This window comes from Paenibacillus sp. sgz302164 (genome assembly GCF_056120505.1).
Window position 1 is genome coordinate 1 of sequence record NZ_JBVYOL010000041.1, and the last position, 50164, is coordinate 50164.

43 protein-coding genes are annotated in these 50164 nt (G+C 47.5%); 5 read left to right on the forward strand and 38 right to left on the reverse strand.

Features of this window, described 5'->3' with window-relative positions:
- Positions 1-124 precede the first annotated feature (124 nt).
- The 4 genes from AC0LWT_RS36245 (at position 125) to AC0LWT_RS36260 (ending at position 2165) form a co-directional block, all read left to right on the forward strand.
- Positions 125-628 (forward strand): DinB/UmuC family translesion DNA polymerase, encoded by a 504-nt coding sequence (locus AC0LWT_RS36245; RefSeq protein WP_474686680.1) that lies wholly within the window; start codon positions 125-127, stop codon positions 626-628.
- A complete protein-coding gene (locus AC0LWT_RS36250; RefSeq protein ID WP_474686681.1) occupies positions 625-1080 on the forward strand; it encodes a YhjD family protein in 456 nt (151 codons plus the stop codon). The genes AC0LWT_RS36245 and AC0LWT_RS36250 overlap by 4 nt, the downstream gene beginning before the upstream one ends.
- Positions 1081-1191: 111 nt before the next feature.
- Positions 1192-1392 carry a helix-turn-helix domain-containing protein gene (locus tag AC0LWT_RS36255; RefSeq protein WP_474686722.1) on the forward strand — a complete coding sequence of 67 codons (201 nt, stop codon included), beginning with the start codon at positions 1192-1194 and terminating at the stop codon, positions 1390-1392.
- Positions 1383-2165 (forward strand): hypothetical protein, encoded by a 783-nt coding sequence (locus AC0LWT_RS36260; RefSeq protein WP_474686682.1) that lies wholly within the window; start codon positions 1383-1385, stop codon positions 2163-2165. The genes AC0LWT_RS36255 and AC0LWT_RS36260 overlap by 10 nt, the downstream gene beginning before the upstream one ends.
- Positions 2166-2445: 280 nt before the next feature.
- Here AC0LWT_RS36260 and AC0LWT_RS36265 read toward each other — a convergent pair whose 3' ends face one another.
- Both AC0LWT_RS36265 and AC0LWT_RS36270 read right to left on the reverse strand, forming a co-directional pair.
- Positions 2446-2565, reverse strand: a complete 120-nt coding sequence (locus AC0LWT_RS36265) for a putative holin-like toxin (protein WP_474686683.1) — start codon at positions 2563-2565, stop codon at positions 2446-2448.
- A 470-nt stretch (positions 2566-3035) separates the two neighbouring features.
- On the reverse strand, positions 3036-3164 hold the full coding sequence (locus AC0LWT_RS36270; protein WP_474686684.1) for a hypothetical protein: 129 nt from the start codon (positions 3162-3164) through the stop codon (positions 3036-3038).
- Between the two features lie 1551 nt (positions 3165-4715).
- Here AC0LWT_RS36270 and AC0LWT_RS36275 point away from each other — a divergent pair.
- Complete coding sequence (locus tag AC0LWT_RS36275) at positions 4716-6089, forward strand: competence protein CoiA family protein (RefSeq protein WP_474686685.1); 1374 nt, start codon at positions 4716-4718, stop codon at positions 6087-6089.
- Positions 6090-7706: 1617 nt separating this feature from the next.
- Here AC0LWT_RS36275 and AC0LWT_RS36280 read toward each other — a convergent pair.
- The 36 genes from AC0LWT_RS36280 to AC0LWT_RS36455 all read right to left on the reverse strand — a co-directional run bounded on the left by AC0LWT_RS36280 (position 7707) and on the right by AC0LWT_RS36455 (position 49655).
- Complete coding sequence (locus AC0LWT_RS36280; protein ID WP_474686686.1) at positions 7707-8246, reverse strand: hypothetical protein; 540 nt, start codon at positions 8244-8246, stop codon at positions 7707-7709.
- Positions 8247-9635: 1389 nt separating this feature from the next.
- A complete protein-coding gene (locus tag AC0LWT_RS36285; RefSeq protein ID WP_474686687.1) occupies positions 9636-10004 on the reverse strand; it encodes a hypothetical protein in 369 nt (122 codons plus the stop codon).
- Between the two features lie 1034 nt (positions 10005-11038).
- Positions 11039-12229, reverse strand: coding sequence for a GAF domain-containing protein (locus AC0LWT_RS36290; RefSeq protein ID WP_474686688.1), 1191 nt, complete (start codon positions 12227-12229; stop codon positions 11039-11041).
- A 133-nt stretch (positions 12230-12362) separates the two neighbouring features.
- Complete coding sequence (locus tag AC0LWT_RS36295; protein ID WP_474686689.1) at positions 12363-13502, reverse strand: hypothetical protein; 1140 nt, start codon at positions 13500-13502, stop codon at positions 12363-12365.
- 184 nt (positions 13503-13686) lie between these two features.
- Positions 13687-14085 carry a helix-turn-helix domain-containing protein gene (locus AC0LWT_RS36300; protein WP_474686690.1) on the reverse strand — a complete coding sequence of 133 codons (399 nt, stop codon included), beginning with the start codon at positions 14083-14085 and terminating at the stop codon, positions 13687-13689.
- On the reverse strand, positions 14085-14471 hold the full coding sequence (locus AC0LWT_RS36305) for a hypothetical protein (protein ID WP_474686691.1): 387 nt from the start codon (positions 14469-14471) through the stop codon (positions 14085-14087). The genes AC0LWT_RS36300 and AC0LWT_RS36305 overlap by 1 nt, the downstream gene beginning before the upstream one ends.
- A gap of 1304 nt (positions 14472-15775) precedes the next feature.
- The gene (locus AC0LWT_RS36310; RefSeq protein WP_474686692.1) at positions 15776-17251 is read right to left on the reverse strand and encodes an ATP-binding protein; all 1476 of its coding nucleotides are present in this window, start codon (positions 17249-17251) and stop codon (positions 15776-15778) included.
- Positions 17252-18373: 1122 nt separating this feature from the next.
- A complete protein-coding gene (locus AC0LWT_RS36315) occupies positions 18374-19381 on the reverse strand; it encodes a TIR domain-containing protein (protein WP_474686693.1) in 1008 nt (335 codons plus the stop codon).
- A gap of 168 nt (positions 19382-19549) precedes the next feature.
- Positions 19550-19879: a hypothetical protein gene (locus tag AC0LWT_RS36320; protein ID WP_474686694.1), complete on the reverse strand. Its 330-nt coding sequence runs from the start codon at positions 19877-19879 to the stop codon at positions 19550-19552.
- A gap of 209 nt (positions 19880-20088) precedes the next feature.
- On the reverse strand, positions 20089-21210 hold the full coding sequence (locus AC0LWT_RS36325) for a hypothetical protein (RefSeq protein WP_474686695.1): 1122 nt from the start codon (positions 21208-21210) through the stop codon (positions 20089-20091).
- Positions 21211-21316: 106 nt separating this feature from the next.
- Positions 21317-21784: a BC1872 family protein gene (locus tag AC0LWT_RS36330; protein ID WP_474686696.1), complete on the reverse strand. Its 468-nt coding sequence runs from the start codon at positions 21782-21784 to the stop codon at positions 21317-21319.
- A 378-nt stretch (positions 21785-22162) separates the two neighbouring features.
- Positions 22163-22360, reverse strand: a complete 198-nt coding sequence (locus AC0LWT_RS36335) for a hypothetical protein (protein ID WP_474686697.1) — start codon at positions 22358-22360, stop codon at positions 22163-22165.
- A gap of 44 nt (positions 22361-22404) precedes the next feature.
- Positions 22405-23178, reverse strand: coding sequence for a hypothetical protein (locus AC0LWT_RS36340; RefSeq protein ID WP_474686698.1), 774 nt, complete (start codon positions 23176-23178; stop codon positions 22405-22407).
- Between the two features lie 138 nt (positions 23179-23316).
- The gene (locus tag AC0LWT_RS36345; RefSeq protein ID WP_474686699.1) at positions 23317-23703 is read right to left on the reverse strand and encodes a DUF6573 family protein; all 387 of its coding nucleotides are present in this window, start codon (positions 23701-23703) and stop codon (positions 23317-23319) included.
- Positions 23704-23714: 11 nt separating this feature from the next.
- Positions 23715-24467, reverse strand: coding sequence for a hypothetical protein (locus AC0LWT_RS36350; protein WP_474686700.1), 753 nt, complete (start codon positions 24465-24467; stop codon positions 23715-23717).
- 13 nt (positions 24468-24480) lie between these two features.
- Positions 24481-24990, reverse strand: coding sequence for a hypothetical protein (locus AC0LWT_RS36355; protein WP_474686701.1), 510 nt, complete (start codon positions 24988-24990; stop codon positions 24481-24483).
- Positions 24991-25062: 72 nt separating this feature from the next.
- Positions 25063-26565, reverse strand: coding sequence for an AAA family ATPase (locus tag AC0LWT_RS36360; protein ID WP_474686702.1), 1503 nt, complete (start codon positions 26563-26565; stop codon positions 25063-25065).
- Positions 26566-26583: 18 nt separating this feature from the next.
- On the reverse strand, positions 26584-27258 hold the full coding sequence (gene radC, locus AC0LWT_RS36365) for a RadC family protein (protein ID WP_474686703.1): 675 nt from the start codon (positions 27256-27258) through the stop codon (positions 26584-26586).
- Positions 27259-27814: 556 nt separating this feature from the next.
- Positions 27815-27994: a hypothetical protein gene (locus AC0LWT_RS36370; protein ID WP_474686704.1), complete on the reverse strand. Its 180-nt coding sequence runs from the start codon at positions 27992-27994 to the stop codon at positions 27815-27817.
- Positions 27995-28027: 33 nt separating this feature from the next.
- Complete coding sequence (locus AC0LWT_RS36375; protein WP_474686705.1) at positions 28028-28582, reverse strand: hypothetical protein; 555 nt, start codon at positions 28580-28582, stop codon at positions 28028-28030.
- Between the two features lie 4 nt (positions 28583-28586).
- Positions 28587-28928: a hypothetical protein gene (locus tag AC0LWT_RS36380; protein ID WP_474686706.1), complete on the reverse strand. Its 342-nt coding sequence runs from the start codon at positions 28926-28928 to the stop codon at positions 28587-28589.
- Positions 28929-28961: 33 nt separating this feature from the next.
- Positions 28962-29228, reverse strand: coding sequence for a hypothetical protein (locus AC0LWT_RS36385; RefSeq protein ID WP_474686707.1), 267 nt, complete (start codon positions 29226-29228; stop codon positions 28962-28964).
- Positions 29229-29327: 99 nt separating this feature from the next.
- Positions 29328-29564 (reverse strand): YgiT-type zinc finger protein, encoded by a 237-nt coding sequence (locus tag AC0LWT_RS36390; protein ID WP_474686708.1) that lies wholly within the window; start codon positions 29562-29564, stop codon positions 29328-29330.
- Between the two features lie 224 nt (positions 29565-29788).
- Positions 29789-30172, reverse strand: a complete 384-nt coding sequence (locus AC0LWT_RS36395) for a DUF4258 domain-containing protein (protein WP_474686709.1) — start codon at positions 30170-30172, stop codon at positions 29789-29791.
- 372 nt (positions 30173-30544) lie between these two features.
- Complete coding sequence (locus AC0LWT_RS36400; protein WP_474686710.1) at positions 30545-30823, reverse strand: hypothetical protein; 279 nt, start codon at positions 30821-30823, stop codon at positions 30545-30547.
- A gap of 151 nt (positions 30824-30974) precedes the next feature.
- Positions 30975-36848 carry a fibronectin type III domain-containing protein gene (locus tag AC0LWT_RS36405; protein WP_474686711.1) on the reverse strand — a complete coding sequence of 1958 codons (5874 nt, stop codon included), beginning with the start codon at positions 36846-36848 and terminating at the stop codon, positions 30975-30977.
- 143 nt (positions 36849-36991) lie between these two features.
- Positions 36992-38362: a type IV secretory system conjugative DNA transfer family protein gene (locus AC0LWT_RS36410; protein WP_474686712.1), complete on the reverse strand. Its 1371-nt coding sequence runs from the start codon at positions 38360-38362 to the stop codon at positions 36992-36994.
- Positions 38363-38397: 35 nt separating this feature from the next.
- Positions 38398-38853, reverse strand: a complete 456-nt coding sequence (locus tag AC0LWT_RS36415) for a hypothetical protein (RefSeq protein ID WP_474686713.1) — start codon at positions 38851-38853, stop codon at positions 38398-38400.
- Positions 38854-40569, reverse strand: a complete 1716-nt coding sequence (locus tag AC0LWT_RS36420; protein WP_474686714.1) for a glucosaminidase domain-containing protein — start codon at positions 40567-40569, stop codon at positions 38854-38856. It lies immediately after the preceding gene.
- A 121-nt stretch (positions 40570-40690) separates the two neighbouring features.
- Positions 40691-43426 (reverse strand): CD3337/EF1877 family mobilome membrane protein, encoded by a 2736-nt coding sequence (locus tag AC0LWT_RS36425; protein WP_474686715.1) that lies wholly within the window; start codon positions 43424-43426, stop codon positions 40691-40693.
- On the reverse strand, positions 43419-46061 hold the full coding sequence (locus tag AC0LWT_RS36430; RefSeq protein WP_474686716.1) for an ATP-binding protein: 2643 nt from the start codon (positions 46059-46061) through the stop codon (positions 43419-43421). The genes AC0LWT_RS36425 and AC0LWT_RS36430 overlap by 8 nt, the downstream gene beginning before the upstream one ends.
- A 36-nt stretch (positions 46062-46097) precedes the next feature.
- Positions 46098-46505, reverse strand: coding sequence for a TcpE family conjugal transfer membrane protein (locus AC0LWT_RS36435; RefSeq protein ID WP_474686717.1), 408 nt, complete (start codon positions 46503-46505; stop codon positions 46098-46100).
- A 9-nt stretch (positions 46506-46514) separates the two neighbouring features.
- On the reverse strand, positions 46515-46832 hold the full coding sequence (locus tag AC0LWT_RS36440; RefSeq protein ID WP_474686718.1) for a hypothetical protein: 318 nt from the start codon (positions 46830-46832) through the stop codon (positions 46515-46517).
- A gap of 33 nt (positions 46833-46865) precedes the next feature.
- Positions 46866-47996 carry a conjugal transfer protein gene (locus AC0LWT_RS36445; protein WP_474686719.1) on the reverse strand — a complete coding sequence of 377 codons (1131 nt, stop codon included), beginning with the start codon at positions 47994-47996 and terminating at the stop codon, positions 46866-46868.
- Between the two features lie 11 nt (positions 47997-48007).
- Positions 48008-48412: a hypothetical protein gene (locus tag AC0LWT_RS36450; protein ID WP_474686720.1), complete on the reverse strand. Its 405-nt coding sequence runs from the start codon at positions 48410-48412 to the stop codon at positions 48008-48010.
- Between the two features lie 265 nt (positions 48413-48677).
- Positions 48678-49655 carry a replication-relaxation family protein gene (locus AC0LWT_RS36455; protein ID WP_474686721.1) on the reverse strand — a complete coding sequence of 326 codons (978 nt, stop codon included), beginning with the start codon at positions 49653-49655 and terminating at the stop codon, positions 48678-48680.
- Positions 49656-50164: the final 509 nt, after the last annotated feature.

A 50164-nucleotide genomic window follows, 5' to 3' on the forward strand; every position in this document is an offset into this window, starting at 1 on the left:
TGTACATTGTCATTAAAAGTAAAATTGTGTCTGACTGCCTTACAGTAAAGGGAAAGTAGTGACGATTATGTACACATATTAAAATGCACATTTTTTTACTGATACAATCGATCCAAGTCCCGTAATGGCAAGGGCCTTTGCGAAGCCAAAGTCGATTACAAGAGGCCGTACTGTGCGATCACAGGTTTACCAAACAATGGAAGACATTGAGCCGCTGCTAATAGAATTGGTGATTGAAGTATGCCGAACAAGCAGGCGCCACAATAGCATGGGCCGCGTCGTAACAGTCGGCGTCGGAACGTTGACAAGAGGATTTTCGAGACAAATGACAATTCCGACGCCGACTTGTTTAGAGCATCATGTTGTTTCAGCTGCACGCGAATTGTTCAAGAAACATTGGAACGGTGATCCCATCACACACCTAGCCATTGACCTCTCACAATTGACCGATGATAGCACATATCAACTCGATCTATTTGAGGATATTGAAAGGAATCTTAGGCTTGCAAAAGCACAGGATAGTATTAAGGACAGATTCGGCAGTGCAGCCATACTTAGGGCTTCTTCTCTGCTCGAAACTGCGCAAGCCAAAGAAAGGGCAATCATGATTGGGGGACATTACGCGTGAGCAAATTACTTGATGGAAACGGTAGATGGAGTACGAAGTTCATGTCGCCAGAACATAGCGCTGCACTTCAGCAAAGACACCAACAGCACACTAAAACTTCAATGCCCACGAAAGAGGAGTTAGAAGCAATCCGGGATTTCATTTTATTGCCGATGTTACTTTCAATCGTTGAGAAGAATAAACAGGAAATAGATCGCAGCTCCTACTCCCTGAGAACAATCTTCGTTAAAGCAGCAAATATCATTCAAAACCACATAACAAACGATCTTTACGCAGTACGGAAGCTATTGAAAGAACGGAATATAAAGGTGATTGAGGATGAAATGATCGATTCGAATTTGAGGTATAAATACATCTGTCGTGGCTACGAGGACAAATTTGTTCTAATCAGAGATGTTGCGCGAGCAGAGCTTATGAAACGGCTAGGGAAGTACTCAGAATTCCTGAAATGATTGATCCATAGAAAAGCAATGCCTGCTCGGGAGAAGTGAGCAGGCATTGCTTTTACGAAAGATTTAAGACGATGTGGTCTTTCCCATCATACTTCCTTAATTTATATTACAATTAGGAAGTTAGGCAGAGATTGGGTTGTTACAGAAGAGGGCATGGAAGTTGTGTTCGGAAAATTAAAAAGATTGGAGATGAGTTCAATGAAGGTTAATCAAGAAGCAACTTCAGATGCTGCCGAAAAGCTTGATTTCGATTCAGTTTTAAAATGGGTTATACTTTTCAATAGAAAATGGAGGAAAATAACTTGGAGGTAGAAGAATATCTCCCTTCACATTTGGAAGAGGCTATAAATCATTTTGGTTATTTTCCAAGTATAAGAACATATGACCAATGGGCGAGAGAAAATAAAAAAAGTAGTTCACAATCTATCGTTTCTCAGTCAAAGAAGAAGTGGCGGGAACTTGCTGCGATCTCCAGAAAATCAAATTCGGAACGGGGTACACAAGAACATATCATTAATGCTCTGGTTGAAGCAGCAAAATTATATGGTGGAGACATCACATCGACACAATATTTAGAATGGAGAAAATTAGACAAAAAAACCAGACCAAGCCTTTACGAAATCAATAATGCTTTTGAAGGATTTAATGATGCAAAACGTGCTGCAAAATTAAAGCCGACTTCTGTAAAAAAAACAAAAATGTATTCAAAAAAGGATTGTGTACAAGCAATTCTTGAAGCAAAAGATGCAAAAGGCAACATAAGTGAAGAAATATATTTATCTTGGGTAGAAGAACAAAGAGCAAAGGGTAGAAAAGTTCCTTCAGTGCAAGTAATTAAATCAAGAATGCACTCTTTTTCATTTTATGCGGCCATTCAAGAAGCTGAATTGGTCACACCTGTGACAATTAATGATAATCATGCTTTAGATGTTATCGCTAATTTTATTGATAACATGATTAATATTGAAAAATTTGATGCTTGGGCAAAAGATAATAATACATACACATGGGATGCTTACAGAAAAAGAGGTTTTAAATTTAATGAATTAATTAAAGAAGTTATAATAAAAAAGACAGAACGATGATTAAGCGGTAAAAAAATGTTAAATGGGGGTAAATTATGCGATATTAAGATAATGAACCACTCGTTGTTAGAGTGGTTCAATCCAAGTGCTATTTAACCGTCGTACATTCTGATTATGAAGATTAATTCTTGAAGGAATAAGTAAACAATAGTATGATTAAAACAAATAGTGGGGGAGCCGTGTTGCTGCACGGCTCCAAGTGCACAATAGGCCGCTTCAAAGGCGATAAGCTTTTAAAGTAGTCAGTCAGTGAAATAGATCGCCCCCGATAAGGTATGGTCTATTTCTTTTTGTTTTGAGTAAGTGCTATGACGATGGTCACAACTAGCGTCAGAAACGTAATAAGAAGCGAACTAAAGCCAATCGTAATCGTCAGAACGTCTTTAACCTCCACAGGCATCACCTAGCAGGGTCCATCACATATAAACTTTCACTCGAGTGGTCACATTTTATCGAAGCAAAGAACTGAGAGGCGGTTATCATAATAAGAAGATTTACATACTGTTCAAAGAAAATAAAGTCATAGACTGCGGTCAGAATGATTCTTCTGGATGGTGCTTGCTCACTCCGGAGCACACGGTGACCGCCTCCGCGCGCCAATCCCCCGGCTGCACGTATCACGTCGGCCCAGCTTCATCGGTCGGAATGATTCGGCAAGCCTCCCGCTTGCTCCCCACGGCCGCCCGTCCGACCAGCGGGCGCCGACGCGTGGCGGTTCACCTGCAGCGCGTATGCCATCGCGGCAGGATTCGTTAACTATCCCGCGTCTCCCTCGCTGCCGTTTGAAGCAATCCGGTGGCTGAGGACGCTGCGCGGCAGTTCGCCTGCAGAGCGTATGCCGTCGGCATAGTCACTCCCCTGGTGGATTCGTTAAGCCTCCCGTGTCTCTCCCGCTACCGTTCGAAGCAATCCGGTGTCCGAGGCCGCTGCGTGGCAGTTCGTCGGCAGCATGTATGCCATCGGCTCGGCCGTCCGCGGGTGGAAAGATTCGGCAAGCATCCTGCATGCACCCCGCTGGCGTTATGAGTAACTGGCGGACGCCGCCGCGCGCAGCACGTATACAGGCAACTCGTCGCTCGGCACCCGTTGGTTCGCCTGCATGTCTTTCCGAAATGTGGAATACAACCCCGCCTATCTGGGCCAAGCGTAGCCTCATTCCTTTCGCAACATCTTCTTAACCCATGCGTTCCGCTTCTCTCTTCGTTCCTGGATAAGCTCTTTTTGCGATTTATCCTTTAGCGGCTGGGGTTTCGGCGAAAAAGGTATAACTTGCTTCTTATCATTCATTTATCTCAATCCTTTGATTACGAGAATATATGAAAGTGTTTCAATAATGTAGTATGACCTCTAACCGGCTGCCCACCTTACGGTATAGAGAAAAGCCCGTAAGGTACTACTCGTTCTTATGGCTATCTTATCGCAGCTTTACAAGCTTCTCAAGCACAAAACTCACCTTTTGGCAGCAGTCCTTAGCCGCTATCGCAGTTGTAATAAGAAAATAAAGTGTTTTAAACTCGCGGAACTCCGCGGAACGCACCGTGAAGAATCAAGAGCGAGAGCTGCAGCGTAGCGGCCCGGCCACCTCCGTCACCAGCATGCCGCCCGAACGTAGATCTCATCCGGGGAGAACCGGTAGTGTGAGCTGCAGCGCAGCCGCCCGAGCGTGGATCGCACCCGGGAGCTACAGCTCTGCTTCGATTAATGCTTATGATTGATTATGCCGTCTGGCCATGTGTATATCACCTTACCTTCCTCCTGCTTTGCATCTAACCTTTTTTTTCGTAGTCTCTCGGTCACTTCGGCGACCGTTTCCTGGAGGGTCATAAGTTTGATTGCATTTTCTTGTAGATATGTGTTTAGTTTGTGTTTCATTTTCAACACCCTTTCGATAGTGTTCCGGCCTTAGCCGTACATTACCATTATAAGAAAGCAAAGGGTAGTTTTTAGCAACCGAACGTTCAAAGCTTGTCCATCTGCAACTCTATGTCCATTTCCAGTCCCAGAAACCATGAAACGTTCCAAGTCCAGAATATGATAGTCTTTTATTTCACATCTCCTCCATTTTCCTGTTCATGGTAAAATATAGAGCGAGGTGAATCAAATTGGAAAGAATAATAAGCTTACTTTCAGTCCTTTTAAAGAGCATACTATTCCGCATTGGTTTAGCAGCGGCAGCCTTATACTTTATTTATTCTGTCGCTCAAATTAGCCGCTAGCCCCTGCTGGCGGCCGGTTGGCTATACGAGATGCAGCAGTTGAGGAGCTGGCCGCTGTAGCCGGATACGCCGATCGCGCCGCGGGCATCTCTAATACTTTATTTTCTTCTGACACTGGAATGGTGATGAAGATAAGTTTTAGCGCTCATGCCGGTAACGCGGCACTACCAGAAGATGAAATGCAGTTATTTCAGGAATAGACTTGCTCGAGCCGGCAGCCGTCACCGGCGCCGACGTAAATGCAGGACTTCATCCGGAAAAGAACTATGAACTGCAGTTATGTCGTATTTATCTTATATTCTAGTACGAATACATAGAATTTGAGGTGGTATACATGGAAGTAGCGAAACTATTATCCCAAGAAGTTGATATCGAAAAAGAACGCCGGGATCTCCTTGCAGATGGCATGACTTGGCCTGCTATTGTCGACAAATTAAATGCGAAATATCGGCAGATATCCCTTAAGGGCGGCTTCCTTTGTCGCTGCTGCCACCAGCCGGTGGATCTTGTCTTAGATGAAAGCCGTGTTTGCTTTTTTCGGCATAAGAACAAAGAAGAGTGCGTAAGCTCTGAAAACCACCGGCAATATCGAAGCAGCAGAGATGGAAAAGAAAATGAGCACAAGCATCACATCGGGAAGTCGATTATAAAAACATTCATCGAGGGACAACTGGCCATTCATAGTGCGGAAGTATGCTACGGTTACTTTCTGAAGAGGAAGCTCAAACTCATTCCTGATATTGTTGTTACACTGAGGAGCGGGCACACCTTCGCTATCGATTATATTACAGGGTCCCGTAGCGACATCACCTATCAACGCGCAATTGAGAAACGCCGGAAGGCTTATGTCGATGAAGGTTTCGATCCAATCTTTCTATTTGATCACGAATGGTACGCTCCACATCCGGATAAGCCCTTCCTTTCGCTATACCATGGGGAGATCGTAAACCTGGTAGGCCGCAGTTATGATAAACCTTGGGCAGATGCCTTAGAACGATGTCTATCTTCCTATGGTTCGACACACTTCCTGCCGCTCGCTTCCCAGTATGAAACGATTCAACCGATCACAGTAGCTACGCTGGCTTATGTCCGGATTAATGATCTACAAGCAGACCTCATTCGTATTGCTCCAATCAAAAGCTTGATGGGCGAACCGATCCGATGGGGTTATACGCCACAGCATGCGCCATTGATTTTAACGTTTGAACATTTATTTTCGTTGCTGCCGGACAGAAACGAATTTGGTTGGCAATCTGCAGACGAGCGATTACGAATTGAGGAGTTTTTGGAGCGGGTACGGGGACAATACGAGGCAGAGCAGTTACGGCAAGCAATGGTGAAACGGCAAGTGGAAGAGCAGGCGGAGCGGGAACGCGCTATCTTGAATTCTCTCCCCTCTTCTACTGGGGTCTTCATGGACGAAGCGGCTGCCACTTCCTATCAGCCGCGCACAACGGCCCGGACCGTTCGACCGAATCCTGCAAGCTCTCTTCTTTCCAAAAGTCAGGATGAGAAAATAGCCTACTATGAGATGGTTCTTGATCGCTGCCAATCTTCTGACCGGCTGGCCCTCTATCCAAATTTTCAGAAACATATCGAGAAGTGTCGAGCTGCAATCGCAGCTTATTATAGTTCTGGCGAATTGTCTACGACAATTAATCTATTCTCGATGGTCGAAAATCTAAAGCATGCGCTCCTACAGGAGTAAGCTGAACCATTCTCAGTTTCGAATGTTGTCAGCCTTATGATTATCTCAAACAGAAACAAAGGAGAAGTATTCATATCTCAAAAGAGGGTTTATCAAAAAAGAAAAAAAAAATATATGGAATCCAAATGGGGGTTGGAGTTGGCTTTGGCTTTTCAGCGTTCTTACCATCGGTCTCTCTTACATGGCTAATCGAATAGTCCGCCCGCATATAATTCAAAAAGCGTCATTCTACCTTCTGCTCCCTCTTCGGCTGGCAAACGGGTTGTAGCGGTGGGATTTATGGGTTGTAGAGGTGTGTAATGGGTTGCAGAGGTGTGTTGAACGGGTTGTAGAGGTGTGTAATGGGTTATAGAGGTGTCCATAACGGGTCGTAGAGGTGTGCTTTGTGGGTTGCAGAGGTGCCAAAAATCTAGCAATAATCAAAAAAATTGTGAAAACGTGAGCATCAGTCGGTTCTGATAGAATTATAAATCGCAGAAGTGTACTCACTGATTTGCAGATGTTCGAACAAAATAGTATTAGACTCGCAGAGTGACCGCCGTCACCGGTGCTCCACCTTTGCGCGGATCCCACGCCGAAAGAACTAAGCGTGAGCTGCAGCGCAACTGCCCGGCCGCTGCCGTCACCGGCGCGCCGCCTCGTGTACGGATCGCATCCGAAAGAACCTGGGGGTGTGGGTCCGCAGCGCAGCTACCGACCGCCACGGCCGCGAGCCTCGCATCTAGGACCGCCGATCATCGATGATCTACCTAACGCTTTCCGGCGCACCTAGCTCTGCCAGTTTTTTTATTTTCAGCAGAAAGAAATGGCACGCCCCGCCCCGCCAGTTACACGCTGACCCTCTAAGCAATAGGTGGTCACTGCCTCACATATGCCCGGCCCGGAGAATGATCCTGCAAGCCCCGACTGTCTCCTGCTGCCGTCCTGAATTATTGGGTGCCGCCGCCGTGCGCTGGTACGCCTGCAGTTCGTATGCTGTTGCCCCGCAGCGTCCGACCGCGAGACAATCACCAAGTATCACCCTTATAGCCGCCTCGTAGCTGATGGCAAAGACCGATCGCCCGGCGCTGGCGCTTCAGGCGCTTCAGTTTCTGGACAAACAATGGGCATCGAGCTGAACGGTATTTTCTTTAAATGAGCTGCAGGAGATACTTCACGTTGGCCGCAGCGCACACCGCATCTAGGAACGCCGTTTGCGCGTCCGTTTGCATCTGGGTGTTGAAGCGGTCGCCAGGGCCGGCCAACGGCGCGGCAGTCTAAAACTAACACCAACCCGGATTTAAAATTCGATGGAACATGTGGAGGGACGCTAATTACCATTTTAAGAACAGAAAATAAAATACCCTCACTTTGGAGGGTACTGTTCAGGTGGCAAATAGATCATCCACGGGGATTTAGGGTCATCAGAATCAAGAAGCTGGGCCTCAAGTTTTCCGTCTTTACACCATCGACGAATTTGACGCTCTGTTTTTTGGAAGATAACTGATGCTTTTTTTGTACTTACGATATGTTTGAAATGAGAATTGCTAGTCATTAAAATCACCCGATTGTATTTTTTATGAAATATCTTGATGAAGAGGAGATTGTTTACCATGACTTAGAAAATCTGAAAATCGTCTAATAATCAAACATATCATTATCATAGATAATTCTATAGGGGAATTCGACTTCTCTTTGTAAGTTAACAATTAGGTAACTTCCTTTTATTTCAAAGCCATATTTTATAGCTGCCCTAATGGGAATTTTGCAAATTAATTCTTCATTTTCAATATCAGGGTGCCTCTCTAAGTCACATTTTAAAATACATTGGACTTCATGACCACCTTCAGTATAAACATGAAATGGACGAAGTTCATTTGGAAATTGATAATTATTATCATTAATTAAAATGGTTTTATTTTTATTTGCATAGTATGCAATTTGCTCATGTATACGGTCAATCGCATCCTGTCTCAAATAATAAGATCCAATAACTTTGTACGCTTCTTTAAGAGTCTGGTCTGGCATCATTGAAGCATTCCACAATTCCGATTTGATATCATAGTGAGCTTTGTATTTCTTATCTTCAAAGTAGTAAATTTCTGTTTCTGGATTGGCAGGAACATCTCTTTCCCCAATATAAACAAATTCACCATCTACCAACTTGAAATCAGACATTCTTTCCTCTCCCTCCCATGATGTCCGTAAACGGACTTATTAGTTTGATTTTAATATGACCGTAAACGGAAGTCAACTATAAAATCTGAATAACCGTATTTATTGACCCTGATCGAATATGCCGACAAACTGATTCCGTGAGACTTCAGCTGGCTTCGAAAAAAAATAAAGTATTTGACCCGTAACTCTTGACGCGTTTTTTTGGATTCAAAATCGCCAGCAAACGAAAACAAGTTTTAGACTGGCCCCGCGATTAAAGTGCGTCAAAAGACGAAACCAGAAAATAAAGTATTAGACTCCGCAGAGCGACCCGGTCGCCGCCGTCGCCGGGTGCGGAAGAACCAGGAGTATGAGCCTGCAGCGCAGCTGTCCGGCGCGCTGCCTTTGCGCGGATCCCTGCACCGAAAGAACCAGAAGAGCAAACTGCAGCTCAGCCATCCAGCCGCAACGCCTGGCTTGCCCACCAGTCTAAGGCTTTTTTATTTGCTGACAACCGTCCGCCGTTGCCTGCGGGGCCGATCGCTTCGCTGGATCGCATAAGAAGAAACCAGGAGCGAGTTCTGCAGCTACTCAAGCTGGTCGCCGCTGGCGCGCCAGTCTACAACTTTACATTCACACGGTCTAATATTTTATTCTCTTCTGACAACTGTCCAGAGAATCAGCGGGAGGCTCCGCCGCGTGGCTGTAATAAGAAAATAAAGTAGTAGAGTGGAATTGTAGGATCCGAGTGGTTTTTTGAGTTTGAAAAGCAGCTGTTTTTGAAAATTAAGTTGTAGACTTGACATATGAGGATGGTACTGAGAAAGCTGAAAGTCAGAAAATAAAGTGTTAGACTGCGGATTTTACTCCGGAAGAACCAGGAGCGATAGCTGCAGCGCAGCCGCCCGACCACCGCCGTCGCCGGTACGCTGCCCGATCGCGGATCGCACCGGGAGTACCAGGATCGTGAGCTACAGCGTAGTTGCCCGGCGACCATATGCACCGGATCACCCTTGCTTGTCAGTCTAAGACCTTATTATCCCAGTTTACAGCTTTATTTTCCTAGTCTAATAGTTTATGTTTTTCTGACATCGGAGTTTGGCCTGCAACACGTATCCTGTCAGCCTGGCCTATTTCCGTCAGAATGATTCGGTAAGCACCGTCCAGAAGAATCGGTCCCCGGGCGGATTCGGAAGCATCTCGCTTGCTCATTCCGGAGCACACGGCGGCCGCCGCGGGCCAATCCCCGGCTGCACGTATCCTGTCGGCACGGCTTCATCGGTCGGATTGATTCGGTAAGCCTAGCGTGCTCCCCGCGGCCGCCCGGACGACCAGGAGGCACCGCCTCGTGACGGTTCTTCTGCAGCGCGTATACCATCGGCATGGTCACTCCCCGGGCGGCAAGATTCGTTAAGCATCCCGTGTCTTTCCCGCTACCGTTCGGAGCAATCCGGCGGCCGAGGCCGCTGCGTGGCAGTTCGTCGGCAGCATGCCATCGGCTCGGCCGTCCTCGGGTGGAATGATTCGGCAAGCATCCTGCATGCACCCCGCTGACGTTATGAGTAACTGGCGGGTGCCGCCGTGTGCAGCACGTATACAGGCGGCTCGGGACGCCCCTGCGCCGTCCAAAGCAATCGGCGGTTCGTCGCTCGGCACACGTTGGTTTGCCTGCAGCACGTATGCCGTTGGCACAGTCTCGCCCACGGCATATTTATTCGTTAAGCATCCCGAGTTCTCCCCGCTGTCGTCCAGAGTAATCGCCGTGTGCAGCGTGTACACCGTACACCCGAACCGCCCCCGGGCGGAATGACACGGTAGACATCTCGCTCACGCCCCGCGCCGTCCGAAGCAATCGGCGGGCGCAGCCGCGCACCGATCCCCCTTCAGTATGTAAACCGTAGTCTGGCCGTCTCCAGGAGGAATCGGATATCTACTTATTTTTGTACTGCATCAATTATTGCGGCTGTAAATGCTGCTAATAACATGAGACTTTGTTGAGATTACCGCTTCCTCTTGATGTCAATGAAAAATAAAGTATTAGACTAATGTTGCAGATTTGCCGCGGTTTTTGTATCGGAAAATCGTCAGCTTTTAAAAAATTAGTTTTAGACTGACGCGAGATTATGATGTGTTATGAGAAAAAATTAGATAATAAAGTATTAGACTGCTCCGCTGGTGCGAGCTGCAGCCGCTCGGGGGGCCACCGACGCGCCGATTACAAAGCCGGGCTTCATCTGGAACAACCAGGAGCGTGCGAGCAGCTGCTGCTCGGGCTGGCCGCCGTAACCGGCGCACACCGATCGCAAGCCGGGCTTCATCCGGAATATCCAGGAGCGCGAGCTGCAGTTGGTTCGGGCCCGCTGCCGTAGACAGCGCTGGTGTTCAGTCTACAACTTTATTATCTCAGTCTAATACTTTATTGTTCGGTNCGGAATATCCAGGAGCGCGAGCTGCAGTTGGTTCGGGCCCGCTGCCGTAGACAGCGCTGGTGTTCAGTCTACAACTTTATTATCTCAGTCTAATACTTTATTGTTCGGTCTAAATCTTTATTATTCGCAAACACTTGAACCTTTAAGAGCCGGACAATCTCCCGGCCCTCCTTCCTGGTTAACAAGCCGTTTATATTTAAAATATAAATATATATAACTTATCATCCGAGCGTTCAAAAAAACCTCTTGGCGCTAGCCAAGAGGTTGCTTGTGGTATAGGATTAGACTTTTCGTTCACGCGGGACGGACATAATCCCTTGTGCTAACTCGATATTGCTCAGGACTATCTTTAGACGAAGCTCGCTATCCATATTCGGATTTTCGTTAATGTTTTTCAGCTCCTTGGTCAGCGAGGCCAGATCCATCGGTTTCCTTTTGCTGAAGTAAGCGAGCAAGCGATTCATACTCGTCACCACCTTTGGGAATAAATTGAGAGAATTCAATCAGCAGCGCCAATTGAATAATATTCAGGTACCTTGAGATGTTGTCATAATCATTTTCACTAATTTCATTTGCTTGCTGAGAAGATACGACAACGACACCAATCACTTCATCTCCGTGTTTTAAAGGCACTCCTGCAATACTATTATATCTTCTCTCGCCTTTCTTTACAATGATGTCATGAGCTTGAGACGAGATGTCGGTATATAAAAGCTCCTCGCCTTTCTCCCAAACGCGCCCGACAAAGCCTTCTCCTTTCTTAAATTTCAAAGTGCCTTCAAGGTTGCTCCCGCTCCGGCATTCGCCGACTATGACCATCTTTTCATCCGCAAAGTCACGCAAAAAGATGTAAGCGTGCTTGTTGTTCTGAGGATCAATGGTAGTACTGCAGATTTCGGAGCAGATTTGGCTTAAATACCGCCGGATCCGACCATCGTCTCGTTTTCTCGTCGAGAAGACTTGGGCAGCCATGACATAGCACTTTCCAATCAGGTTATCGAGGTTGTGTACAAGCCGCCGATCTCGCAGCGAAATATTAACTGCTTCTTTCAACTGGGCTATGTACAGCCTCAGCGTTTGATTCTCCTGCTCGATCTCCTGCGTTTCTTTCTGCAATCTGCTGATTTCTTCATCCTTGTTGGCCAGCTTGTACCGCTCCACAGCATACTCCGAATAGAGAAAATTGGGCAGCCACGAATAAAGCGGGCCTTTCTCCTTCTCCCTGCTACAAATCCACAGCGCCCATTTCCCTATGGCATGCTTTGCACCAATTGCCGCAAAAATGATAATCAGAGCGGCAAGGAAAAACTCCTTGGAGTTATAGGTAACGGCTGGCTTAGGTGCGGAACCCGCTCCCGCTACGAAAAAGTAAACAAGGATGCCGTGCAGCTTCACAAAACACCACTCGAACAATCCTGGGAAGACGGAATCGAGCGTGGAGTTGGCGCCAGCAAGGGTGAAGATGAGAATCACTAAAACCAAAAATCCTGCCGTCGCAACCTTGAAGAAGTGCCCGGACTTGTCGACCTGGGGCTTCGGTGTATTAGGCTGCGACTCAACCTTTAATTCGCTCATAAGAGCCTTCTGTTTGATTTATTGCCTTATCCCCTCCAACGAGTCGATGAAAGGCAAGGCCCCCCCTCTGAGCCCGCAGAGGGCCCGAATGGAAAGGGGCTGCGGCGCCCCCCGTTATTTATCGCCTCTACGCCTACGCCAGTGACGGCGGCAGCATATCAAAATCGATCTGTAAATCCGTATACCGTTCTTCGAGGGCAGCAAACGACCTGACGTTTAAACCAAGTGCTTCCTCCGCAGACATCCAGCTTGGAGCTTTATATTCACCCACGATCGTGATAAGCCGCCTGAAAATTCGCCCACCCAACCATGAACTAGCGTCAGCCGAAAACCACTTGTAACGAAGCAGCAGATTCATGGAGCCAAGTCCGAGGGCGTGAAAATTTTGGTCGCCGAAGCGGGAAAAGATGGCATCGAATGCCTCGACTCTTTTCCGATGACTGACCGATCTCAATGCACTTCCTCCGATCGCGATGACGTCATGTCCTTCGTTGACGTATTCCTCCAAGACATCAAGAGAATTCTGAATGTGGTATATCGGGATCGGCTTGCGACCGACCGCCCTCTCCAGATATTCCGTATTCCGTCTGGTTGTAATCGGGTCCCCGATCTTATCGAGCGTGAAATACTGATAGATAATGTCGGAGTGCCGAACCACAAATGCAGCATACTCGTCGATGTCGATGGGCTTGACGGATTTCCTTTTGCTCATGGCGTCATAAAGACTTTTTTCGCCGGGGTCTAGGATGACACAGTGGTAATTAAAACCAAGCGTTTGCAAATTTTTCTTCCAGCTATCTGTCGGGTCTGATCGGATGGTAAAGTAATTCAGCAGCACGAAGTGGCCCCCATTTTCCTTCACAATCCGAACGTCGTCAGGCCCTTTAGAAAGACCGGAAAAAAAGTAACGCAAGCCCCGGAGCGTTAACCGCACGGCACCTGTATTCGTAAACAGCACTTTGCAGATATCGATCATGATGGCCTTGATCATTGCTGCCAGCGCACTTGAGAAGGAGTTAACCTGAATCAGCTGCTTCAGCGTCGTTACCCTCCTGTAAAAAAGAATCGCGAGCGCTTTACGCAGACTTTCCCGTGGGACGCGATTGGCCGATGCCCCCTTCTCGGTTTGAACGTAAATGTATTTATCCGTGACTTTTTGAACGACATTCGGCCGGTTTCCTTTCACCGTGAAGAAGGTATACCCTATCTTTCCGTGTTTTCGGAAAAATGCGGCTTCTTTCTCTGCAGCCTTACGTTTAAAGTGAAGGTTCATAAAGACTCTCCTTCGAAACAAAGGATCCGAATACAGCGAAAGCAGTGGGATGCTGCTCCACTTACAACCGGCTTTCCTGGCTTATCAATCTTCATATCACTTCGCTCATATAACCATCGGGGAAGCCCCCGCCGTGGTTATAGCGGAGCTCCCTCCTTTGGTTGGTTTATTTATTGTTTTCGGATTAGCGCAGTACAATCTCAAACATGCAGAGAATCTTTTCGTGCTGCTTATCGGACAGCTGCACACCATCGAAGGTGAGCGGCGACGAAATAAGCAGTTCGTCAAGATTCATCTGCCACTTGGAATGGCACTTGTCCAAATCATCCGGCGAGTCACCCTCTATAGAAGTACCCCAATACCCCGCAAGTTCCATGAGCGTCCTAAAGGGCACGCCGTAAGCCTTGGAAAAGCACATCCGCGTATCCGGGGATGGCTTTATGGGGGCATTGCTGCCGATCCGCTTGTTTTTTTCGAGATAGCCAACGTACGTGAAGCTGAGTCCGGTTTTTTGACCTGCTTCCCGTAATTTCATGTTGCCGCGGAACTTCCTGAGCTCTGCTCCTATGTTCGCCATTGTCATTAGTCTCCTATGACCCAACGGCTCCGAGGAGCGGGAGTCCAGTCATCCGGATCGAGCTGCTGCCCTTGAATCACACCGAATTCAAAGTAGCCAAAGCGGGTATTCTCCTGCGGGTGTTCATACCCGAGCCAGACGACATACTGCCGGCGGATACCGTCGCCAACTGACTTCTTTAAGGCGACGGCACGGCGGCAAACGGTCCGGTGAGATAGGGCAAACCCTTGCAAGATGAACCAGTTGAATATCCATCGGCAAAGCTTCGGATGAAATGGGCCTTGGAACATGAGCACTTCAAAACCCAAAGCGTCTTCAATTTGTTGACTCAAGGCAAGCTCGAGATTCTCCATTTGCGGTGCTACTCGTTCTCCAACTTCGATCATGTTCATTGCGCCCATACCACGTGCGCCGGCGGAAGCCCGGCGTTAAGTAGCAGAGGGGCTTCCTCCTATACATCTGTTATTTTTATTGACTTTCTTTTTGCTCTCTTTCTACAGCATAAAAACGATTCTTCGTATGCTCTTCTCTCCTTTTTGGCATAACAAAAAGGAGACGCAAAAAAAGATATACGTATCCCGTATATCTTTATGGTCTCCTGATGAATGCCAGTATTTGTGGTTACAGATGTAACGCTACCCCTTCCCTTCCGGATCGAATGAACGGAAAGGAAAATTTGGTTGTGAAACGTAATGAGATTAGTATAGCTGATTTCCAATTGTCTGTAAATGTTCACCCGATCAGATAAGCTGACCTTAAGATTGGTCGCCGCACTTGTGAAGAAACGAGCGCACCCAATCCCGTTGAAAATAAACGGGATCGCGCGCAAAGATCGCCTCCAGATGCCGTTCTAGCTCGGATCGCATCCGGAAGAACCATGAGCGTGAGCTGCTGTAATAAGAAAATACAGTAGTAGACTGGAGTTGTTGGACCCGAGCGGTTTTTTGAATTAGAAAACAGCAGCTGTTCGAAAAAAATAAAGTATTAGACCGTAACTCTTGATTTGACGCGTGTTTTTGGTTTCAACATCGTTTAGCAAACGAAAATAAGTTTTAGACTGGCCCGGCGATTAAGGTGCGTCAAAAGACGAAAGCAGAAAATAAAGTATTAGACTCCGCAGAGCGCCCCGGTCGCAGCCGTCGCCGGGCGCGCCGCCACTTCGCGGGCCGCATCCGGAAGAACCCGGCAGAGTAGCCACCCGGCCACTGCCGTCACCGGCGCGCAGTCCAGTGCGTGGATGGCATCCGGGAGAAACCAGAGCGAGAGCCGCCGCAGCTTCGCGGGCCGCATCCTGAAAAACCAGGAACGAGAGCTGCAGCCGCTCGAGCTGGCGCCGCTGGCGCGCCAGTCTACAACTTTATTTTCACAGTCTATCCTGAAATAACTGTCCCCTCTGAAGTGGGGGGGGCAGTTATGGAAGTCTCGAATTTTGCGCAGCCAAATTGAGGGCCTTCCTCGAAATTTCATCATCTGATGGTGCCGCATTAGCGGCATGGGCGTCTAATACTTTATTTTCTTCGGACAGCAGCTTTAGAAAAATAAGTAGTAGATATGACTCATGAGGATGGTTTTGAGAAAGCTGAAAGTCGTAAAAGGGCTTCGCCAAATGCGTGTTGCAGTAGGTGATAAACTCGGCGATGCGTTCTTCAACGCTTGCGTCATAAAACCATGAAAAATCCCCAAAGAACCTCGGCTCTTATTTGGTCAGGATTTTCATACAAGCATCTAACATTGATACGTTTTTATAAATTGCTATGATAATCTCCTGGCGTGCTCTTGTTAACATTTGATATAGCATTTTGTCTAAACGGTATTCAGGTGCCCCTGATTCTATTACACTCTTAAGTTTGCCAGCGTTATCGTAATAAAAATGTTGATTAATTACCGCAACAACTTTATCGAATTCTTGTCCAATAACCGCGTGCGCGTTGTACCGCCCAACTCGATACTCATCATAGGTTAACGAGTTATAACTAGAACCAGTGTGATTGATTACTTCCCAACCGCTGTCTTTTAGTTGATATAGATAATCTCTTAAGAATTTATCAGAATCGAAGTATTGGATATGGATGCTTTTGTATTCAAAATTAGGGTTGGCCTTATTTCGATCGAATAGATTAATAATAAATGCCGCTAACTCCTTATTGGTCCTTACTTTTTCAGATAGCGGATAGTTTTTGTTTGATACAAGTTCGATTCTACTGCATGACGATTCCGAAGTCGAAAAAACCTGATCCGGGTCGTACGAAAAAATACACTTGGCCTGGTTATTTCTTACGTAGTTAATAATCGTTTCTAGTTGACCACTATAAATTCGTTGGGCTTCGTCGATGATAACCAAGTCGTACTTCGTCGGTCCTGTCAGTACATTGTAAAGCTCCTTTATGGGTTCAATGTTCCAACCATGATTTTGACTTAGCGCAAAATGCCCACCAGCGAGCATTCCACAATGAAAGATGCAGACATTCCAACGTTGCTCAATGAAATGTTTTGCAATATCGTAGGTGAGTAAAGTTTTTCCAGTACCTGGCTTCCCTTCGATAGAATTGAATACATCTGATTTTTGATTGAACGAGTTTACGATCCCTGTTTTCGCAGACAACTGGCTACCGTTAAGAAAATAGCTACCTTCCATGAACTTGTCCGTCGAGTTTAAAGGGGAGACTAGGTATACACTTGGCTTAAAAAGCAAATTAATATCATCAATACTTTTATGTTTTTGACCTTCGATGGCAGAGGCGAGTTCTGCCAATGTGATCTTAATAAGATTGCCGTCCTGGTCCAACGTAAATACGTCCTGGGTTTGTACAACATAAGCGAATAGCATGACAGGCGTTCCCAAAGCCTTTAAATAGTAGTTGTTCTGCGTCAGCTGGTTCGCTATCTTCTCTTCACTACTAACGTTTTTCAACTCTATATCTAAGATATAGTTATGTCCAATCCTTAGCAGATCGAACTCTTTCGATATCTGTGGTATGGTATATCCGACAAAGAAATCGCTCAACTGGTCGGAATCTATGCCGAGATTAAGGACCTCGTTGACAAAAGTAAATATGTCCTTACTCTCTTGCTCCTTAACTTCTATACCCAAATAATCAAGGTACCTTTTAAATTGATCCTCCCCTAATGTTTTAAATCCGTCAACATATGAACATAAATTAATTGAACGCATTTAATCATTCCTCACTTTTGATAGATTCCTAAATCACCGGCGCGCCGCCTGCGGCGGGAACGCACCCGGAAGAACTGGGAGCGAGAGCTGCAGCGTAGCGGTCGGACCGCCATCATCACCGGATGTTCGAAAAAAATAAAGTATTAGACCGTAACTCTTGATTTGACGCGTTTTTTTGGCTTCAAAATCGTTAGCATACGAAAATATGTTTTAGACTGGCCCCGCGATTAAGGTACGTCAAAAGACGAAACCAGAAAATAAAGTATTAGACTCCGCAGAGCGACCCGGTCGCCGCCGTCGCCTTGGCGCCGCATGCGGAAGAACCTGAAGCCCGATCTGCAGCGTAGTCACCCGGCTGCCACCATCACCGGCGCGACGCCTTTGTGCGGATCCCGTGACGAAAGAAACCTAGCGCCGAAGCCGACGTTCGTTGGTCGCGCAAGGGGCATCGCCCAGAGAGAATCAGGAATGCGAGCTGCAGTTGCTGAGGAACTGGTCGCCGGAGCCGGCATACGCCGATCGCGCCGCGGGCATTGCTCGGAGAGAACCAGGAGTGCGGGCTGCTGCTGGAAGCTGGCGGGTCGGACTAAAACTATATTTTCCCGGTCTATCCTGAAATAACTGTTCCCTCTGAAGTGGGGGGCAGTTATGGAAGTCTCGAATTTTGCGCAGCCAAATTGAGGGCCTTCCTCGAAATTTCATCATCTGATGGTGCCGCGTTAGCGGCATGGGCGTCTAAAACTCTATTTTCTTCTGACACCTGATCGCACTTGCTTGCCAGTCTAAGGCTATATTTTCCTTTTCTATTGCTTTATTTTCAGCAGACAGTGGGATGATAAAGAGTGTCCATGTGCAGCCGAAGCAGTGGAGTATCGATGCGTCAAGAAAATAAAAAGACGCAAGGCACGAGCCTTGCGTCACGTTGTTATCTAGCGAATGAAGGCTTTTTCTGAGAAACCTTTCCGCTAGCGATTAGAACATATTCCGCATCTCCACCTTCTACCGATGGACCGATGAAAACTTTTGTGCCTTGCGTTACAACTGCCCCCGTAATCCCCAACCGCCTTCTGCCTTTGTAGGATCCGCTCATATTCCGGACCTTATTACTTCTAGGACGTTTCATCATTTCGAATCCCCTCCAACCAAACTACGAATGGTCGCAAGTAGATCATCGTTTTCCTCGACAATCTCTTGCACTTGGGATGCATTTATCGTGTGATTGCCCGAAAAATGGACGGATAGTACATGCTCCCTACCTAAAGGATAACACAAGACGTAAACATGGGCAATCTCCCGGCGACTGAAAAAGTTCCAGTTCCCCGTATTGAAGCAATTCAGTACGTAGATGTGATCTTCTTGCTGTTTTCCATCGTTCGCATTGAGCGGAAACACCTTGCCTCTTCCCACATTTCCACCGACATGACCCAAGTGCCCATCATCGATTTTCTTCCACAATGCAGCTCCTGTCGAGCGAAAGCCTTGGGGCGCAAGAATGGAATTACGGATCGCTTCCGCATAGGCCGAGTAGCGCTGGTTAGCATTTTCAATGGTGACATTTTTTAAGTATTCCCAAAAAAAGCTCAACACACTATCTTTGCGCTGTATCAGCCTTTCGTTATCGGCGATAATATCCTTTCTTTGTGCAAAAATTCCTTCTTTGGCTACGGCCTCCAGAATTTTTCCGCAGGCGACATCGACGGCTGATGTGAGTCTTTCATTGTCGGTATAACGAAGGAGATTGAGCCCTTCGAGATCAGATGGAAGATGAAACGAAGTAGGTGTTCCCTCTCCGCCTACCGGAATGGTTCGCGGAATAAGGCAATAAACCCGGCGCCGGCCAAGCCTGCCCCAAAATAGCCCCATTTCAAACAGAGTATTATCCCGGGTGATAAAAACCAGCTCGCCGCGGATATTCGCAATATCCTCTGCAGCAAAAATAAATACGCCAAAATCGTTGCTATCAAGCTCAGTATCAAGGGCTTCCATCGTATAATCGTTTGGTCCGAACGTTCCGGCATACCAAGGATTTACGTGGGTCGTAACCTCAAGTTGTTCGGCGACAGCACGTGCATACTTGATCGCTTCACGAGAGCTTCCGATAAAAACTCGCGGCTTTCTATTTACAGTCATATAGACGCTCCTTATAAGATATAAATTACCGCCATTCTACCAGTATACAAGCTGTTTCCACGTCTTGGAAAGAGCCGACATGCAAAAAGGAAGCCCGGCGCCTAAAGGCAGAGGGGCTCTCCTGTGGTTTTTTATTGCCTTTCGGGATGATTACGATGCCCCGCGAAATTAACCAATCCACAATTCGCTTTCTTTATCTAATTCAAAATTCAAGGCACGGGCCTTAGCGAAAAGATCAAACGCGTCACCTACTTCGTAGCCCTTGAGCTCCAGATAGTCACGCATCTGCTCTTCGGTATATCGTACCTCCTTCAACCGTTCGATCTGCAATCGGTCCAGCATTCTTTCAAAGTTTGCAGGGGGAATCTCATGAACGTCCAGGAGCAACTTGAGCAATTCCGGGGATTCGCTGTCCAACCGGAATCGGTGCCCTTCAAATTTCATCACATCCGCCACTTCTTTTGGAAATGCCAGCGAGAGGAGCTTGCGGTTGGCCATGTCCGCCCTTTCGATCACTTGATAGATCGAAAAGCGAAAGGATCGGCTTGTACTACATTCGCAGTTTTTGTGCGACAAGTATTCGGTGTACGTTCTAGGCATATTGTTTGCCCCACCAGCTGTGTGGGGCAGCCCCCGCGCATGCCGGCAAGGGGCTACCTCCTCACATATTGGTTTTTTATTTTCTCTTCAAAGATGCGGCAGGCCGCTTAAGCATAGCAGAGTTCACGACGTTCTGTTACGTAGCCCTCCTTGAGCTCCAAGATCAGGGAGCGGGCATCATCTGGAAGATGTTCGGCCAAGCCGCTTTTTACATGATTACTTCCATAGAACCCCCAGCACGAATCCTTCTCGTTCAGAAACGGCATCCACTCGTCAAAAGTCAGATTGTGAATCTCCAATTGGGTTTCAACACAATCTGCTTTGAGCGCCTCGGTATCGACCGAATACAGCGTAAATCCGTAAACATCGCCTCGTAGATACTGGTCATAGGTCTCGACCTCGTTCTCGAGCATGGCCTTCGCGTAATCCCCCATGATCTCTGCAATCTCTTCGATTTTGAAAACACCGCACAGATCCGGGTTATTACGAGCGGATTCGGTGTACAGGTAGGACCAGTCGACGGTAACCTTGCCATGTGATACTTGCAGGACATTCGCATAATATCTGTGCTCAGAGCCTTTGATTAAGACCTTATCGCCCTTGCGAACCTTTCGGCCTTCGCTTGACGTGAATAACTGCTCATCCGTGTAGCCGGTCTCTTTCAGGAACTTCTCACGGGTGGCGTATATCAAGCCTACCTGGCCCGAATCCCACGAGCAGGAGAAGGCGCTGGTTCTCATCGTGATGCCGCCGTGATCGTACAGATAAAGGGGCAGCATGACGACAAAAGGCTCGAATATCTCTCGTAACTGGCTCAACACCATGTTGTCGATTGCGTAAACAATCCATTCATCTTTAAGCTCACTTAGAGCATCCTGCGCTTTCTCCTTCGTGTCGTACGAATGGCCGTAATGGTAACGCTCCCCGTCCTTGCACAGATACCATTTACCGTTGAACGAATCGCGGGAGGGCTTCACGCCCTTGAACTCTTCGCGCATGTACTTGCGGATGACCTTCTGCCCATGCTCGGTCTTCTCAAAATCGTATGCGAGACTGCGGAAGAAGTCATCGGGTTCGCGGTAATCGTGCTTGTCGCCCAAGGTGTACCGGCGATGCCAGCAAACCATCGACCCCAAATTATCGAATTCTTCCCGCGGGTTGGAAGGACGGTCATCGCATTCAATCTTGAGGCAGTGCTGCTTGTTCATTGCCTTCCAGAAAATCGTCATCTTTGTGTGCCCCTCCGTATAACCGGGGAACCCCCGGGCACGGTAGGGGCTCCCTCCTCACATTTTAGGTTCTTATTGCCGTCCTACTTCTTACCGAACAACCGAATTACGCCGCATTCATTTTCGCAACAACCGCATCATTCATGACGATGGCGGCCTTACAAATCGCCATTTCTACGGTCTTTCCAGCCCCGACAAAGATATCCTCGAAGTAAACCGCCCAAAACATGCCTTGTCCGGATCCGCAGGGAACGAGCGTCGTTTTATCCTCGATAAGCGTGTACTCGAAAACGCGAAACGCGGAAGCAAGCTCCTGAGAAGGCTTAAATGAATCGATCCTGACGAAATTGTCTTGGGTGATGTAATAGGCGGAATCCGATGTGTTTGGCACCCATCCCATGACTTCATCGGCAATATAGCGGTCCCGCTCCTTCGCAGCCATAGCCTCGAACTGATTTAATAACGGTTCGCAGTACAGCCGTGATTGCCGAATATCCTGCTTTTGCAGGTTCTTCAGCTGCTTGGCGCGCAATACCTCGATATGGTTCGGTTGAATATGGTTCAGTATGTTCATATGAATCGCACCCGCTCAGGCCGGCCTCCGGACGGCAGCGGGTACTCCCTCCATTTCGGTTTCTATGAGCCCTATACGCTTTACTCCTGGCTATTCCGAATCTCCTCGAGGTCGAAGTCAATGTTCTTATTGATCTTCTTATCCACATAATCGTCTTGTTCCGCGGCGCGGATGGTCAGCTGTACCTTTTGTTCGTCGGTAAGAATGCCATCGACATCCCGATCGCAAACGCGGTGCCAAAAGAATAGGCGCCTTTCCCCCGAAGAGCCCAGGCTCTTTCTGCAGGACGTTTGTGATCTGAATATCATCAAGGTGAGAAGGAACATCCACAAAAATAATCGCTTTTTTCATATCGTCAGTGTCCTATTCGTCTTTGTTTTAGCCTTCGTGCATGCCGAACGGGGTATCGTAGCATTCGGTGCAAAGATGATACTTCACCTTCGGTTTACGCCCTGGTACCGGGTCTTCATAAATCGGTACATAGTCCTTATTGGCATCCTTCGTTTGGCAGCAGTAACAGGACCGCTCTTGTTCGCCCGCAGGCTTGGTTTCGACGGTAGGATTGCTATTTGACATCGGATATCGCCTCCTGATTGGATAGTTTGACCGGCGGAGCGGGACTACGCGTTGACGCTGCCCGCTCCGTTACATTTAAAGCAGATGCCGTTCTTAACGTGGGTGAAGCGGGTTTGCCCCGTTCCGCCACATCGTTCACACGTTTCCGCTTTCATGCCGGTCATCACCAGTAGTTTATTTATTACCTTCTTCGGTCCGCTGGACGGGACGGGGATCTTTTGTGCCTGCTTCTGCGGTTGTGCCTTTCCCTTTTTCTGCCGCGGTACAAATTCCACGACTTTTCTTGCTCGGTTTGAGGCAACCTGCGCCGGATCTTCCGTTGGCGAATACCCGGCTGGTAAGCCGGGTAACACCAGCTCCGGAGCATAGGGCGGCCGTGAGACGGTTTGCCGAGCAGCTCTTCGCTGTTCGATGAAAACCGCCACTTCCTGGCCTAACGACTCCGAGGAAACGATGCCCCAAGAAAGGGGAAAGAATCGCCGGAAGAGCTTCATGCGAAGTGCCTCGGCCTCCCATACCCAAACCTGGCGGCTTTCCTCGCAAGTGTATCTCCGGAAGTACCAACCGCCCGCCTCCGGGCCGCCATAGGCCCGTGTAACCGAATAAACGTTCACCCATGGAGCAAGTCCAAAGAGGATCGGCAGGTTAGCCATGAGCCAACGCATAATCGCCTTGCAGCGGGAGAGAAGGGACGGACGAGGAATTACTTGCTCCGCCCTCTCTTCCTCTGCAAGTTGCTCTAAACGACGAGCCTCGGCTTCCTGTTGCTCTATTTCCTCCAAAAGAACGAAGATGTCCAACTGCTCAACGTTCGCCATCGTCATCGCCACCGCTTTCTGGAATCGCCCTCTGTGCGAAATTCGCTTCAAGAGCGTCCTTATGATTTGGACTGATGAACCGGATTCCTCGGATGATAGCAAGGCCCAAAATTGCCGCAAGTGTACTCGAAGTCATGCTTACTCCTCCGGGTCCATGACTGTAATGACGATTTCGCCCTCATCGCCAAAATCGAAAACGGCTTTGAGTGTCGTAAACTGATCGTCACCATGATCTCCCTTTATCAAAACAGGGAAAGGGAGTTCGGTTATTCTGCCTACTACATGTCTAGTACCGATGTAAAGCATCCATAGACAGTCCCATAAGGCACCGGATTTCTGCGCCTTAGCCGGCGGCTTGCCCTCGTAAGGCTCAATGCAGCCAATCCAAGCAGCGCTTGTCATCGCGACGGGGTGCTTAAAGCCAACCAGCTTCGCCGCTTCGGTCACATCAATCAGGCTGCCGTCTTCGAACATGTCGGCGCGGGTATAAGCATGAATCAGGTTGTCTCCGAACAAATCGGTCATATCTATCATCCTCACTTTGTATTTTTATTGGTTTTGCCGGCGAAAGGATCCGCACCAAGCCGCACAAGCGCTTCGTCGCGTCCGTAAAAGCGGATATAGTTCGTCCAAACCGCTGCAATCTGCGGGTCAAGACGGTTGCTATCCCTCGCTAGCTGAAACCCTTCCCTGGTCCACCACTGATTCTCCAAATCGGCACGGAACTGTTTTCCCCATTGGCAAGACACCCATGTTTTTGTCCATTTGTTCTTCATCTGTTCAAAGCAGGTTCCAGCGGTGTACCACCGCTTATCCTTAAACTGATAGAAAAGAACAAGATGACCTTCCTCATCGGAGCGAGGCCAATATTCATAACTGACAAGGAGAATGTCCTTCCGTGGCAGCTTCATTTCGGCTGGGATCCGCGCAATCAGGTTGTCGTCAAAGACCGGCGTGTAGTTTTTCGGGGAAGCGGGGCGGTCAAAAATCCCCCGCGCCAGCTGCCCCTTTACCCTCACACACCAAAATCGAACAAGAATTTCGTGTAGGTGTTCCACGAAAGCCATATCGCTGATTTGCTTCTGTGTATGCTGGCGACAGAACATGTCACCTTGTTCGATGAGTCTCCGAACCTCGGCTTCAGCCCGGCCGTCACCGGCGTAGCTGGCATCGGTACGGCGATGATGCCCGAGGTACTGAAACTCATTAAAATAGTCCCTGACGTTCAGTGATGCTTTTTCTAATGCCTCCAAGTAATCGAACAAATCCAGTTGATCCGCTGTTCTCAAGGTCAGCACCACCTTACAGGTCATAGCGCTGCGGTTTTGTTCGACGTACCCGTCTTATCAGGTGGGCGAATTGCCATTCTCCGCTGCTCCGTTTTCGATAGCTCGCCACATTCTGAAGAATCAAAAGCACATTCATTCCGTTCGCTAAGGCCCGTTTGAAGCGGGATTCCTCCACCGGTGTTCCGATAATCCCCTTGCGAGCGTAAAAGCCCTGCAGGGTTAGCGTCACGGCGTAGAGCTGGCAATCCGGATAACGTCTTTTGAACTTGCGGACGGCATCGTCACGAATAGCTTCATACTTGTCCATCTTCGCGTAATAGTAGCCAAGCACCGGGTTGCAATGGAGCTCGTAGACCACGCTCCCCTTGTGGCTGACGATATAATACCGGTTCAGATATCGACTGGTAATCATCGCCTTTATCGCGACGACAGCAGAAGCCATTGGAATGGAAACGGCCACCACTAGAAGTAGTAGAAACAGGTACAGGACGGTTGCTATGAAATACACCATAAACGAAAACATCTCTATTACCTCCTGGAAATGAAATAGGAGGACGGCAAGGTGTCTTACCCTGCGGTCCTCCCTATTACCTAACTATGCACCAACAACTTCGCAAGATAGACCGGCATGCGGGACCACGGCTGTCACAAAAAACTGCGTGCCGGACGCCATGAATTCCTCGGCCGATTCCCCGTTATCCACGAACACGGGAATCCGCCTGCCGTGTATCCGCGCTGCCAAAACGGAAAGCTCAAACGAGCAGCGAATCTTATCAGAGCTGGTTAGAAAGAAGTATTCCTTCTTGTCAAAAAGGAGCTGGTACTGCAGGGTGATATCCCCTTCAGCATCCCGCTTCGTCGTGAGCAAGATTTCAGCACGATGAAGGGAGCGGTTCGCTTCCTCCACCTGCATACTGGCATACCGGAGCAGGAAGTTTTGCATGGACCGAATAATGGCCAGCGTCTTATCCCGCTCCTCTATCCCCTCTTGGATTTGCCGCTCGATGCGAGGTAATCTCTCCGCATGCTGCATATTCTGCCGGTGAAGAGCGAGTTTGCTCTCCAGCCGACTGATCTCGATGCGAAGCTGCTGCATGTCGTAGGCATTGCGCCGATCAAATTCAACAGCTTCCTCCTCGTAGTACTTACGGTCAGAAGCGATCTGATCGCGCAGCACATAGCCCCGCTGCAGCAGGGTTTGGCATTTCGCTGTGATACCATCAAGCTCCGTTTTGCGCGCTGCCATTTCAACCTGCGGGTTGATACCGGCTAGAGGCTGCTTTTTTAAATCCTGCCAACTCATTTCAAGCTCCCTATACTGAATGCCGAGTTCGCTTCGCTCCTTTTCCCATTCTGCAACATGATCGGGCAGAGACGGCGGTCTTGTCTGTGCGAGCGTATCCAGCTCTTGCTTCAAAGCCTCAAGCCCCCGTTCGTCTTGCTCGAGGAAGGATGGGCCGCCGCCTAATGCTTCGGCCATCCGGATCTTGCCCGCTCGCGTTTCGGCATCCTGGATATACTCGTTCCATTCATCAAGCGTGGCTTTGAGTTCCTGTAGGCAGTGGAGCGGGTTCGTCATGTCGCATGTGGCGAGCTGAACTTGGTCCTCTCCTGACAGGCTCTCAAGCACCGCTTGCGTCTCGTGGACGGGCAAAAGCGATAGAATGACGCCTCTTGCTTTAGCAGCTGCAAGGCCACCATAAAAGCCCGGCGAAAATATGCTCAGAAAGAGATCGGTCGGACCGGTGAGCACATCGAATGCCTCTTGATCAACTTCTTTGCCGTCGAGATACAGGAGGGTAGACCGGCCTTTGCTGATCCTGGACAGCTCATGAATGGCTGTTTCGCCGTTCGGGCGGGAAAACTCAAATTGGGTCACGACACGTATTTCCTTCGTAGACCAGTTTTTCAAGCGTTTCCGGATCCCCCTCGAAATGCCGGCGAGATCGCATCCTTTCAGGCACCAAACGATGGCTTCACAAATGGCCGTCTTCCCTTTCCCCCGATCACCGATGATTTCATTCGCCATCCCAAAAGTAAGGGTACGAGGCTCCTCGTAGAGCCTGAAACCGGAAATCTCAAGATAGTTAAGTTTCATGACTTTTTATTGCCTCCCTCACATATGACCCTGTTCTTTCAGGCTTACATGCCGGTCGCCGCCGATGATGACATGATCGAGAAGCTCGATGAGAAGCAACTCGCCGGCCTCTTTCAGACGTTTGGTCAGCGAGATGTCCTCTGGGCTTGGAGTCGGGTCCCCAGAAGGGTGGTTATGAGCGACGCATAGAAAGGCTGCGCCCCGTCGTATCGCCGCCTTAAACACTTCCCGCGGGTGGACGAGTGTGGAATCCAGTATGCCGACGGAAATCGTCTCCCGGCCGATGACCCGATTTTTCATGTTTAGATAAACGGCCACGAAATGTTCCTTATCGAGAAGCTGAAGGTCGCTGACGAAATCCGCTAAGATTTCTGGAGAGCGTATGATCGGCTCTTCCTCCCGCTTCACCACATGTACCCGCCTGGCAAGCTCGAAAACCGCCATCAGATGAAAGCCTTGCTTTTCATCCAGTCCGAACAGAATCGAAAGCTCGAATTCGGATAGAGTCGCCAGAAACGGAAGTCCTTTTTCAAGGATTTGATCGCCGACCATCGAAAGGCAGCGGTCACGTGTCAACGGCTCCAGTACCAAAATCAAGAGGTGCTTATCGGATAGACGGCTGATATCGCAGGTGCGATAGAACACGTCGCGGATCTCTCGAACGGCTGTCTTGTTCATCACCGAAACGGACATCTTTATTGCCTCCCCTCTGATCGAATTACTTTGAAAGCAGCTTGCCGATAACCGTGCAGGCCTTCAAAGCTTCGCGTTGTTCGATCAGACGTTGGGCTTTCATCAGTTGAACTTTAGTCATATTTTGGCGCCCGTACCCTTTGAAAAGGGGCAAAGCCCCTTGCTGCACAAATGGCAGAGGGGCTCCTCCTCACATTATGGGTTATTTATTGCCTTCTACTTCTTGCAAACAGCAGACGAATCAGGGGGATTATCTCGACAAGAGTTTGCCGATGACCGTATAACCTTTCAGCTTCTTGCGAGCCTCCATCTGAAATTGGGCCTTCATCAATTGAAGTTTGCTCATGTTTATGCGCCCATGCCTCAGCTAGCGTGTGGGGCTCTGCCCCTTCGCGCTTGGCAGAGGGGCTTCCTCCTCACACTATGAATTGATTATCTATTGCCTCCAACTTCTTGCTCAGTAAATCTCAGGACTGCATGTTATAAAGGCAGGTTAAATATGCGCTGCCTGCAGTGGAACCAACTGATTCTATTACCAGCCAATCCAAGTAAGATGTCAGCGTTTATGCCTCTCTTCAATATCAAATGCACCTAATTCAATTTGCTCAATCGCTTCACTGAAAGCACTTGCTTGACCGCGATACATTGAGGCATGAAGCAAATTTTCAGCATTTGAAAGGCTCTCTTTTTCTTTGATGGACAACCACTCTAACAACTTTTCTTTATTAATTTGCATAGTTGATTTAATACCTCCATATGCCAAAAAATTTTAAACAACTAGGTCGAATCGAATTTGATCGTCCGGCCTTTCGTGACCAAGCAAATTATGCTTCAGCTCATCCATCCAAAAGGAGAACCGGTTATGCTGGATCGTCTTCCGGATGTCCTCGTTCTTGACCTCAAACAAATAATGGTCTTTGAACGGGAAAACCGAAAAGCGAACGCGATTCTCTGTCTTCGACCAAATGTTCGGAGAGCTCTCGGTAAAGCCGTAGATCGGACGAAATTGATCGATATCGAAGGCTACCTGCATCCAATTGACGTAGGTAGGAAAATGGCGGCTGAGGGTAAAATACCAGTCAGCCAGCACACGATCCAAAGCCCCTTTATCGGTGGCCGTCGCGTGAAAAAAGCGAATCCAGAAGTATGACCGTTCGCGGCCGCTCATTTGGTCCCGGTATTCCACCTGCAGCGTATGCTCACCGACGGAGCGGGTCCAATGATGCCTTTTACCCGGACGAAGCCCGATTTGCTCCAAAACAGGTGAAATCGCGTCGATCGACGCGTCCACATGCCATTTGAATGCAATGTAACGAACGTTCATCGCATCACGCCCCTAACCGAATGCCTTCACCGAGGGTAGCCCCGAGTGGGAGTGTTCCGCGGTATTTGCTGCCGGCTGCGAGGATAGTGACGTTTTCGGTCTCAAACCCGGCCTCCTGCAGCTGCTCGTTGATCAGAGACGACCAAACCAGCAGCTCGGCTGGCGTAAGGGTAAGCACGTTGACGGGTACAAGCGCCGTTTCCCGGACTTCTACAAGTCCGTCTCCGGTCAAGGAGTAAACGATTCGGCCACAGCTTCTGGCAAGCTCCAAGTTATCGTTCAACCGAGTCTCAAAGCCGCCAAGGTTCAGCAAAAGGCAAACCTGTCTTTGTTCAAATTTTTTCATCTCTATTTCCACCCTTCGGTTCGATGTTTTCTCTTATGCCGATACGGCTGAGACGGCGTAGGTCCCGAGTTTCTTGGGAACCTGATGCTTCATCAATAGATCAAGCAAAGCTTTCTCGCATTCGTCCGCTTCATGTTCCGAAATTCGCTTCCCGCGCCCGCCGACAATGACTTGAGGAAACAGGTCGCCAATAACGACATCGAAATAGATGGCGTCATCGCGCTCGTCCCGCTCCACAATTGCCATTCCGCCAAAAATCAGGCTGTGGTTGAGTTGGATCGATACCTTTTTAATGATCATCTCTATTGCCTCCTTATGCTTTTGGGCATAAAAAAAGAGGATGCATAAGCATCCTCTCTACTGCCATACCCTATTGAATTTTCCGTCCATTACATGCGCTTACGACTGGCCTACGCTCTTCGGAAGGAAATCTTGAAGCGAAAAATTCCTCTTCAGTTCCTCGAACGAAACGATGACTTTACCGACAACTTGCTGCGCGGCAAGAAACTTTGCATATCCTGCCAAGAGCGCACCATCGCCAAGCAAAATCTGCTCGTCGCAATCGCACTTCTTCACGGGTACCTCCGTTACAACGAGCGTACCTCCGCTAAATGGTCGTTCATCCGTAGTATTCATAACTATGATCTCCTTTTCACACCGGTCACATCGAGACATCTTGCATCCCTCCTATGACCCTATTTTATCATGGTTTGCAGAAAATCTCCAAAGATTCGAGTGACGACTCAGCCGAAATTCAACCGATCGATCATCCAAAGGATGACGATGATATAAGTCACGGTGATGAGTGCGTGTACTCGCTTTGCGTTCTTTGCTGGCATCATACGAACCACTCCTCCAATTTAATTTGAATTACCCCCTATGGGAATATACTTCCTGTAACGATCCCGATCGGCCGGAAACACTGTTTTGACAATGAACTGTTTCGCAGTTCGAAGCAAGACAATGACGACGGCATAGTCCCCTGACATAGCAGGACCAACAATGGTACGCTCAGGTTCCGGATTACGGCCTTTTTCACCACTATCATAGCCTTCGACGATTTGACCATGAGCGATAGCCCATACAATATCAAGTTCGTCAAAGATGCGGTCCGGATACTCTTCATTTTCGAGTCGGTCGCGCAAATAATGCATAGAGATCGTGGTTTCAAAACCGTCAAGCCGGTTTACTCCCTTTCTAATACACTCCAACTCTTCGGACCAATATTTCTTCATATGATCCATTCTCTATTGCCTCCAGTCGTGTTAATAAAACAAAAAAAGCCCCGAAAGTCAAAAAAGGCATGACCAAATAAAGATGGCCATACACCCTTCTACCTCAAGGCTACAATTTCTATAAGTTGTCGGTTAAGACAACAGCTCCCTCTCCGCTGACTCATCGACAGCAAAGAAAATTAAGACGTGAATCGTAATACATTTAGTATAATCGAAAGATAAAAATGGGGCAATAGGAACGTTGGTCAATTTAAGACCGCTCCTACTGCGCCAGCATGGTTAAGAGTATATGAGGTAAATTGAACCAATCAATCGGAAGAAGGTAACGTCTAAACAGCCGAATAGCAAAGTTTTAAGAAAATAATTTTGGAGTGTCCTATTTTATTTTTCTTTATTTTTCAGCAGACTCACGTCGCTGGAAAGCTCAATTTTGCCCCAATATTCTACCGGGATATTACAGATAGGTTCCAAAATTTCCATTGCACAACTTCGTAATGGAATAAGATTCAGTATATTATTTGACTCTAAAAATATCATCTCCATCTTAGGGTCGTAATTGATGATTTTCCCCTCTATGTTGCGACCATCATGGCAAATTCGTACCATCACTTGTTCATTATTTGACAAATACGCGATTAAGTGGTTAACAATAAAATCCATAGGGACACAACCTCGTTTCCACTGATTTTTTAGGATAATTGCCTATGCGTATGTGCCTTCATTGCCCCGCTTCAATAAAGGGATAATATCTTGCAATTTAATTTCCTTCGTGAAGCGGGGCAACTCCTTTAGGCGCATTCTTTCCTTTCTTTTATTTCATTTGATTTTTAAGTCGGTAAATAAGTGCCGCGGATTCGGCCCTATTAAGATTTTTCTGCGGCCGGAATGTATTATCTTCGTATCCTTCAATAATTCCAAGATCTGAAAGATACTTAACATCCTGACTTGCCCAAGAAGAAATATTATATTGATCCTCAAACAAACGATTCGTCGAACCCGAATGTAAATTCTTGCTTTTAATTGCTCGGGCAAGTATTTTTGCTGCTTGTTCTCGTGTAACCAGTTCATAAGGCGCGAACGTATCTTCGCTCATACCATCAATGATTCCGAACTCGACACCTGCAGAAACTGCTGAATAAAACCAATCTTCGACCTTTACATCGGCAAATGGATTAAGCCTTGACTTCTGACTCGTCAGGCCCAATAATCGAATGACTAGCGCGGTGTATTCAGCCCGAGTAGTCGCACGGTAAGGTTCAAATTTTGTTGCTGTTGTTCCTTGAATGATGCCCTGCTCTACCAGCGCTTGAATTTCGTCTTTATTAAAGATAGAATCAATGTCCGAAAGAATCGGTTGCTTGATTGGTGCCGGCAATTCCGGTGCAGAGGGTTTCGTATTGTTTTCGGTAGGAATCGGTTGCGCGGTTGGTACGGAACCTCCTGAAACACCGGATCCCCCGTTGGAATTGGCCGAATTTTGCGTGGAGGCTTTAAGAATATAGGCTTTTTCACTTTCGCCCGATTCATTAACGGATTTAATTACATACGTGTACTCTCCTGTTGAAAGCCCCGCATCTTCGTATGTGGCTTGCAATACACTGATCGTTTTTGGCTCGGAACCTTCCCGCCGAATCACGTACCCATCAGCTCCACGCACATGCGTGTTTTCAAAGTTTAGTCTTATGCTGGTTGGAGAACCGGCATAGGCTACTTGCCCGGGCGCATCGGGCTTAGTAATCGCTTTGATCGAAACCTCTTTTGACACATCGCCGCCGCTGTTTTCTGTATGAACCGCGATCGCATAAACTTGTCCAGAGTCTAAATTTTCGAGAGCAAATTGACGATCTTGACCCCGATAAATCTCTTGACCGTTATAGATTGCAACTATGGTTTCGTTTTTAGGTGCCATATCCAACATGTAGTTAATCTGGTTGGTTTGCGCTTCGGCCTTCACAATAAATTGATCAGAAGGTAAAGTTTCGATAACGGGAACCGTAATCCCACGACCAACCCCGGAAACATTATAAGGAATAATTTTGATGTTGGTATACTGCTTTGCACTTTCAAAATTTCCAAATGTGAACGTCTTTTCTTTCGTGACTGCAACCGGCTTATCGTCATTGAAAATCTTGTAACCCTCCGCACCGCGCACAGATTCCCAGCTAAGAGTCACGCCAGATACGGATCGCTGACTTGGAACGGCTGGCGCCATTGGGTTAGCGGGAAGTAAAACGACATGTAATGTAAATGCGGATTCACTTTGACCGGAAACGTTGCTTGTTTTGATCGAATAATCATTTTCACTGCCGGGCTCCACCCCACTATCGGTAAAACTTTCTTCTGTGATCGGTATTCGTGCAATTTCTTGCTCATTTCGATTAATGACATACGCATCGGCTCCACTTACTTTTGCGTTTCTTAAGTTCAATGTAACGCTGCTTTCCGTAACATTTTGTATAGTTGCATGCCCCGGCATAAGAGGCTTTGTTATGATGCTAAAGGTGGAGGGATCAGAGACAACCCCGCTTGCGTTCGTTACTGTAATTTCAAAGGTATATAATGTTCCCGGCTGCAGATGATTAAGAATCACATTTGGATGGCTTATATCGTATGTTTCATCCGTCACCGTATTGCGAATGGTGTAGATCAGTGCTCCCTTTACATCTTGCCATGAAGCAGCAAGAGTGTTTGTTCCAATAGTACTAATAATGCTGTTTGGATCTACGGCTTCAGTTTTCGTTGTAACATCCAATGTGTACCCGGCCCCTGCTCCTGAAATATTGGATGCTTTTACGGAGTACGAATATTTTGTACCAGCCGCTAGTCCTTGATCGGTGTAGTTTACATGACTACTTTCAATTTTCGTAATTTCTTCGCCGTTGCGATCAATGATCCAATGAGTCGCGCCGCTGACTTCGGATTTGCTAAAGTCTAGCGTGAGATTTTCTTTTTGGATATTAGTTGCAATAATTTCCGCCGGCCTTTTAGGTAAAGATGTAAAGCCAAACGCGGTCTTCTCTGAAGCAATACCGTTTGTATTTACTGCATAGATAGTGAAGCTATAATCGCTGCCGTCCGTCAAGCCATTGATGACTGCATTGTTTTGACTTCCGCGGGATACTTCGTTTCCATTATTCTCGATGACATACTGTGATGCACCAGGTACCGTATCCCACGATACGTTAACTGAATAGGCATCGGGAAAGGTCTTTACATTCGTTGTAACGCTCGGCTTCGAAATCCACTGCAGCATGGTTTGTTGTCCTTGGCCCGTCGCATTCACCGCTTGAACGTAGAACTTGTAGCTCGCTCCCGGCGTAAGTCCGGTTACGGTAAATTCATTCGAGGTCGGCGTGCCCACGACGCCCGCTCCTTCTTGGGAGACAATATAGCTCTGCGCAGTTATCACCGGATCCCATTTCAGGCCGATCGTGGTTTCCGTCGTGTTCGTTGGAGCGATGTTGGTCGGCTGATACGGCAGTGTGAGAAAGTTAGAGCTGTTCACCGCACCGTAGCCTGACGCGTTACCCGCTTCCACGGTGAATGGATACGTCTTGCTCCCGGTGAGCCCCGTCACCCGCAACTGCGTTCCCGATACTTCATAGGTCCGGTCGTTGATGTTGATTCGGTACTTATCCGCGCCGGTGACTGGTTGCCATTGCAGAGTCGTTCCGGTCTCTTCGATGTTCGATGCGACAAGTCCACTTACCGTATCCGGAATCGTTATAATGCTGCTTGCGGCCGTCGCTCCCTGCCCGCTCGCATTGACTGCGTAAACCTCAATCGTATAGTTCGTACCCGCCGTCAGCCCCGTGATCGGCATCGTAGTAGCACCATACGGAGCCGTCGCGTAATCATGCCCGTTTACTTTCACCACGTATTGGCTGGCCCCGTGTACTTCATCCCAGCTTGTCGTGATCATTGTCGACGTCGGGTTCGTCAGACGAAGATTGTACGGCCGGTCCGGTAGCGTAATGATGTTGTTCAAATACGAGCTATCGCCGTAGCCCGTCGCATTCATAGCCGTCAGCATGTAATTGTAAATCGTTCCGGACTGCAGGTACGTATCGTCGAAGACGGTGTCCGGTCCTCCATAAATCCCGAAGCCGTCACGTTGCAGGTTGAAGTAGGTTGCAGACGTCACCGAGTCCCAGGCCATCCGGATATTGTTGATCCCTATCTGGACGGTATTGAAGTGCCCTGGTGCTGCCGGAAGCGTAAGGAAAGCTTCGTTGGTTCCTGCTCCCTCGCCCGATCCGTTGACGGCACTAATCGAAATGGTGTAATTCGTTCCTGGAGAGAGTCCGGAGATCGGTTGGTAAACCGTGCCGGTTACGGTTTGATTAAAGGCTATGTGATTGGCAGCATCCCTGGCGACGATATGATAGCCCGTCGCGCTCTCAACCGGATCGAATGAAGCCGTCACTTGACCGAACTGTGTACCTACCTTTTGAATGACAATATGCTGCGGAGCCTTCGGCAGCGTTAGGGCTGAAATCGGTGCGCTATCGGCACTTTGAAATGCATAATTAATTGCACTTACAGTGTACTGATATTGTTTACCTCCCTGTAGTGAATTATCGACAATGGAATGGTTTGGATAGGGAACCATCCACATTCTCCCTGTCGTGAGATTTTTGACTTGATATGTCCATCCATCTGTATATACGCCACCACTTGGAAGATCCCATGAAATGCTTGCAGACGATTCGGTCACAGAATCCACTTTCAAATTCGCTGGTGTATCAGGCAACCGCTGTACTTTGATCGCGTTAGAAACTGTTTCATAGCTGTTCCCAGCGTTGTCCGTGGCTTTTGCATGAACGTACCAAATCCCCTCGGTTGCAATCGTAACCGCTTGATTGTTCGTTATCACTGCGTCCCAACTGCTCGGCGATGCGGTGCTGTTTGTGATTTTATAGGATCGTTTGTCTAATCCGGAATCAGCATCGGCATATTGAATGGACACGTTCACATCATTCGACTGCCAATCGACTTGATTAGGAGTAATGATGATCGTCGGAGCTACGTTATCGATAAATACTTGTTTCGTGACTTCATTTCCCAGGTTCCCCACGCTATCGACGGCACGCGCGGTGAACGTCGTCACACCATTTTTCGAGATCGTGCCGCTATTGCCTGTTACGTAAGTCCCGTTATCAATTTTGTACTGATACGTGATCGAGTTCGCATCGGAGCTGCCGCCGATGGAAAAAGTAACGGGCGTTTGTGACCATGTATGGTTGCTTACTGTGATCTGGGGTTCGCTCGGCGGCGTTTTGTCGATCAGGGTGCTCTGCATGACGGTTGAGCTTGCATGATTGACGAAATCCAAGCTTCTTGCATAAATGTCGGTTTGGCCTTCGGCTGAGATCGTTACCGGACCGGTATAATCCGTCCAAACCCCAGCACCGAGCTTGTACTGGCTCTTTTGAACTCCACTTCCGGAGTCGGTTCCGTTCGTGATCGTAAACTGTACATCCTGATTCGTCCAGCCTGTTTGACTTAACGTTAGTATAGGTTCGCTTGGCGGCGTTTTGTCGATTTGGATGGTTGATGTTGCGTCTGAACTGATATTTCCTACTTTGTCAATCGTTCTTGCAAAAAGTTTTGTTTCGCCTTCGATTGAAGCAGGGAATGTTCCTGTATATTCAATCCATGTATCTGGATCATCCCCATCAAAATGGTATTCCGTTTTTGAAACACCACTTTCCCCGTCTATCCCGCCTTGAATGGAAACCATGACATTTGATGCTGACCATCCGGTAGGCGTTAGGGTAATGATCGGCGTGGTCGGCGGTGTTTTGTCGATATTGGGTACATGATAGGTTACTGATTTTGTATTTCCACCTCCATCCGTTGCTGTAAAGGTATACGAACCGTTTGAGGTTGCGTAATATGTCGCCGGATTGCTAGTAGTTGACGATCCATCGGGTAATTTAATATTGCTCACGCCGGTTTCATTGTCTGATGCGGTAGCCGTCAAAAGTACATTTCCGCTAGTCCAATCCGTCTTATTTGCAGTAACAGAAAGACTTGGAGGATTGGGATCGACGTAATGGTAGTTAATTATGGACGGCAGTCCTTGCTTATCTTCTGCAGATATATGCACATAAAAATTCGTGTACATTTTTGTAGGCCAAGAATATGAAGTTGATGTGGTTTTGACTGGCCCCACATTGCCGGAAGTTGGCGACGTATCTATTTTTATCCCATATCCCTTCAACCCAGATGCATATGTGACAGATACCTGGTTAGAGGTTGGAGTCCAGTTTCCATTTGGATGTTTAACATAAACCATGTAACTATATTCGGTTCCATTATCTTTTGGTGAAGGACTCCAACTAATTTGCGGATAATTATTAACCAACGTAACATTTACGTTACTAGGGGGGTCAGGAAATTCGAAATCAATTAAATTATAGTCATCATAATAACCATCTCTTGTGCAAATTGTGGCTGATCCATACATGCAATATTCCTCGCCATTACCATTATCATCCCAATCAAGATGAATATAAGGATTGCCGAAAGAATCATATTTCAAAATAGCAGTTAAAATCGGAGGATCAGAATAAACATCTGCGTAAGCTACAGGCAGTACGGGGGTTATTGCCGAGATAATAAGTGATAGTGAAAGGGCGACTTTCAAGAGAAGCGCCCTTATTTTTTTTGGAGCTTTCATTCTTTTCACCAACCCATTTTTACGGATTTTTATGGTTTCAAAATAACAGTCTTGCTACGAATAACATAAAGGTCGAGAAGTGCTTTTTCCCCTCAGAGAACGGGTATTCCGCTGAGGGAGTTGATCAATCGATCGGTCTCCTATTACCTTAATATGGCTTTACGCTGATGATCGGCCATATACGCATGCAGGTATTTCTTGAGATAGTTACAATCAGTGATAAATTTCTGATACACGATCTGTGCCGCAGCGCCTCCAGCCTCATTTGTAATAAGCATGAAGTGTCCATGAGGCAAACGCAGAATATCAATCGGCGTGAATCGCGGTTCTTCCGTGCCTCCTGATAGAATATTCCGTTCCTGGCCTATGAGGCTGCTGAAGAATTCCGCATCTTCGACATCACCACTGAAGATCGTTATTGCTCCGAGCTTTTTAAGAACATCCTTACCTACATTCGATATTTGATCCAGGCATTGTACGGTTGCAGTAGTTGCAATCTGTTTCGTACCCCCATCTGTGAATAGTCGCTTAACCACTTCACCGCCGAAATAGGTGAGATCATCGATGGCAAATGTAAGCGGGATCCCCGCTCCTTCTTTCCGGCCATGAGCTTTCTCTGCGAGATAACTCAAAAACAAATGCCCCAGAAATATGTTTTGCTGCGGCAGATAAGTACAGTCGGAATTGAAGACGAGCAGACCACCTTGATTCAGGAAGGCTTCGATATCAAGCACGTTGTCTTTTCTTGTTACAATGGTCGAAGCGTTCTTATCGGAAGTAAGATCGGCAAGAATATTCTTTGGAAGCTCGAGGAATTTGCTCATCTTGTTTTCCACGACCTGCTGGCCGGCATGTTTATGTCCTTCCGGGTAAATATCTTGAACGAAATGAAGAACCTCGCTCTCAAAATAAGAAACGATGGCACGGGCATCACGATTTTCTTTCAATAGGAGGACCCTATCAGCAGCATCCCGCGGATCGGAAATCAGTTTTCGCAGATGGTGGAACGAAAAATCCGGACCATATACAAGTCTCCCCAAACCGGCATGCATACCAAAGGCCCGGCTCGCCATCGAGATAAAAAACGGATCCAAACCTTGTACGAGCAAGAAATCGTACATGGCATTTTTTGTAACGGTGATCACTTTTTCGGCGGAGTCATACAGGGGCAAGAAGGAAAGGGATCGTTCCACATCCCTCAAATCAATGGTCATCATGGTGGTCTCGGGAATAGCCAGACTCCGGGCAATACGTAGAACCTCCGTCGTGAGTTGCCCTCTCGTTTCAAGGACAGCGAGGCCGAGCCTCTGCCCTTTTGAAAGCCGTACAAGCTCCTGGGATAAGCGGCTAAGAAGAATGACCATCGACTTCCCGCTCCCCGGCGATCCGACAATAAGCTCCCCTTTGAGCCGGGTGGATTGTTGAACCGTAACGGTTTTCTTCGTTTTTGCATGATATCCAACGATCACATCATGGCCGTCGATCATTAACGTATCTTTTTTAAGGAAAAACATCTGTCCATTCCCCTCTCTTGGATTTTGCCTGCCTGTTAATTGGCCACGTAGTGATCCCATTTCTGATCGAACAGACTATGAAGCGTTGGATAGACTGCTTCTTCATGAGAGTGGTCTTCCTGCAGGATCACATAAAGGTCGAGAAGGGCCTCCTCCTTGCCGCGCAGCGTGCGCACATTCATCATCCGAAGAAGGAGCTGGTAAATCGGGTCACTTGTATCCGACAGCGTGTCCGTCTCCGCCGCTTCCGAGTAACCGAATCGATTGGTTTGGAAAAAGACGTCTTCATGGCGATATGCAACCATACGGAGGTATTCTCCCTGCTTGTCGGGATGTACGGATTCCGGAATGAGTAATGCCTGGAAGATGGTAGCATCGCTAGGTTCTTTACCGGCCATAGTAAGCCAGGACTTAATCCCGACAAAGGTGATTTCAAAATGGAGCATATAGTAGGTATCAGCGAAAATACGATCGATCATTTGAGTCTGCATTTAGTATCTCCCCTTAATAAAATTAATGTTTGAAACGTAGAGATCATCTTGCCCGTCGCCTGACAACGTAACGGAAATCGCATCGGGTATATCTTTCACTGCGATGTTCGGAGCAAACACTTTACGCGATGAAAAGGTATTTGCCACACGACTCCAATTTTCCAAATTAATGATTGGTTTGCCCAAATTGGGGTCAGAAAGCTGCGAGTAGCAGGTCCAATAACCAATAACGGGTCCGCCGCACATTAATTCTTCCGACGCAGGTGAGCCGTATAGCTGACGAATTCCGAAATTGACGGTAATCGTATCCCCATTCCCGCTCCCACTTCCGGAGCTTCCCGAGCCACCCCAAAACGGTACGTCATTAAAGGGCTGGCCGGTAGCCGGGTCAATACCTCGGTTCATATCCAGCGACGACAAATTTTGACTGCGGATAATGGATTTGAGCTTATTGGCATACTGGCTATCAGTTGCATACCCTGCCTTCTGCAACTCATTGGCAAATTCATACGGATTCTTTTTGGAGAGTGCATTCTGATATCTCCCGTTACCCAGCAAAAAGTCGGAATGATCAGCAAACGATCCAGCAGGGCTATCATAACTTCGAAACATCGCTTGGATCGGGACGAACACCCCTCCGATTTCTTCATGCGTCGATGCCAGGCAAGTCGGACCGGTCCAGCCCCGGTTAGCTTTGATACCGAACATATTGTTGCAAATCGCACTTGCTCCACGTGCGGACTCAAGCGCTGCCTGAGCCAGCGTAATGCTGGCGGGAACCCCGCTTCGACGCTCCTCTTGCTGGGCGGCGGCAGCATACTGAATAAAGAATGGATCGGTCAGATTTCCGTTCGTCGTAGGGACGGTCACGGTATCATCGGTTGGCGGTGGCGGAGCGGGAGCAGTATTATCGTATGGAATCGTCCCGAGTGTACTGGAACCTCCGTTGTATAAGCTGCGAATATATACGGTGCCATGCTCGTTAAACGCCGGCGGGGTTGTCCCTAAGTAGACACCGCTGATATACAGCATTTTGTTCGATTCGTAATAAGGCATGCATGAGTTCGAACAGCCTTGTGGCTGCATGCTGGACCAGTTGAGCTTATTCAGGGTTCGGAATGCTTCCTGACTCGCCGTGTCCGTTAGCTTGGACATCAAAAGGATAAACGGCTTCGGATCGATGGCCTCTTGCCCGTCCGGTATCATTTCAAAGTGCAAATGGCTTCCGGTCGATTGTCCGGTATTCCCAGACAGGCCGATGATCTCGCCCTTTTTAATGACTTGCCCGGGGGTCACAAATGCCTCGCTCAAATGCAAATACCGGCTCCCCATCCCGCCGACCTCCGGGTCTGTACTCTGAACGGTCACATAAATGCCGGCATTTTTCGTGGATGGGGAATCAGACGGCTGCGGGTAACTTACGGTACGAACCACCCCATCAAATGAGCTGGCAACAGGGGTACCACTCGGGATACCAAGATCAATGCCGGAGTGCATTTCCTCCCGGCCCGTGACCGGGTTCGTCCTTTCGCCAAAGTCTGCAGTGATGACCGCTTGCATATCGGAAATATAGATTTGCGGAGGAACAATCTTCTCCGTGATTTGGTTGTTGAGCGCAACCTCCTGGGTGCCCGAAATAGCTACAGCGATCAGATAGAAGAGCAGGAATAATGCGGTGAGGATACCCAGGACAATCCAGAATATCGGATTGCCCAAGGTCGCAGCTGCGGCTTTCTTGCCTATCGCATGTTTCAGCTTTTGTTTAATTTGATTCTTCGCGTAATCCTTGGCGAGATTCCAACCTTGCTCAAGTGATGCTTGCAAGAACGCTCACCCCTTACTGACCGTCAAACTTTACTTTTTGGTTATTTTTCTTACGGCTTGATTGGGCGTTGGAAGAGACTTTCTTCGCAACATTTTCAGCAGCCTTACCCACATCAGCGGTCGCAAATTTGGTTTTGGATTTCTGCATGACCTTCAGGGATGCATCCAAATTATCGAGCCCGGCGGACACCTCGGTAGTCACTTTATTCTTCAACTCGGTATAAACAGCGGTGTTGGTTTCGGTATTGATTTCATACCTGAAGTTCTCCACCGGTCTTGCCGACTTTAAGGAATCCATGGACGCATCCATTTTCTGCCTCAAGTCGGTAGGCATATTGACTTTGCCAATGACTGATTGCGATCTTTTGTTCGAGTGGGTGAGAAGATCGACATGATTGGAATTGACCTGCGTATTCGTCTTCGCAAGAAGATCAACATTCGATTTCCGCTGAACGGACGAGTTGCTATCCGGCATAACCGGCAACTTGTTTGAATTGAGAACGCGCGCAGCCTTCCATTCCGGCGCCGGAGTCACCGTGGGAGCACCTTCGGTCGGTGCAGATACTTTCCGGAATGCCTCGTTGGCCTGCAGCAACTTGTCCCGCTCCCCTTTGAAATCGCCCATTTCCTCGAAATACGGTGCAATCGAGATGCGTCTGGAGCGGGTGAGCATGGTTTGGTTGACCTTTGTAGATGTGCTCAAGCCAGCGTCCTTAAAGCCTGCATCCATGTTTTTCACAAAATCGGAATGTTTCACAGGTTCGCCGGTTGTGGCTGCCTGTTCGATGGCCTGCTTCGACTCAACCTTATACCGATCAAACAGGCGGATCATCACAAAATCATTAACGGCCGTTTCCAACTTCCGATTACTGTTGAGTGTCTTGGCACGAGCCATTTGGTCAATGGCTTGTTTCGGCCGGTTCACCATATGGGAGGAGCCTTTACGGATCGCATTTTCGTTGCTGTATATCTGGCCGGCGATCTCCTGATCGTTCATTCCTTCCGTAACGCCTTGGGTCAAGACAGCCTGTTTCATGCTGCCACCGTCATCACGAATCGCTTTGAGGCGGGATTTTTCTGCATCCCATTCTTTGTCCATCCCGCGGAATGGATTCTTGGTGCCATTCTGCAGATTGTCGTTAACTTTTTGGACAAACGGCGTGTACTGAACCGGTTGTCCTGTTTCGCCGGCCATCTGCTCAGAAGCTTCTTTCTCCCTCTGGTAACGGAGGGTCATGCCGGCGCTCGCTGCATCGTTAAGGCTCGTATCCGCTTTTTGGATGGACGATGGATTAAACGTGCTCGGAACGCCGTCAATTTCCTCTTTATTCCGGAACAAGCCCACAACCTTTTGTGAAGCATAATTCGTAAGGGAGCGGGTAGCTTTACGCTGTAACTCATCAACGATCGTCGATTTCGCTTTCGGTGTAAGCGGCAACTTACCTGCAGCTTTAGAGAATACCTGCCCAATCTCGTGACGGTATTTGAAAATAACACCTACCACGATGGCTTCGATGACGAGGGCAAGGAACCAGCCGCCTCCTGCCATGTAAACGACCGTAAATGTCAAATGTCCCATCACGAGCGAAAGGTCTAGAAAGAACATCGTCGAGACAGTGGTGACCGATAGTCCTATGAGCTTCACAAACTGTCCCTGTAACACCGATAAGCTTGCTTCCCTCCCTGGGATCAAGGAGCCAAGGAGCGTGATGGCCATCGCACAGGCATGCACGAGCATCTTAATTCTCATCCATATGGAAGCAATTGCCCAGAACGTGAATAGCCCCAATATGATACCTGAAAAGAATGAGTAGACCAGCAGAATCAGAATTTGGGAGTCGGATCTCTGTTGTGCGACACCCGGAAATTGAGATTGTGCGGCCTTGAGAGCGGCGACACGTGCATCCGAGAAGGGCTGAGAATTTAGGACGTTCTCGACTAAGGAACGTGTACTTGCGTCTTCATATGCACTGCCATTATCGAATTGCAGCATGGAATATGGGCGCATGACGAGTTCGTTCCAAATTTGGTTGGCAATTGTCGTGACACCGTTATTTGCGTCTGCATCGAGGTTCGTCACTTTAGCGAGTCCCGCATACATGGTCCCACCCACGCCGTTACCGATCTCATTCATGGTCTTTAGCACTGTGCCGACTTGCGAAAAAAAGATGACGCATACCGCAGTCGCAATGATAAAAGCAATACCGGTTTGAATGCCTTCGAATAGACGCAAGCGTAGCAATTGAAAGAGCATATAAAGGACCGTAATAGCGGCTAAGAGTCCAAACGCATTGCCCCAAAGGCCATCACCGAAAAATCCTGCCTTAATCCCGGTTAAATTCTGGATGATCTGTTCAACGCCATCAATGAGCGCATCCATGAAACCGAATGTTAAGGATTGCCGGGTAATCCAAATGAAAAAGCGAGTTAATTGAATCCCGACTTCAAAGGCAGTACTGAGTGCCTGGTCATATCCGCTTACGATGGTGTCGCGGGCCTCGTCCCTGACCTGCCACCAGTGCCGATCAGGAAGGAGGGTCTGAAACGAATAATGCGAAACTTTGTATTTGTTATAAAGCTCGCCAGCGTTCGAGTCCGATGGAATCAGATTGTCGGCATTGTCGGGTTGTGTGGAGGCTGCGTAAGCAGCAATTGGAACAATAAGCCCCATGAGCAGCATAACGATCATCATAATCGTTAGGATCTTCCGCCGTGGGAAAAATGACGCAGGAACGTGAACCTTATTCATCGTTGTTCCCGCTCCCCTCGTCATCGAGTTCGCCCGAGGAAGCAGCTTCAGCGTAATAGTCTTGGAATTCTCGAAGGATCCCGAAACCATCATCTTCTCCCTGTTCGATTTCTTCTTCTGCTTCCGCCTCCGGCGGACGTGTATCGAAGCAGTCGAATAGATGCTGGAAAACGACGTCTACCGTAAGAACCCCTACACGTCCATAAATGTCCTGCATCAAACACTGACCGTTCTCGAGATTCTTAATGAGGTCCATATTATCCTTCGTATGTTCGAGTCCAAAATACGAAAGCGTATCTTTGATTTTGGTCGTATCTGCATCACGGAAGGCAAATTTCATTCCGATGTTGCCTGCCAAATCACCGGCCAAGTCCGTCGGATTCTGGGTAGCAATACCGAGACCACCGTTTAAGGAACGTCCGGTACGAATTGCACGTTCGGCCATTTCCTTCCCGATCTGCGTTCGCAGAATGGCCCATGCTTCGTCCATCTCCGCCAGCGTAAAGATGCTTCGGTCATAATTGAGGAACGTGTCCATGAACCTGCCGATAGAGTACATGGTGGCAACGGACATTTTCTCAATTAGGGAATAGTTTGCTGGCGGCTTTTCGACGGACGGCATTTTCAGGTTCTGGACCTGAAGAATATTCAACGCATAATCCATATTGATCGTCTTTTGTTCACCTTTGCCAAACAAAAGCTTTGCAAAGGATAGATTCTGGAAACTTCCCAAAACTTCTGCCAATACCTCGGCTTCCGGACGTCCCATCTGTGAAAGGAAGTCGATACATTTCGTCAAGTAGGGCTTCGGTTCTGCAGCTACTCCGAGAACCGCTTTGGAAATGTAGCTGTATTGAATCGTATCGGTTTTCACCGAAGCTAAGTATGACAAAATGTCCATCGCTGCTTCCTTGGCATCCTCGATATTCTTCAGCATAACGAATGGATCGAGTTTCCCTACATCCTCTTCGGATGCCGAAAGGGTAGCTACTTGAATTTGCCCTGCGAGTTCAGGTAAATTGTCCGGCCAATGCGATCGTTCGCCTTTCGGGTCAAAAATCAGTGTTTTCCCTCCGCTTACCGAGTTTTGGTAACCAAGTAGGTTGAGGAGAACGGATTTACCGCCGCCGAGTGTACCCGATTCGCTGAACGATGGAGAGCGGTTAATCTGGCTAGCATGTCGGAGATCGATATAGACTGGGCGTTCAAGCGGCCCTGTGGTCCCGACGTAGTAGCCTTTTCCATCCCCCAAGTCTTGTGTTGCTCCGATCATACCGGCTGCCAAGGTTTCGGGTGGGATTCGCTGGATATAGTCCGATACGTATCTCGGCGATCCAGGGATGAAGTCATTAAACAAGAGCCATTGGTCACCGGCCGGCAATTCAACGTGGATATTGCCGAAATCGCGGTAATGGTCCTGCAATATTTTGATGTTGCTCTTTAGGATATTCCAATCATGATGATGTAGGCCAAAGGTAACATGCGTGATAAACGTCGGGTTCTTCCGCTTTTTATACTCGTCCTCCAGATACAGTGCCTTCTCCTGCTTCTCCTGAAGGTCAAGTGGAACCGTTGCCCCTGCTTCTTGAACGTTCTTCACCTGACCGTCGATATCAATTTTCTTCCGGCTCAGCTTCTTGAGGGCGTCTCTGGCTTCCAATACTTCGACCTTGATGCTCATCTCCACAGGGAATGGGAGTGTGGATGCACTGTACAGCCATTCGCTTCCTGGCATATCCATATTATCGGGTAGCTCGGATAGTGCGAGGTAGGCATGATAGATATCTTTTTCCTCACCATCGTGAAACTGCGTAATTTTTACTCGACGTGGGTGGTTCAGGTCGATATCGCCTTCCGTTACGGTCAAGATCTGACGAGGATCATACAGCATGGTGGACAGGCCGCCGCGTTTACCCTTCATCTTTTTCGGTGACCAGCCCTCCTCCTCCGTCGATCGGAGGGTCGGTTCACCAATTCCCCACCAAAAGTTTCGTTTCAGCAGCCATTCTGTTGTTTCTGATGTGGCTCGCTTCACTTTGATCTTGCGGGACAGGCGATCGAATATCTGCTTCTCTTTGATCAAATACGACTGATATTCATGTTCGAAAATCTCTGGTTCGTTAATACCCATCAGATTTTCAATAAATCGTTTCGGATGCAGGACCAGTTTCTTGAGCTCAACGTATGCGCTTGAGACTTGCTCGACGATATCCTTGTCTTCGGTCTTCGGTAAATTCGCAATCACATAAGCCCTGTAATCGGAGTTATTGGAGCCTGAAACCATGTTGTACGTTTCATTCAGATGCTCACTTAGGCGTTCAACGTACTTCCTTCCCCATTTGCGGAGCGGGCCGGTTACGCGATCAGCCAAATGGTCATGATGCTTGAAGATATCGTGTGTCTTCGGCAGCCAGAGGATTTGAAATGATTTTGTCAGCAGGGAGAGGAATGTTGTCATGGAAATGAGACGATCAATCTTCTGCTGCTCGCTAAGGTGGTCATAATTAAATGGCTCAATTTCATAAATTGCCCAAGCTTCTTTGTCTTGGTTAAAGACTAAATTATGCTCATAGTAGGCAATAGGGAATTCAACGTTAACCTTACTCACATTTTTCTTAACGACGGCGGATGCCAATGGATGCGACCTCCTTTTGGGAAAAAGGAGCGTACATTAAGCACGCTCCCGATCTGTGCGATAAACGACTTTCGTTCCATAGCGATAATGCCTGATATGTTCCATTTTTCTATAGCGATGGAGCCGCTTAGCTCTCATCCAGTAATAAATCATGCCAAGAATCCATTTGTGTGGGGGTTTGCCATCGAGCTTTTGTTTGGATATCACCCACGTAAGAAAGACAGGGAACACGATATAAGTGAAAAATGGCGGGAGGAAGAATAATACCGACTTTGCGAGAATGATAAAGATGATTTCGACAATAAACCATATTCCCACGACACGAAGGTTTGCCGGGAAAGGAAGCTTTTTGCCTTCCAACGCATAAATCACAAAGTCGAGGTTCCAAATTCTTGTATAGTTCGAAACGGTGACCCTAGGACTTTCTTTTTGTTGATCGCTCATAGTGCCACCTTATCCCCAGAAGTAATTGTAGACGGATCTCCCAATTGCCTTAACCATAGTCCAGTCAGATACAACGGCAACAACAATTGCTGTGGAAACAAAACCGATCGCTTTAACCCAATCACGTTTCACGATTAAGTAAATCCCGATGGCTCCAAGTACAACTGGAATCCACTTGGTAATATCATTATTGAACGAATCCCCTAAATCACCGAGGGTTTTTGCATAGGTTGGAGTAACTACAGTCATTGAAAGCCCTAGTGCGGAACCGGTATAGAGTGCAATGTTCTTAAGCATTGCTGTATTTTTTTTGAAAAAGGATTTCATCGGGTTTTTGCCCCTTTCAGTTCGTCATTGTGGTTACTTTTTGGAAGCAGATGAATCATTAATATTTCCCCCTGCAGTAACTGGTTGCTCGGGCTGCGGCCCCTTTACATCAATTTTCTTATTTTCTGATTCCGGAGCGGGAGTAACCGAAAACGTATCAACCGACTGAACATACATTTTGCCATCTTTCTCGACGGCGTTCATTTTCCACAAATTGCTGAACGACTCGCCAAGAGCATTCTTAACGATTACCGTTGCATAGATGTAAATCGTATTGTTCTTGTCAGGCTCTTTGTCGGTAAATAACTGGACGTTATCGATCTTGTCCAGTGTATATCCAGATGCAGAGATCGAAGCGGGAGCTTTGGACGAATCAACGTAAAAATATTTGATCTGATTCACATTACCTTCATACCAAGATCGTAAGAAGCTTGAGGCTAAATCTTTCCCCAGTTTGACCTTAGCTTCGTCGGTAATAATATCTCCCCTATTCGAATCAGACACGATCCCCTTCATCTGCTCTCCAACAAATCGAGGATAGGAACGAATGACGGGACCATCCTGGGTCAAGGTTACGGGTATCACCATGTACGACTTTATAACCGTTGGGCCGTCCCCATTCTTGGAATTGTTATTTGCTTTCGATGTGTCCGTACTTGGGGGGCTAGGATTCGGAGTAAACTCTCGGCGGACAAGAATCGTAACATCCACATGCGAATCATCGATTTGCTTTGCATTATAAACGTCGCTTGAGAGCACACGTGATGAACCTTTCACTTCACCAACTTGTAAACCCGCATCATTATCAATGCCGCTAACGAATTTCGCCAAACGAGTACCGTGATCGGATAGATTGCTTACGCTCCAAGTAAAGTATTCGGTTGCGAAGTCGGTTGCGAAGCCCTTAATGGAATCTTGTACAGCCGGTGTCATACTTCCGTAGTTATAGATCTGCTGAATAACCCTTTCTCCTTTCAACGTTGAGGTACAGCCCTTGAGTACGATCAAGCCGGCGATGGTCCAAACTACGACCCTCAGTGCCTTTTTGCCGGCTAAGGGTCTCGGAGCTCGTGGTTTTATGGATTTATCGGATTTACGTTTCGGTTCAACTGACTTTTCTGCATTTTCAGCAGGCGGAACTTTTGTTTTATTTCGAAATGCCAAACTCTAATCACCTACCCTTTCTTGCTATCCCCACGACGGTTGCCTTCGGTAAGGACACCGAAGATAACCACCAAAATGATGATCAAGATGATCGCATGCGCTGTATCGAAAGCGAGGAACCAATTCACAATATCTTTCAGTTTCTCCCAAAGCCCCGGTACACGCTGAGACGCTGCACTGCCAATATCGTCCATCATTTTTGTAACCTTCTGATGAGACTCGTCTTGAGCTGGCGCTGAAGCGGGTGCAGCTTGCTGATCTGTGGGCTTCGCGGTTTCCGGTATCGCCGTAACGGTTTGTGTTTGCTCGGGAGGGTCCGGAGCTTTTGGTGCTGGTGATCGAGTCAACAACACGGATCCGATAAGCAGACACAGAATGCCAACACTTGCGAAAATCACTTTTTTGTTTTTTCTCAAACCGATTCACCCCCTTTGATCCAATTAATTAATCAATATAATAACATATTAATTTATTAATTAGTATATTGGATTTATAAAATTAAAAGGCGGCCCCCTGTCTAATCGGGGACCGCCATAAAAAGGCTTTAATCGTTATGCATACAAATGTTCGCATGTCTATCATGTTTTCCTGTGCAGCATGATGTGGGAATAATAACTATGATGAGGAGCGGGAGCTTGAAAATTGAGATTTGACCGATATAAGGAACGAGTGATCGCCTTCTTATGAGATGAGATTTGGATATGAGACTATGATATCACCAATGTCTTTGCCGGTGAGAACACGATGATCTTTCCCGAACACGCGTTCCGCGGCGGACATAATGTTATCCAGCCTTGTTCTATATACAGCATCTGGGAGGATAAAGGCAATAATTCCGTCACGAATTACCTTGTTGGTAGATAATTTAATTACATCTCTATAACGTTCCAACTTTCTCTCTATTGAAACCTGTTCGGAGTAAAAAGGAGAACGTTGTACAGGCTCTGTTGAACGATCCAGCTCTATATAAAAAATTTGAGTTCCGATACGAAGGATTGCGTCTGGCCGAACTGAGTTAACTTCGTTATCACTGTACACGGACAATGATGGATGCCAGTCCCAATCCTTATATTGCTGCAAGTCAGCTTGTACCATCCACTTGTTTTTCAAATCCAGATACACCTTTCCGAGTTCCCAAAAGTGATCTTTTTTCGCTCGTTCCATATCAAGCTCATGCTTTGATAAGCGGTTTTCCTCGAGTATTCCTCTTCTCAATTCCACTATGCGTAAACCGCGGCCAGTTAGATAGTACCAAGATTCTCCTCGAATCCTATCCCTTTGATGAGACGGTTTGTCCGAAGAATCGGGGATAAATGTCGAAGCCTCAATCAGTCCACGATCCTTCAATCTTTTGATAGTCCTCCGAGATTTTATTAACGCACGATCATGATTCTTCCTTTCCCAGAAAACCTTCTGTTCGTGAGTAGCAGTTTCGTATTCAGGATAATGATAACCAGGAGTATCTAAAAAATACGTACTTACAACGATTGATTGAGGCATACATCTGCAAAAATATAAGTCCGTTAATAGATTCCATTCACGCTCGGTAAGTAGATCGATAGTTTCTCCAAGAGAAAAATCCGTTGACGCCCTCTTCTTCCTCTTACCGCTATCTGGCATTTCAGCAGTAGGTTTTTCATGGACATCAAATTCAGTCATTTATAAATAGCTCCCTTCGTAACCCATGAGTGGGCTGGGGTTGATAAATATCACGACGAAATGGTATTAGTCGTGATTTTGCCGCGCCACCAACCGCTAGAGCCACAAGTATTTAATGGAAATTGTAGCAAAAATGATAGTTCAACGTAAAGATCAACGAACAATGTAACAAAAGACATTACATAAGCATAAAGAAAACTATGATAAAATGACTGACATAAATACAGTTTTTGTATCAACGTATAAAACGACAAAAGTACATTCGGTAATGATTATCTATCGATGGGTAAAATGATCATCACATGGGAATTATCGGTTAATCATTATTTTAGATTTGTGATCATTTGATCCATGAAATTGGAATTGCCTAGTCGTTGCCCAATAGGGTTCCCGATCCTCTCATCCTCCCCAATGTTGTCAGGTTAGTAGATTTTGGTATAGTAGAGGTAAACGATAGAAACGGATGATAGCGCGTGAAAAAAACGGAAAAACGGCCTTATCCCGTGTGC

Coding starts and splice junctions, on each gene's coding strand:
- AC0LWT_RS36245 (WP_474686680.1), top strand. CDS start 125: ATGGCAAGGGCCTTTGCGAAGCCAAAGTCGATTACAAGAGGCCGTACT.
- AC0LWT_RS36265 (WP_474686683.1), bottom strand. CDS start 2,565: ATGCCTGTGGAGGTTAAAGACGTTCTGACGATTACGATTGGCTTTAGT.
- AC0LWT_RS36270 (WP_474686684.1), bottom strand. CDS start 3,164: ATGCTTGCCGAATCTTTCCACCCGCGGACGGCCGAGCCGATGGCATAC.
- AC0LWT_RS36275 (WP_474686685.1), top strand. CDS start 4,716: ATGGAAGTAGCGAAACTATTATCCCAAGAAGTTGATATCGAAAAAGAA.
- AC0LWT_RS36280 (WP_474686686.1), bottom strand. CDS start 8,246: ATGTCTGATTTCAAGTTGGTAGATGGTGAATTTGTTTATATTGGGGAA.
- AC0LWT_RS36290 (WP_474686688.1), bottom strand. CDS start 12,229: ATGAGCGAATTAAAGGTTGAGTCGCAGCCTAATACACCGAAGCCCCAG.
- AC0LWT_RS36295 (WP_474686689.1), bottom strand. CDS start 13,502: ATGAACCTTCACTTTAAACGTAAGGCTGCAGAGAAAGAAGCCGCATTT.
- AC0LWT_RS36300 (WP_474686690.1), bottom strand. CDS start 14,085: ATGACAATGGCGAACATAGGAGCAGAGCTCAGGAAGTTCCGCGGCAAC.
- AC0LWT_RS36305 (WP_474686691.1), bottom strand. CDS start 14,471: ATGAACATGATCGAAGTTGGAGAACGAGTAGCACCGCAAATGGAGAAT.
- AC0LWT_RS36310 (WP_474686692.1), bottom strand. CDS start 17,251: ATGCGTTCAATTAATTTATGTTCATATGTTGACGGATTTAAAACATTA.
- AC0LWT_RS36315 (WP_474686693.1), bottom strand. CDS start 19,381: ATGACTGTAAATAGAAAGCCGCGAGTTTTTATCGGAAGCTCTCGTGAA.
- AC0LWT_RS36320 (WP_474686694.1), bottom strand. CDS start 19,879: ATGGCCAACCGCAAGCTCCTCTCGCTGGCATTTCCAAAAGAAGTGGCG.
- AC0LWT_RS36325 (WP_474686695.1), bottom strand. CDS start 21,210: ATGACGATTTTCTGGAAGGCAATGAACAAGCAGCACTGCCTCAAGATT.
- AC0LWT_RS36330 (WP_474686696.1), bottom strand. CDS start 21,784: ATGAACATACTGAACCATATTCAACCGAACCATATCGAGGTATTGCGC.
- AC0LWT_RS36335 (WP_474686697.1), bottom strand. CDS start 22,360: ATGTCAAATAGCAATCCTACCGTCGAAACCAAGCCTGCGGGCGAACAA.
- AC0LWT_RS36340 (WP_474686698.1), bottom strand. CDS start 23,178: ATGGCGAACGTTGAGCAGTTGGACATCTTCGTTCTTTTGGAGGAAATA.
- AC0LWT_RS36345 (WP_474686699.1), bottom strand. CDS start 23,703: ATGACCGATTTGTTCGGAGACAACCTGATTCATGCTTATACCCGCGCC.
- AC0LWT_RS36355 (WP_474686701.1), bottom strand. CDS start 24,990: ATGTTTTCGTTTATGGTGTATTTCATAGCAACCGTCCTGTACCTGTTT.
- AC0LWT_RS36360 (WP_474686702.1), bottom strand. CDS start 26,565: ATGAAACTTAACTATCTTGAGATTTCCGGTTTCAGGCTCTACGAGGAG.
- radC (WP_474686703.1), bottom strand. CDS start 27,258: ATGTCCGTTTCGGTGATGAACAAGACAGCCGTTCGAGAGATCCGCGAC.
- AC0LWT_RS36370 (WP_474686704.1), bottom strand. CDS start 27,994: ATGCAAATTAATAAAGAAAAGTTGTTAGAGTGGTTGTCCATCAAAGAA.
- AC0LWT_RS36375 (WP_474686705.1), bottom strand. CDS start 28,582: ATGAACGTTCGTTACATTGCATTCAAATGGCATGTGGACGCGTCGATC.
- AC0LWT_RS36380 (WP_474686706.1), bottom strand. CDS start 28,928: ATGAAAAAATTTGAACAAAGACAGGTTTGCCTTTTGCTGAACCTTGGC.
- AC0LWT_RS36385 (WP_474686707.1), bottom strand. CDS start 29,228: ATGATCATTAAAAAGGTATCGATCCAACTCAACCACAGCCTGATTTTT.
- AC0LWT_RS36390 (WP_474686708.1), bottom strand. CDS start 29,564: ATGAATACTACGGATGAACGACCATTTAGCGGAGGTACGCTCGTTGTA.
- AC0LWT_RS36395 (WP_474686709.1), bottom strand. CDS start 30,172: ATGGATCATATGAAGAAATATTGGTCCGAAGAGTTGGAGTGTATTAGA.
- AC0LWT_RS36400 (WP_474686710.1), bottom strand. CDS start 30,823: ATGGATTTTATTGTTAACCACTTAATCGCGTATTTGTCAAATAATGAA.
- AC0LWT_RS36405 (WP_474686711.1), bottom strand. CDS start 36,848: ATGAAAGCTCCAAAAAAAATAAGGGCGCTTCTCTTGAAAGTCGCCCTT.
- AC0LWT_RS36410 (WP_474686712.1), bottom strand. CDS start 38,362: ATGTTTTTCCTTAAAAAAGATACGTTAATGATCGACGGCCATGATGTG.
- AC0LWT_RS36415 (WP_474686713.1), bottom strand. CDS start 38,853: ATGCAGACTCAAATGATCGATCGTATTTTCGCTGATACCTACTATATG.
- AC0LWT_RS36425 (WP_474686715.1), bottom strand. CDS start 43,426: ATGAATAAGGTTCACGTTCCTGCGTCATTTTTCCCACGGCGGAAGATC.
- AC0LWT_RS36435 (WP_474686717.1), bottom strand. CDS start 46,505: ATGAGCGATCAACAAAAAGAAAGTCCTAGGGTCACCGTTTCGAACTAT.
- AC0LWT_RS36440 (WP_474686718.1), bottom strand. CDS start 46,832: ATGAAATCCTTTTTCAAAAAAAATACAGCAATGCTTAAGAACATTGCA.
- AC0LWT_RS36455 (WP_474686721.1), bottom strand. CDS start 49,655: ATGACTGAATTTGATGTCCATGAAAAACCTACTGCTGAAATGCCAGAT.